Origin of the sequence: Pusillimonas sp. ANT_WB101, assembly GCF_008369125.1 — a bacterium.
Lineage (GTDB): Bacteria > Pseudomonadota > Gammaproteobacteria > Burkholderiales > Burkholderiaceae_B > Allopusillimonas.
This window is the reverse complement of the sequence record NZ_VOAY01000006.1, coordinates 173,015-229,150: the sequence shown is the minus strand read 5'-3', so window position 1 is coordinate 229,150 and position 56,136 is coordinate 173,015. Positions and strand designations below refer to the sequence as shown.

Here is a 56,136-nt window from a genome sequence, read left to right as displayed (position 1 = left end):
TGAGGGCGCCTGACAGCGCGAAAAAACCGGCCCAGCTGTAGTTCAGTTTGTCCCATACCGGGCCCGGCATATTGACTTTGCTTCCCATGAGCTTTTGCATAATGTTGCGGCCAAAGAACAGCTTGCCGCCAACTAAAATGCCGCCGAAAAGCCAGTAAAGCACGGTGGGCTTCCATTTGATGAAGGCATCATTATGAAAAAACAGCGTGGCGCCGCCAAAGACGACAATGACGGTAAGGTTGATCCAGTGCGTGGCTTCGATAGCCCTGCCCGTGGCTTTAAGCCAGATAAACTGCACCACCGCAGCAATAATGGCTACTGCGGTTGCGGTAAAGATGTCTGAAAACTTGAACGCTACAAAAAACAGCAGCAGCGGAAACAGATCGAAAAGAAATTTTTTCATCAGGCAGGCTCAAACTTGAGCGAGAGAGAGTTGATGCAATAGCGCAGCCCGGTAGGGGGCGGGCCGTCAGGGAAAACATGCCCCAGATGTGAGTCACAGACGTTGCACATTACTTCGGTGCGCACCATGCCGTGGGTGGTATCGGTTTCTTCGCGCACGTTGGCAGGGTCGAGCGGCTCGAAATAGCTGGGCCAGCCACAGCCTGCGTCAAACTTGGTGTCTGACTTGAACAGCGCTGTGCCACAGCCTATGCAGCGGTATATGCCGTGTTCGTGGGTGTCCCAATAACGGCCAGTAAACGGCCTTTCTGTGCCTTTTTTACGGGCGACGGCATACTCTTCGGGAGTCAGCTCGGCACGCCATTGCGCGTCGCTCTTGACGATTTTATTCACGTGATTGCCTATATAGTGTATCGATGTGACAAACTACCATGTTAATCGACTTTGAAAACGTGGGCAGGTTCCCCTAATTATGCGGTTTTATTGCACTGCTGAGGGGAATCCCCTATAAGCCCTTGTATCAATTGTTGTCGATAATGATGGGTTCTTTCATAATTGTTTCCGTGCGCAAGTAAAAAAGCGTGGCGTCGTATATTTCATGGAGTTATCAATGACAAGCAGAAAGTCAGTTCGGTTATCGGTGCTGGCGGGGGCGATTGCGCTGACCGTACCTCTTGTGGCTTCGGCACAGATCAAGGTGGGTGTCACCCTGTCGAGCACCGGGCCCGCAGCTTCGCTGGGGATACCCGAGCGTAATACCGTATCGCTGTTGCCTACCGAGATAGCAGGCCAGAAGATCGAATATATCGTGCTCGACGATGGCACTGATATGACGACTGCCGTAAAAAACATGCGCAAGCTTGTTGCCGATGACAAGGTTGATGTCGTTATTGGCAGTACAGTTTCGCCTGCGTCAATTGCCATGACGGACGTTGCAGGCGAAACCAAAACACCCATGATCAGTGTGGCGGCCAGCGCAAAAATTGTGGAGCCTGTCGAAGGCGGGCGCGTATGGGCATTTAAAACCCCGCAAAATGACGCGTTGATGGCAAGTGCCCTGGCCGACGCCATGGCCAAACAAGATGTAAAAACACTTGGCTTTATTGGCTTTGCCGATGCCTATGGCGAAGGCTGGCTCGAACAAATGACCAAGGCCGCCGAAGCCAAAGGCATTAAAATCGTTGATGTTGAGCGTTATGCACGCAATGACACGAGCGTGACGGGGCAGGTGCTCAAGCTTATAGCTGCCAAGCCAGACGGTATTTTGGTGGCGGCATCTGGCACACCAACAGCATTGCCACAGCGCGAACTCAAAAGCCGTGGTTACAAAGGCATTATGTATCAGACACATGGCGCCGCCAACAACGACGTTCTGCGTGTGTGTGGCAAAGACTGTGAAGGCATGATTCTGCCGGCAGGTCCGCTGCTGGTCGCAGACCAACTGCCTGACAGCAATCCGGTCAAAAAGAGTGCGCTGGAGTACAAGGCCAAATACGAAGCCAAGTATGGCGATGGCACCATCAACACATTTGGTGGCCACTTGTGGGATGCCGGGCTGCTGATTTCACAGGCTATCCCTGAAGCGCTCAAAACCGGTGCCAAGCCGGGTACGGTAGAATTCCGCCAGGCATTGCGCGATGCCATCGAAAAGGTTAAAGATCTTCCGGCATCCCAAGGTGTATTCAACATGAGCCCCACCGATCACGCAGGCTTTGACAAGCGTGCACGTGTAATCGTTAAGGTTGTTGACGGCAAATGGAAATACCAGCCCGATCTGTAAGGGACCACGGCGGCGTACGCGCTTAAAGCGCCACGCTCACCCAGTCGCTTAAATACCGGCCCAAGGGGCCGGTATTGCTTGGCGCAGGTGACGGAGCGCATTTTTTTGATTAAAGGCTTGGCTGCCCGGTAATGGACACAACAATTGTATTGATACTCTTGCAGGATGGCGTCATGAACGGTGCCATTTATGCGCTGCTCGGGCTGGCCCTGGTGCTGGTTTTTGTCGTCACCCGCGTTATTTTTATTCCGCAAGGTGAGTTTGTTGCGTTCGGGGCTCTGACGCTGGCTTACATGGTAAACGGCCGAATACCGGGCACGGTTACGCTGCTTCTTATCATGGGGGCACTGGTATTTGTGTTCGACTGTATCGGCGCCATCCGCGCGCGCAGCGCGCGTGGCCTGGTCCGGACGGCAGGCTGGGCATTGCTGCTTCCGCTGGTGCTTTACCTTATCGCGCCGTACATCGTCAGCAAGAACACGGCCTTATGGCTTAATGTGTTGTTTTCGTTGATGTTGGTCATACCTTTAGGCCCCATGGTTTACCGGCTTGTATACCAACCTGTGGCCGAAGCCAGTGTTCTGGTATTGCTTATTATTTCGGTTGCCGTGCACTTTGCATTGACCGGCATAGCCCTGGTGTTCTTTGGTGCCGAGGGGTGGCGCACGCCGCCCTTTATGGAAGGCGAGGTCATGATCGGCCCAGTCAGCTGGACCGCACAAACCTTTTTTGTGCTGGGTACGTGTTTCGTGCTGATTCTTGCGCTTTGGGTGTTTTTTGGCCGCACGCTTTACGGCAAGGCATTGCGCGCCACGGCGGTAAACCGGCGTGGGGCCCGGTTAATGGGTATCAGCACCACGATGTCAGGCATGCTCACTTTTACCCTGGCTGCAGCCATCGGCGCGCTATCAGGCATGCTGATCGCGCCGGTGACCACGGTGTATTACGACACAGGTTTCCTTATCGGTCTTAAAGGCTTTGTCGCAGCCATTTTCGGCGGCCTCGTCAGTTACCCGATCGCACTTGCAGGGGCGCTGTTTGTGGGCATTCTTGAGGCGTTCTCCTCATTCTGGGCCAGTGCCTATAAAGAAGTTATCGTGTTCACGCTGATTATCCCGGTGCTGTTGTGGCGCTCATTTGGCGCACCGCTGACGGACGAGGAGGAATAGGCCGTGAATCGCATATTGCTTATTGCCGTCATTGTGCTGCTGGCCCTGTTGCCTGCTCTGCCGGCGACACCAGAGTTCTGGATTACGCACCTTAATTACGTGGGGCTTTCTGCACTGGTTGTGCTGGGGCTTATTCTGCTGACTGGCGTGGGCGGCATGACGTCATTTGGCCAGGCAGCGTTTGTGGGCATTGGTGCCTATACCACCGCATGGATGACAACAGCGTTGGGCAGTTCTCCCTGGCTGGCTCTGGCGGCAGGCATACTGGTTACGGTGGTCATCTCTTATATTCTGGGTGCCATTACGCTCAGGCTTTCTGGCCATTACCTGCCACTGGGCACCATTGCCTGGAGCCTGTCGCTTTATTATTTATTTGGCAATCTTGGCTTTCTTGGTCAGTATGACGGCATAGCGGGGATTGCAGCGCTGAATGTCTTCGGCTTTTCGCTGGGCAGCGGGCGTCACATGTACTACCTGATCTGGGCAGTGCTGCTGCTGGCCATGTGGGCTACCCGCAATTTGCTTGATTCCCGCCCGGGGCGGGCGATACGGGCCTTGCGTGGCACGGGTGGCATGGCTGAGTCGTTTGGCGTCAATATGGCCACCTACAAGACCATTGTTTTTGTCTATGCGGCGGTGCTTGCTTCCATTTCGGGTTGGCTATATGCGCACATGCAACGCGCGGTCAGTCCCAGCCCATTTGGTCTGAATTACAGCATCGAGTATCTGTTTATGGCAGTGGTGGGCGGGGCGGGCAGCGTCTGGGGCGCTGTGCTCGGTTCAGGCCTAATTCTTACTCTGAAAGACCAGTTGCAAAACGTATTGCCGGCCCTGCTCGGAACCACCGCCAACTTCGAACTCATTGTATTTGGTGTGCTTATGGTGCTGGTGCTGCAGTACGCGCGTGATGGCGTGTGGCACATTCTGGTTACGTGGTGGTCGGTGCTGACAGGGGTTGTCGAAACCCGGCGTGTTGAACCTCCTCCGGTTGCGCGGGCCTTGCCGCAACGTGCCCGCCCCGAGAAAGGCACCCATGTGCTTGAAGTGGATGCCATCCGCAAAGAATTTGGCGGGCTGGTTGCCGTTAATGACATCAGTTTTACGCTTAAAGCGGGCGAAATCATGGGCCTGATAGGGCCCAACGGCGCCGGGAAAAGTACAACCTTCAACCTGATCACGGGTGTAACGCCTGCGACGCGGGGAGTCGTTCGGTTTCTGGACAAGCGGCTGGACGGTCTGCCGTCCCGCAAAATTGCCGATCTGGGGGTGGGGCGTACTTTCCAGCATGTACAACTGCTGCCCGGCATGACGGTAATTGAAAACGTGGCACTGGGCGCCCATTTGCGTAGCAAAGTTGGCGTATTGTCCGCGCTGCTGCATGTCGAGCGTCGCGAAGAGGCTGAGTTGCTGCACGAGGCGGCAAAACAGTTGCAGCGTGTGGGCCTGGGTGACTATCTGTACGAGCAGGCTGGCAACCTGGCGCTCGGCCAACAGCGTATTGTTGAAATTGCGCGTGCTTTGGCTGCTGACCCCGTGCTGTTGTTGCTGGACGAGCCCGCTGCAGGCTTGCGTTACAAAGAAAAGCAGGCGCTGGCAGGTGTGCTTGATCAACTGCGCGAGGAGGGTATGAGCATTCTGCTGGTAGAACACGATATGGATTTCGTAATGAATCTGACCGATCACATTGTGGTCATGGATTTTGGCACCAAGCTGGCCGAGGGCACGCCCGAGGTCATCCAGCGCGATCCTGCGGTGCTTGAAGCGTACCTTGGCGGTGTGGATGATGAGCTTGATGAAACCGTCGGTGTTTCTGCGCCCGCCCTGGGAGCCAGTGTATGAGTACGCCACGTCATCCCGTCTTGCAGGTCACCGACTTGTCAGCGCGCTATGGCAAAGTCCATGCGGTCTTGGGTGCCAATATTGCAGTTACGCGCGGCAGTATTGTCACGGTTATTGGCGGCAATGGTGCGGGTAAGTCGACCCTGCTCAATGCCATCATGGGCTCGTTGCCTGCGACGGGCAATTGCTCGGGCTCGGTACGCTATCTTGGCGCAGAAATCGGCACCTGGCAGGTTGAGCGTCGGGTCTCTGACGGCATTTCATTGGTGCCTGAACGACGCGAGCTGTTTGGCAGCATGACGGTTGAAGATAATCTGCTGCTGGGTGGTTTTCGTCTGTACCGGGCCGGCAAGCATGGCTGGCGTGAAACCATGGAAGAGGTCTACGACTTGTTTCCGCGCCTGCGTGAACGCCGTCAGCAGTTGGCCGGAACCCTGTCAGGCGGTGAACGCCAGATGCTGGCAGTAGGGCGGGCCTTAATGGCGCAGCCACAGTTGCTCATGCTGGATGAGCCCAGTCTGGGTCTGGCGCCACGCATCGCACGTGAAATCTTCCAGATCATTGCCCGTCTGCGCAGTACCGGTGTGGCCATCTTGCTGGTAGAGCAAAATGCCCGAGCAGCCCTGCAAGTGGCTGATTACGGCTATGTGCTGGAAACGGGTGAAGTCGTGCTTGAGGGCAAGGCAGACGAGCTTGCCCATAATCCGCGGGTTATTGAAAGTTATTTGGGCCTGGGTACGGCGCGTAAAGAGTAGCGTCATCACTATCATCCAAAAGCAAGAAAGCCCGGTTTACCGGGCTTTCTTGCTTTCAGGACGGTGTACTTACCAAGGCCTAGGCTTTAGATGCCCTTCGCCCCTTGAAATAAGCGCCCAGCTCGCCAACGATACCGCGACGGAAAGCCAGAACTGAAATAATAAAGATCAAGCCGATGACAATAGTTACAGACTCACCCAACGATCTGAACCAGTCTACGCCTGTGGTGTGGGCCAGAAAACGCCCGAACTCGCCCACTTTGTTTTCGAGCATGACCACGATAAAGGCGCCCAGCACGGGGCCTGTAAACGTGCCCAGCCCGCCGATCAGTGTCATCAGAATAACCATACCCGACATCTGCCATGTGGCGTCCGACAGGGTCGCTGATACAAACACCAGTGACTTGGTTGCGCCGGCGAGACCAGCCAGGGCTGCAGACAGTACGAAAGCCAACAGCTTGAAGTTGTCAACGTTGTAACCCAGCGAAATGGCGCGTGGTTCGTTTTCGCGAATGGCTTTCAGTACCTGACCAAATGGCGAGTTAACGGCGCGCCAGCATACAAAGTAGCCAAATATGAAAATTGCCATGACCAGGTAGTACAGGTTCAGGTCATTATGCAGATCGATACCGAAGACTTCTCCGCGAGGAATGCCTTGCAGCCCGTCTTCACCATGCGTAAAGGGTGCCTGCAGAAAGAAGAAGAACACCATCTGTGCCATGGCCAATGTAATCATGGCAAAGTAAATGCCACTGCGGCGTATGGCTAACAAGCCCATTACCAGGCCCAACAGGCCTGCGACAATCGTGCCAAACAGAAGCCCCATTGAGGTAGGTAGCCCCCATACCGCCAGCGCGTGGCCGGTTGCATAGGCAGCACTACCCAGAAAAGCAGCATGGCCAAATGACAGCAGGCCGGTATAGCCAAGAAGCAGGTTAAACGCGCAAGCGAACAAGGCGTAGCACATAATCTTCATGACGAAGATGGGGTATGCACCCAGCATAGGCAGCAATGCCAGCACGATGATGGCCAGCGCATAAACAATTAATTGACGGTTCATTTTTCTTTCCCGAACAAGCCAGCTGGACGCAGCAACAGCACAATAACCATAATGATGAACACCACGGTATTGGAGGCTTCTGGCCAGAATACTTTGGTGAAACCTTCAATCACACCCAGACCCAGGCCGGTAAGAATTGAACCCATAATCGAGCCCATTCCGCCAATAACTACCACAGCAAAAACGACAATGATCAGGTTGGAACCCATCAGTGGCGACACTTGCATAATGGGGGCAGCGAGCACGCCCGCAAAACCTGCCAGCCCGACACCAAACCCGTAGGTTAGCGTAATGAGCAGTGGCACGTTAACGCCGAAAGCCTCAACCAGCTTGGAGTTTTCGGTTCCTGCGCGCAAAAGGGCTCCCAGGCGAGTTTTTTCGATGACGAACCATGTCCCCAGACAGACGATAATCGACGCGATGACAACCCAGCCCCGATAGATGGGCAGGTACATAAAGCCAAGATTTACGCCACCTTTTAATAATTCGGGTGTCGGGTAAGGTTGCCCGGAAACGCCGTAAAAGCTGCGGAAAACACCTTCGATCAGCAATGTGAGGCCAAACGTCAGAAGCAAGCCGTACAGATGATCAAGCTTATATAAATGGCGGATGAGCGTGCGCTCAAGGATGATGCCGAACAGGCCAACGACTATGGGAGCGACTAACAGCATCGTCCAGTAGCCCAGCCCGAGGTACTGCAACCCCATCCAGGCGACAAAGGCCCCCAGCATGTACAGTGCGCCGTGGGCGAAGTTGATAACGTTGAGCAGTCCGAAGATAACGGCCAGGCCCAGTGAGAGAACGGCGTAAAACGAGCCGTTGACCAGGCCCAACAACAATTGCCCCAGCAGGGCCTGGATGGGTATGCCGAATATTGCAGTCATAAAGTCATGAAATGGTGGACGGAAAAGTCAGGTCCGGGTGGAAACGCGGGCCGGCTTGTGGCCGGCACCGCGCTCGTTACATTATTTTTTTAGCAAAGGGCAGGTGGATTCTGCAACGGACGTGTAAACCTGAGCACCTGGAAGTTTGGTGACCATATTGTAGTAGTCCCAATCTTTCTTGGACTCGTCAGGCTTTTTGACCTGCATTAGATACATGTCGTTGAGCACCCGACCGTCTTCACGCACCGTTGTGTCCTTGGTGAAGAAGTCATTGATTTTGTTTGACTTCATCCATTTCATGACGGTGTCCGCATCGTCGGTACCGGTTTCTTTTACGGCCTTCAGATAATACATGGTCGCCGAGTAGTCAGCAGCCTGAAGAAACGATGGCATGCGCTTGTGCTGGTCGAAAAAGCGCTGAGCCCATTTGCGCGATTCGTCATCCTGGTTCCAGTACCAGGCCGACGTCAGGTACATGCCCTGGGTTAGATCCAGGCCAAGTGCATGAATGTCATTAATGAACACCAGCATACCTGCCAGGTTCATGGTTTTGGTTACGCCAAATTCGTTGGCTGCCTTGACTGACGCGGTGAAGTCACCACCGGCATTGGCCAGTGCCAATATTTTTGCGCCAGAGGCTTGTGCCTGCAGCATATACGACGAGAAATCGGTAGTTGCCAGCGGGATTCTTACGTTGCCCAGTACCTTACCGCCTTCGGCTTCGACGACCTTGGTGGTGTCGCGTTCGAGCGCATGGCCAAAGGCGTAATCAGCCGTCAGGAAAAACCAGGTTTTGCCGCCGTTCTTGACCACAGCAGAGCCCGTACCACGGGCGAGCGCCACGGTGTCGTAAGCGTAATGGATGGTGTAAGGCGTGCACTGCGCATTGGTCAGGTTGGACGAGCCAGGCCCGATCGCAATAAATGGTTTTTTCTTGTCGGCAGCTACTGCCGCCATGGCCAGCGCTGTGGCCGAGTTGGTGCCACCTATGAGCATGTCGATATTTTGCTCGTCAAACCATTCGCGAGCCCGCGCTGAAGCAATGTCTGCCTTGTTCTGGTGATCGGCAACCAAAATTTCAATTTTCTTGCCGTTGACTTCACCGCCAAAATCTTTGATAGCCATTTTGATGGTGTCGCCGCCAGCGGAGCCGTCGATATCAGAATAAACGCTGGACATATCGGTAATAAAGCCGATACGGACCACATCGTTGGAGATGCCCGCCGCATATCCTGGGGCCGAAAAGCCGATGCCCGTTAGTGCCAACGCCGCAGTCAGAGTGCGTAGCTTCATGGTGATGTCTCCTTGTTGTCGATATAAATGTATTGTTTGTATTTTTTAGCCGGGCGAAGCCGGTTTGGAAAATCAGGCGTTTATACGCCCAGCAACGTGTTCAGGTCGTTTTGCCTGGCCGCCAGCTCGGAGGCAGCAAAGTGTTCAACGACCTGTCCATGCTCGATGACATAAAATCGGTCGGCAAGTGGCGCGGCAAAGTGAAAGTTTTGCTCGACCATTAAGATGGTGTAGCCCTTTGCTTTTAATGTGGAAATCATGCGGGCCAGCGCCTGCACAATAACCGGCGCCAGCCCCTCGGATATTTCATCGAGCAACAGCAAGTTGGCCCCGGTGCGCAGGATACGTGCGACGGCCAGCATTTGCTGTTCGCCGCCTGAAAGACGCGTGCCGGGTGAGTGCCTGCGCTCTTCAAGGTTGGGGAACATTTCATAGATTTCGGCCAAAGACATGCCGCCGCCAAGTGTGTCGCCCACGACGGGTGGTAACAGCAGGTTCTCTTCGCAAGACAGCCCGGCGAAAATGCCGCGCTCTTCAGGGCAGTAACCAATGCCCAGTTGCGCAATGCGATAGGTAGGCAGATTAATGGATTCAGTGCCCTGTACACGTATTGACCCCTTGCGGTCACCTGTAAGCCCCAGGATGGCACGTAGCGTGGTCGTGCGACCGGCACCGTTGCGGCCCAGTAGGGTGACAACCTCGCCATTGGCAACTTCAAGGTTTATGCCATGCAGGACATGCGATTCGCCATACCAGGCATGCAGGTCTTTAATTTCGAGTGCGTTTGCGGTCATTAGTGCGCCCCTTCAAGTTCGCCGCTGGTGGTGCCCATATAGGCCTCCATGACGTCGGGATTGCGTGACACTTCTTGGTACGACCCTTCTGCGAGAACTGAGCCTCTCGCTAGTACAGTGATTTTATCGGCGATCTGCGAGATAACGTTCATATTATGTTCGACCATCAGGATGGTGCGGCCTTCACTAACCTTTTTAATAAGCTGTGTTACACGGCTGACATCCTCGTGACCCATGCCCTGGGTTGGTTCGTCTAGCAACATGAGTTCGGGTTCCATGGCCAGCGTGGTAGCGATTTCGAGCGCCCGCTTGCGGCCATAAGGCAGGTTTACCGTGAGTTCGTCGGCAAACCCGTCCAGGTCTACCTGGTTGAGTAAATCGTGAGCCCGATCGTTCAGATCATTCAGACTGCGGTCGCTACGCCAGAACTGATATGACTTGCCCGTGGCTCGTTGCAGCCCTATGCGTACGTTTTCGAGAACGGAAAGCTGGGGAAACACCGCCGAAATCTGAAACGAACGGATAATGCCGCGTCGCGCGATATCGGAAGGTTTTGCGTGCGTAATTTCTTGGCCTGAAAAAAAGATTTTTCCGGACGTTGGAGTCAGAAACTTGGTCAGCAGATTGAAGCACGTGGTCTTGCCTGCCCCGTTGGGGCCAATGAGCGCATGGATATCTCCACGGCTGACCTGCAGGTTTACGTTATCGACCGCAACAAAGCCGCGGAACTCCTTGGTCAGGTTTTTTGTTTCGAGAATATATGTGCTCATGCCTGCAACAATGTTTGATATTTTTGATCGGTTGCTGGCAAGTATGCATGTTGGCGCATTAAAACACTATCGGGGTTTCTCATAGGGAAGGGCTATCCCCAATTAGGCCCTGTTTTGTGCTTGTACTCGCATAAATCGGAAATACCGCATTGCGGGCACTTTGGTGTGCGGGCCACGCATATGTAGCGTCCATGCAGAATCAGCCAGTGATGGGCGTCAAGCAAATATTCTTTAGGTATTGATTTTTCAAGCTTGCGCTCAACCTCAAGTACGGTTTTGCCTTTGGCGAGCCCGGTGCGGTTTGCAACCCGGAAGATATGTGTGTCGACGGCAATCGTTGGCTGGCCAAATGCTGTGTTCAACACCACGTTGGCGGTTTTTCGTCCGACCCCGGGCAGAGCCTCAAGGTCGGCGCGGTTGTCTGGCACCTGACTGCCGTGGCGTTCGATAAGTATGTGACAGGTTTTAATAACGTTGGCGGCCTTGGTTTTGTACAGGCCTATGGTCTCGATGCACTCGGCCAGACGCGCTTCGCCGAGTGCACTTAACCCCTCGGGTGTGCCATGTTCGGGGAAGAGTCTGCGTGTTGCCAGATTGACGGATCTGTCGGTAGCCTGGGCTGAAAGAATGACGGCAATGAGCAGTTGAAACGTGCTGGCGTATTCGAGTTCGGTGGTCGGTTTGGGGTTGGCGGCCTTTAGTCGGGCGAAAATTTCTTTGCGTTTTTGTGCATTCATGTTGTTTGTCGGCGCGCGCGTGCCCGGGCCAGGGCATCGGCGATTGCCTTTTTGCGTGCTTCGGGGTCGCTGCTGGTGGCGACGGGTGCTTTGTTCGAAAGTGTTCTGGCCGCCAGACCAGAAGGTTCATGATGAAGGCCCGAGAGCCGCTTTTGCCGCTGCAAGTGATGGGTGCGTGCGGTGTCGGCGCGTTCTTGCGTCCATGCGTACGGGGCAGGCACCATGGTGATGCAATCGACGGGACAAGGTTCAACACACAGGTCGCACCCTGTGCAAAGCTCTGGCAGCACCGTGTGCATTTGTTTGTTGGCCCCGATAATGGCGTCGACGGGGCAGGCCTGTATACATAAAGTACAGCCTATGCAGTGTGACTCATCGATGACGGCCAACTGGAGCACCATATGCTCGCCGCAGGACGTATCCAGGGGTAGAGGCGCGGTGCTCAGGAGTGCCGCTAGCGCGTCTATGCCTTCTTGCCCACCCGGGGGGCAACGGTTAATGGGGGCCTGACCCTGCGCGATCGCCTGGGCGTAGGGGCGGCAGCCGTCATACCCGCATTTGGTGCATTGGGTTTGGGGAAGAATCGCATCAATGCGATCGGCAAGAGACAGAGAAGTTGGCATAAAAATAAATCAGGGGCCCGCGTGGGCCCCTGGATGGCAAGCCTGGTAGGCTGACTTTATGTTGCCTGGCGTATGAATTTAGCTATTTTAGGACAAATCGTTTCGCGCCAGCGTCGTCCCGAGAAAATGCCGTAATGACCACAGCCCGGCGCGGTGTAGTGCATTTTGTTGCGCGCCGGAATGCTGCTGCACAGGTCATGCGCAGCTTGGGTCTGGCCTTCGCCCGAGATATCGTCAAGTTCGCCTTCAATGGTGAGCAGTGCAACTGAACTGATCGCTGACGGATCAACCGTTTGACCGTCAATGACCCAAGTGCCCGTTGGCAGTTGGTGCTCCTGGAAAACGATTTTGATAGTGTCCAGGTAGAACTCAGCCGACATGTCGAGCACGGCATTGTACTCATCGTAAAAGCGCCGATGCGCTTCGGCGTCAATGTCAGCGCCTTCGAGCAAGTGCACGTAAAAATCGTAATGTGACTTAACGTGCTTGTCGGGGTTCATGGCCATGAACCCCGCATGCTGCAAGAAGCCGGGGTATACGAGCCGCCCGGCACCTGGAAAGCGTGTAGGTACCCGCTCGATCAGGTTGTCTTCAAACCATTGGTATGGTTTGGTGGTGGCCAGGCGATTAACCTGTGTGGGCGAACGGCGTGTATCGATAGGGCCGCCCATCATGGTCATGCTGCGTGGTAGGTTAGGGTCGTTGTTCGAGGCCATGAGTGATATAGCCGCCAGTACCGGAACCGTAGGCTGGCAGACCGAGATCACGTGGGTTTCGGGGCCCAGATGCCGCAGGAACTCTTGTACGTAGCGTACATAGTCATTAAGGCGGAAGGCACCGTCAGAAACCGGTACCATTCGCGCGTCAACCCAATCGGTCACGTAGACGTCATGATTTGGCAGCAGCGCACGTACGGTATCGCGCAGCAGCGTGGCGTGGTGGCCCGACATGGGAGCGACCAGCAGTACGCGAGGGTCTTGGGCGTGTGAGCCAGCGCCCAGTCTGCGGAAATGAAGCAGATTACAGAAAGGTTTGCGCAGCACAACGTGCTCGCCTACCGTGACGCGCTTGCCGTCGATTTCGGTATGGTTCAGATCCCATGCGGGCTTCTCGTAGATCTTGCCCATGCGGTGGATGAGCTCATACGTTGCCGCGATCTGGCGTGAAACCGGTGTATAGGCTAACGGGCTTGCGGGGTGAGAAAAAATCTGCGACCCGGTGTCGGTAAACGCCGCAAGTGGCGTAAGAAAAGACCGTTGAAGCTCATGCAAGTCGTACAACATAATATGTGATCGCCTTATATCTGGTACTCGGAAGGTGCTTGTTTACTGTTGAAGGTTTTACTCAGCAGTAATCTGCATCAACGTTATGGCATAAGCTAATCACAATACGCGTTAATACGCCACTCGGGGTTTTTACCAGTGGTGCCTCTTTGTAAGCATAGTTTGCAGGAAAAAATGCCGTTTCTCCTAGGTGAGGGGCTGTTTTCGGGTGTACCCGTGTGTTGCGTTACAACAACGCCATAACAAGAATTAACGTTTCAGGTGAGGCAATTTGTCGGGTACGCCGTTCCAGTCGTCTGCATCAGGCAGTGGCGTCTTAGATCGGTTGATCATGCCGAACTCGGGAGAAAGCTCGGCATTGAGCGCAATAAAGTGCACCTGATCTTGCGGCACATCTTCTTCAGCAAAAATCGCATTGGCTGGGCACTCTGGCACACAGACGGCGCAATCAATGCACTCGTCGGGGTCAATAACCAGGAAATTTTCGCCTTCGCGAAAGCAATCAACCGGGCATACGTCGACACAATCGGTAAATTTACACTTAATACAGTTTTCGGTGACCACATGAGTCATTTTTAAGCTCCAACATCAGACTTTTCCGATTTTAACCGTTATATAAAGGAAAGCCCTGATTGACCTGTTGGTAGTGTTGGTTTTCGATTTGCAAGGTGAACCATGCAGAGGGATACCGGCCTGCATTGTGATATGGTAAGCGAAATTTTCTCGCAGAAACGCAATGATAATTACCTCATTACTCGATACCGACCTGTACAAGTTCACGATGATGCAGGTAGTTCTGCACCAGTTTCCTGCTGCGCAGGTCGAGTACCGTTACAAGTGTCGAACGCCAAACATTAACCTGGCGCCTTACCTCGATGAAATTCGGCAAGAGGTGCATGCTCTGTGCCAATTGCGGTTTACTGAAGAAGAGCTGCAGTACATACGGGCGCTTCGGTTTGTGAAAAGTGATTTTGTTGATTTTTTGGGTTTGTTTCATCTGCCCGAAAAATGCATACATATAGGGCCGGGCAGTCTCCCGGGCGAAATTGACATTACTGTCAAAGGGCCGTGGTTACACACCATTTTGTTCGAGATTCCGGTGCTTGCCATTGTCAATGAAGTGTATTTTCGCAATGTGTGTCGTGAGCCAGCCTGGGAAGAAGGCCGCTCGCGTTTGCAGAAAAAAATGGGGCTGGTCATTGATGACCCCGCTCTGGCTGACTTCAGGGTGGCCGAGTACGGCACGCGCCGTCGCTTCTCAAAACAGTGGCACGAAGAGGTGGTTACCACCATGAAGGCGCAGATGGGGCCACATTTTGCCGGCACCAGCAACGTACTATTCGCCATGAAGCATGGGGTTACGCCGCTAGGCACTATGGGCCATGAATACCTGCAGGCTTGCCAGGCATTGGGGCCGCGGCTTCGTGACTCACAGGTGTACGCGCTTGAAGTATGGGCCAAAGAGTACAGAGGTGACTTGGGCATTGCTTTGTCTGACGTCTACGGCATGGATGCTTTCTTGCGTGACTTTGACATGTATTTTTGCAAGCTGTTTGACGGCGCACGCCATGATTCGGGCGACCCTTTTGTATGGGGTGAGCGCCTGCTGGCGCATTACGCCAATAATCGCGCTGATCCTCGCACCAAGACTTTAGTCTTTTCAGATGCGCTCACGATTCCACTTGCCATTGATCTGGCCAAGCGATTTGCCGGACGCTGCAAGGTTTCTTTCGGAATCGGAACCAATCTCACCAATGACCTTGGCCACGAGCCTCTGCAGATCGTCATGAAAATGGTTCGCTGCAATGGGCAGCCTGTTGCCAAAGTTTCGGACGCTCCCGAAAAAACAATGTGCGACGACCCCGCCTACCTGGCTTATCTGCGCCAAGTGTTTCAGTTGCCGCCGGCCTGATACTTGCTGATGGGGGTGAAAGCCCACCGGCAAGTTTCAAAATTTCTGGAGCGCACTATGACGGAACTAGAACGTGTCAACGTCGAAAAACGGCTCTCGGATATGGCCGTTTATAACGGCGTGGCATATCTCGCGGGGCAGGTGCCCGACGACCCGAGCCTGGATATTCAGGGCCAAACGAGACAGGTTTTAAGCAAAGTTGACCAGCTTCTTGCCACGGCCGGCAGTGGTAAGGCATGCATTTTGATGGTGCATATTTACCTTGCGAACATGAAAGAGTTCGAGGGTATGAATAAAGCCTGGGATACCTGGGTCGCGGTTGCCGACGCACCTCCGCGTGTCGCCATTGAAACAAGGCTGGCCAACCCTGATTACAAAATAGAAGTTGTCGTTACGGCGGCAGTGCCCTGAGTACGCATGCTTTGTGCTCAAGGGCTGGCGGTGGGCACGGATCCAGTGTTACAGAAGCAGGGCTGCCAGGGTTCCACCGTGGGTGGCTGCAGCCTCCAGATCAGCTGGCTTTAGCGTTTTTGGAGCCAGTATTGCCTCGGGTGTCTGCGCATTGGTGTTAACAATAAGCGGAGGGCAGGCGGCGGTGAGACGCCATCCGGTGCAAATGCGCTCGGCCTGGCGTAGCGCATTCTGGCCGTCTGAGCCTGCACTGATCATCAGGGCATAAGGTCGCCCGTTTAACTGATCAAGCACAGGGTAGTAATTTCGGTCGAAAAACTCTTTCATGGCGCCGCTGAGCGCCGCAAGGTTTTCGGGGGCACAGAACAAGTAGGCGTCAGCACTTAAAAGATCATGTGGCTGCGCGTCATCTGCGGCTTTCATTACAATACGGAAACGCTGGGTCGCCTGTAATGTTCGGGCAATATCAATAGCCCCTCGTTCAGCCGCCATGGCCAGTTGCTTTGAGGCGCCGGTACGTGAGTGCCAGACGACCAGCAGTGTTTTAATGTCAGGTGACGCCATATGCCTTTCATAGTGGTTGTCTGCCAGACCAGATAGTATAGGCTGAGCTTCAGCATTTATTTTTGCGCCAGGTTTTATACCAGTATGACTAATCCAGATTCGTCAAATAATGCTGCGCCGCCCTTCGACCCGCTCTGGCTGGACGAGGCAGGGGCGGGCCTGGACGAACAAGGTCTCGAACTGCTTGGCAAGGCCGCGCAGTGGGTGCGCACCCCATTGGCCGGCATACGCGCAAGCACGGGTGAACCCATTATCGATCATTGTGCGGGCGTCGCCCGTATTCTGGCGCAGCTGGGTACCGATGCCCAAACCCGCGCCAGTTCGTTGCTGGCGGTGCTGCCAGAGCATCAGCCGGCAAGTTCATCCGCTGCGAACCGTGATCCTTTGCTCAAGGCATTTGGCAGTGACGTCATGTCGCTGGTGCTCGGAACCCGAGCCTTGTTGCGTTTGGGGCATTTGGCGGGCAAAGCTTCCGAAAGTGCGGCACTGGGTACTGAGCAGAAGGAAATGCAGCGCAAAATGCTGCTGGCCATGGCTGCCGACCTGCGCATCGTGTTAATGCGACTGGCGTCACGGTTGCAGTCTTTGCGTTGGTTTGCAAGTTCTCGCACTGAGTGCCCCAAGGCGTTTGCTCGAGAAACCTTTACGCTCTACACGCCATTAGCCAACCGTCTGGGCATATGGCAGGTCAAATGGGAAATGGAAGACTTGGCGTTTCGCTTTCTTGAGCCCCAAACCTACAAGGCCATTGCTGGCAAGCTCGAAGAAAAACGTGTTGAGCGCGAGGCGTTTATATCAGCGGCCGTGCTCAATATGCAGGCCACGCTTAAAGAGGCAAATATTCAGGCCGAGGTGTCAGGCCGACCCAAACACATTTACAGTATCTGGAACAAAATGCGCAACAAAGGGCTGGAATTCAACCAGCTGTTTGATTTGCGCGCACTGCGCATTATTGTGAATGATGAGCGCGCCTGTTATGGCGTGCTGGCGTTGGCCCATTCCTTATGGACGCCAATGTCAGACGAGTTCGATGACTATATCTCAAGGCCTAAACCCAACGGTTATCGCTCCTTGCACACAGTGGTCACTGATCAGGCAGGGCGGCCGTTCGAAATTCAGATACGCACCCGCGAAATGCATGAGTTTGCGGAGTACGGCATGGCTGCCCATTGGCGTTACAAAGAGGCCGGCCGTCAGGGTGGCGAGGTTGCTGCGCGCAGCGCTTATGACCAAAAGATAGCGTGGATGCGTCAGCTTCTGGCCTGGGAAAAAGACCACCCTGCTACGGGTGCGTCGGGGCAAGCTGGGGATGTGGCCGCTGCGGCAGCGGCGGGTTTGGCGAAAGCGCAGCAAGGTGCGGGGGCAGGCCAGGGGCAGATGTCCGAGGGTAACCTGCATGCTGCACAGTCAGGCACTGAAAAACCGCCGCGCCGCCAAGAAGAATTTATTTATGTACTTACGCCGCAGGCACGCGTTGTAGAGCTGCCGGTAGGCGCCACGCCGGTTGATTTTGCCTACCGCCTGCACACCGATCTTGGCCATCGCTGCCGGGGTGCCAGGGTCGATGGCCAAATGGTGCCGTTGCAAACCCGTCTCGCGACTGGCCAGACGGTTGATATCATTTCGGCCAAGTCTGGTGGCCCCTCTCGCGACTGGCTCAATCCTCAGTTGGGTTTTCTGGCCAGCCAACGGTCACGGGCAAAGGTGCGTGCCTGGTTTAATGCCATTGAGTTGCAGCAGCGTATCGCTCAAGGCCAGAATATGGTTGAAAACGAACTGCGGCGCCTGGGCAAGACAGCAATCAACCTTGAACAGTTGGCCCAGCAACTCGAGTTTGCGCGTGCAGATGATCTGTACGTGGCTGTTGCCAAAGAAGAGTTCAGCCTGCGGCAGATTGATTATCTGCTTACCGGCAGAGCCCGGCCGGGCGAAGCAGATACTGACGCCGAGGCCGAAGCCCGTATATATGCCAGTGGTAGCGCAAATGTTGCGCGCACCGGAAAGAGTGGCGTGCTTGTTGTGGGCGTGGACGCGCTCATGACGCAGTTGGCGAGGTGCTGCCGCCCTGCACCTCCCGACACGATAGCCGGTTTTGTAACGCGCGGCAGAGGGGTGTCCATCCATCGCAGCGATTGCTCCGCGTATGCGGCGCTCGCGGTCAGGCATCCTGAGCGCCTTATTGACGTAGACTGGGGGGATACGGGCGAAGCCTTGTATCCTATCGATATCAGCATTCATGCTCCTGAACGTCCCAATCTGTTGCGGGATCTCTCCGAGGTTTTTGCGAAGCTGCGGCTCAAAGTGGTGGGCGTCAATACGCACAGCAGGCGGTCCCTGGCACATATGGTGTTCACGATCGAAGTGAAAAGTGGCGAACAAATTAGCCGGGCCCTGGCGGCGCTCAATGAGTTGTCAGGGGTTCAGGCTGCGCGACAGTAGCCCTTGCCCGGGCCGGGGCTGTTAAAATAGTCGTTTTTTCGCGTGCGGGCCGGGTGGCCGCGGCGCCTTCCCGTTTTAGAGAGTAATGCCTTGACGACCTATACCCTGCCCAATGAAAGCGGGCATTTCGGCCAGTACGGAGGCTCTTTTGTTTCCGAGACACTGGTGCATGCACTAGACGAACTTCGGGCCGCTTACGAAAAATATCGCAACGACCCCGAGTTTCTTGCCGAGTTTGCCTATGAACTCAAGCATTTTGTTGGCAGACCCAGTCCGGTTTATCACGCCAAGCGGTGGTCCGAGCAACTGGGTGGTGCGCAAATCTGGTTCAAGCGCGAAGATCTCAACCATACCGGCGCACACAAAATTAACAACTGCATGGGGCAGATTCTCCTGGCCCGTCGCATGGGCAAGCCGCGCATCATTGCAGAAACCGGTGCTGGTCAACATGGCGTAGCAACAGCTACGGTGGCCGCCCGCTATGGCCTCGAGTGCGTGGTGTACATGGGTAGTGAAGACATACGTCGGCAAACCTCCAATATGTACCGCATGAAACTGCTCGGTGCCAAAGTGGTGCCGGTGGAGTCTGGCTCGCGTACGCTTAAAGATGCGCTCAACGAAGCCATGCGAGACTGGGTCACTAACGTCGAAAACACGTTCTACATCATTGGCACTGTTGCCGGTCCGCACCCGTATCCTGCCATGGTGCGTGACTTCCAGTCTGTCATCGGGCAAGAGTGCCTCGAACAGATGCCTGCCGAAACGGGGCGCCAGCCTGACTTTGTAGTGGCATGCGTGGGTGGCGGCTCCAATGCCATGGGTATTTTCTATCCTTATATTGAAAACCCACAGGTTCAGCTGGTCGGGGTCGAAGCCGCCGGCGAAGGCATCCAGACAGGCCGTCACGCAGCATCGTTGAACGCGGGTTCGGTAGGCGTGCTGCACGGTAACCGTACTTACGTCATGCAAGATAGCGACGGGCAGGTAATGGAGACCCATTCCATTTCGGCCGGCCTCGACTACCCAGGTGTCGGGCCCGAGCATGCCTGGCTCAAAGACAGCGGGCGTGCCAGTTATGCCAGTGTTACTGATGAAGAAGCTCTGGCTGCGTTCCACCACTGTTGCCACCTCGAGGGTATTATGCCTGCGCTCGAGTCAGCGCACGCCCTTGCACATGCGGCACGGCTGGCGCCCAGCTTGGCGCGCGACAAGATTATTCTCGTCAATTTGTCTGGAAGAGGCGACAAAGACATGCACACTGTGGCCGACCTAAGCGGCATGAGCCTGTAAGGCCGGGGATATCATGATTTCATCCAATACACGCCTAAAGGCGGCGTTCGAAGCAACCCGCAAAGCGGGGCGTACAGCGCTCATTCCTTATGTCACTGCCGGTTATCCGTCGCTTACCGTTACGCCTGCACTCATGCATGCGTTGGCGGCGGCAGGCTCCGACGTCATTGAGCTTGGCGTGCCGTTTTCCGACCCTATGGCCGATGGCCCGGTTATTCAGCAATCGTCGGAGCTGGCAATTCGCGGTGGTACCGGCTTGCGCCAGGTTCTTGACATGGTGGCCGAGTTTCGCCAAACCAACCACACCACACCCGTGGTGCTCATGGGGTATGCCAACCCTATAGAACATATGGGTCAGGCTACATTTGTCGACGCTGCTGCTAAGGCGGGCGTTGATGGCGTGCTGGTGGTTGATTACCCACCCGAAGAGGTGCACGAGTTTTCTGCACTGCTTGTTGCGGCGGGCATTGATCTCATTTTTCTGCTTGCGCCTACCTCTACCGACGAGCGTATTCGCAAGGTTGCCAGTGTGGCACGTGGCTATGTGTATTATGTTTCGCTAAAAGGTGTTACCGGCGCAGGTAATATCGATACCGACGACGTGGCCCGACATGTTGCCCGAATCCGGCAGTATGTTTCCATACCTGTGGGTGTAGGCTTTGGCATTCGCGATGCCGAGAGCGCCCAACGACTCTCCGAGTGCGCTGATGCCGTCGTCATAGGCAGCAAGCTTATCCAGACCATGACTGCGGCGGTCGATAGTGCCCTTGAGCAAGGGCACGACGCACAGCAGGCTGATCAGGCAGCTGTCGCAGCGGCCGCAGACTGGCTGGCGGGTATTCGGCAGGCGCTGCCCGACGGGAGCAAAAAATTTGACTGAGGTGGTGGCCGTGGCAGTTGGCCTTTTACAGGGCCGGCCAGAAAGGCAACCCACTAATGACACAACAGAACAACAGCCCGGCTACAGGCCGGGCCTTCATCAGGAATGAACCATGAGCTGGATCGATAAAATTCTGCCGCCGCGCATCAATCGCAATGAAGGCGCGAGACGCGTGCCAGAGGGCCTGTGGGTCAAGTGCCCATCTTGCGAATCTGTCCTCTATAAAGAAGACCTCAAAGCCACCCTCAATGTCTGCCCTAAGTGTGATCATCATCTGCGCATAGGCGCGCGTGAGCGCATTGATGCCTTGCTCGACCCGGAAGGTCGTACAGAAATCGGGCAAGATACACGCCCCATGGACCCGCTCAAGTTTCGCGACAGCCGCAAATACCCGGAAAGGGTGTCTGAAGCCACACGGCTCACTGGCGAAAGTGAAGCCATGGTGGTCATGAGTGGTTCTATTCTGGCGGTTCCGGTTGTATTGGCCTGCTTTGAGTTCGCCTTTATGGGCGGCTCCATGGGTTCGGTAGTGGGCGAGCGTTTTGTACGCGGGGCCCGCGAGGCCATCAAAAACCGTACACCATTTATTTGTGTTGCTGCATCAGGTGGCGCGCGCATGCAAGAAAGCTTGTTTTCTCTGCTGCAAATGGCCAAAACTAATGCCATGCTTACCCGGCTCTCGGCTGAAGGTCTGCCATTTATTAGCATTCTTACCGACCCGACCATGGGCGGTGTCTCGGCCAGTTTTGCTTTTATGGGCGATGTGGTCATTGCAGAACCCAAGGCACTGATCGGCTTTGCCGGCCCCCGAGTCATTGAGCAGACGGTACGTGAAACGCTGCCAGAAGGCTTCCAGCGTTCAGAGTTTTTGCTCGAGAAGGGTGCCATAGACATGGTGGTGGATCGTCGCGAAATGCGCAACGAACTGGCACATTTGCTGACGCTGCTTGCGCGCCAGCCCGTCGACGTTATCGCCAAAGCCTGATCCAGACACACGCACACAGCAAACCCCGTGCACTTCAGGTCAGCCTCTGGCCAAGTCTGAGCACCACGTGATGCACGGGTGCTAAATATATATAGCGCATTAAGCCGTAGCAACCGTTGTTGCAGTAAGTAAAACACCCCAAAGGCATGGATGATATCCAGGCTTTTGGGGTGTTTTTTTGCTTACCAGGTGTTGATGCCGCCCTGGCACGGAGCACGAAGGCCCGCGCCAGGGTAGACGGTTTACTGCGTTTCTACCTGTTTGAGCGGCTCGTCAGTAGTGACAGTGGCAGGCTTGCGTGACCGACCAAGGCGCACTGGCGGTGTGGTTGGCAAGGGCTGTGCGACAGCCTTTGTTTCGACCATCTGCATATCTGTATTTGCCAGAATTTGCTCCAGTGATGACGTTTTGCCGTTTAGAGCGCTTGCTGCCTGTTGGGCTTGCTCAGCGGTGGCTTTACCATCGCTGGCATCTGTGTCGGCATGTGCCGGCACTGCGTCGCTTTGGGTGCTTGCCGCCAGCGAGCCGGCTACCTCGTCAACCTCAGCGGGTTCGGCGAGCTGTTGCGCTGGCTTTTCGGCATTAGCCTGGGCTTGAACCGGAGTGTCGGCTTGGGCTTGAACTGGTGCATCAGGCAGTGCCTGGGCCTGAGCAGTGTCCACATTGGCGTTAGCTTCAACCAGCGTTTCTGTGACAGCAACCTCTTTGGCTTCAGCCGGCGTACTTGCCGCTACCGGTTGGCTGTGTGTGGCTGCCGGCGATGCAGAAGCTTGCTCGCTGATGTCTGCGGGCATGAGTTGCTCATCAGCGACCTGGGTGGGCGTAGCGTGTGCCGGCTTTTGGGGCGCGGAAGCTGATTGCTCGTGGCTAGCCTGACTTTGCAATGGTTCTGCGCGGTCGCTAGCAGTTGCTGCTGGCTTTGCCTGGGCGTCGTCTGCGTGCTTGGGAGTTGCTTCAGATGCGTTGGCCGACACAGACTTCTCATCAGACTGCTTGCTGGTGACAGCAATGTGTGCAGCGGTAGAGGTGTCCGCGTCAGTCGTTGTTGCTGCCGGGCTGTCTGTACCGATAGTGCCCTTGCCAGCTGCGGTGGCGACCAAAGATGCCGAAGCGATAGCGCTTGGGCCAGCCTCTGCTGTGTTGGCTTGTGCCGACACGGCGTCTGCTTGTACTTTTTCAGCATGCTCAGGGTTTGTTCGCTGGCGCGTGCTGACAGGTTGAGCGGGCTGTGCTTCTTGAGCGTTGAGCGACTGATCTCCCTGGCGGGTAGCGATGGGCGGCAAACCTGCAGGATGGAAGGAAGGCGTTTCATGAGATACAAAAGCGACTGATTCATCAGACGAGCTTTCATCATCTTCCTGCATGTCAGTGCTGGCTTCGGCAGCGGAACCTTCGCCATTGCGACGGCCACGACGGCTACGGCGGCGGCGACGCTTGCGCTCTGGATCGCCCTGACCATTGTCGGCTGAATTGTCGTCGCCTGCATTGGTATCGAGGGCCTGGCTTTCGAGCTCCTCTTGGTCAGCCGGTGCTTGAGCGACCGGTGTCACCGTGGCCGGTGTTGTGATGGTGGCGGCGTTTTCAACGTTAGCGGCGACAGCGGCACCAGCTACTGGCAGTACACCGGTGTCGAGCTCGACATTATCAGACTGAGTTTCGCTGCGACGATTGCGGCCACGACCGCGCCGGTTTCGATTATTGCGTGTGTTTGCACCCGCGTTTTCGGTTTCTGAGGTTTCGCTGCTTGGGATAGTGGTCGCATCTTGAACCGCGTCGCTTGCTTGACGGGGTTCTTGCGCTGGCTGACGACGACCACGGCCGGACGGCGCTTGCTCTGCCTTGCCCTCGACGTCATGACGACGGTCGCGACGGGGGCGTGAACGGTCGCCGCCGACGCGCTGCCGCTCGCCGCTACGGTGCTGGCGACCGCGCTCGCCGCGTGCTGGCGTTTCGCTGGCAGGTTTGGCTTCTGGCTGGGCTGTCTGGGTTGATGTAGCACTGCCCGTTAGCCAATTGATGATGCGCTTGAACAGACCTAGCCCGTCTTGCGCAACACGTGTTGTAGCGACGGCTGCAGCCACTGCCACTGGGGTGGGTTCGTGGCGCGGTGCGGGTTGTGCGTGGCTGAGGCTTTTGACCAGAGCTTCGGGGCGAGCCTTTTGGTCGAGCGCCTTGTTGGGCACCCAGGTTGTTGGGGTTTCTGGCTCGGTAACCAGCTCGAAGCTGGTCTTGACTTCTTCGAGGCGCGGATCATCATGACGCAGACGTTCGATGTGATGATGCGGCGTTTCGAGATTTTTGTTGGGGATAAGAACCAGATTAACCTTGAGGCGTGCCTCAATCTTGGCAATGTCGCTGCGCTTTTCGTTAAGCAGAAATGTGGCGACTTCGACGGGTACCTGGGCATGCAGGGCGGCTGTGCCTTCCTTCATGGCCTCTTCCTGCAGCAGTCGCAGAATCTGCAAGGCGCTGGACTCGGCGTCGCGCACGACACCGGTGCCGTTGCAGCGAGGGCAGGTAATGTGTGAGCCTTCGTTCAGGGCGGGGCGCAGGCGCTGACGCGAGAGCTCCATGAGGCCAAAACGAGATATTTTGCCCATTTGCACACGGGCCCGGTCGAAATGGAGCGCATCACGCAGCCGCGTTTCGACAGCGCGCTGGTTTTTGTTGTCTTCCATATCGATGAAGTCGATGACGATCAGGCCGCCGAGGTCGCGCAGGCGCAATTGGCGGGCCACTTCGTCGGCGGCTTCCTGGTTGGTGCGCATGGCCGTTTCTTCGATGTCGGCACCGCGCGTGGAACGCGCCGAGTTGACGTCAATGGCCACGAGTGCTTCGGTGTGGTCGATGACAACCGAGCCGCCCGATGGCAGCTGTACCGTACGCGAATAGGCCGTTTCGATCTGGTGTTCGATCTGGAAACGTGAGAACAGGGGGATATCGTCACGATAGCGTTTTACACGCTGGACGTTGTCGGGCATAACCACGCTCATGAAGGCGGTGGCTTGCTCGTGGATGTCGTCGGTGTCGATGAGGATTTCACCGATATCAGGCGAGTAGTAGTCGCGGATGGCGCGGATGACCAGGCTGGACTCAAGGTAAATGAGTACAGGTGCCGGGTTGTCGCGGGCGGCGCTGTCAATGGCACCCCAGAGCTGCATCAGGTAGGAGAGATCCCATTGCAGTTCTTCGACGCCGCGGCCTATGCCTGCGGTGCGGGCAATAATGCTCATGCCCGCGGGCAGGTCGAGCTTGTCCATGGTTTCACGCAGTTCTTGCCTGTCTTCGCCCTCGACGCGGCGCGATACGCCGCCGCCGCGAGGATTGTTTGGCATCAGTACAAGATAGCGGCCAGCCAGGGAAATAAATGTAGTAAGCGCGGCCCCTTTGTTGCCGCGCTCTTCCTTTTCTACCTGGATGATGAGTTCCTGGCCTTCAGCCAGGGCATCCTGGATGCGCGCGCTGCGCACATCGACACCCTCTTTGAAATAGGTACGTGCGACTTCTTTAAAGGGCAGGAAGCCGTGGCGATCTTCACCGTAGTTAACGAAGCAAGCTTCCAGACCTGGCTCGATACGGGTTATGACGCCTTTATAGATATTGCCTTTGCGCTGTTCGCGCCCGGCAGTCTCGATGTCGAGGTCGATGAGTTTCTGACCATCGACGATAGCGACGCGTAGTTCTTCTTGGTGCGTCGCATTGAACAACATTCTTTTCATGAGGTGATTCTCCGTAGTCATGGCGCACCGTAAATCGGCGCACGACCGCGGGTCACTCGGTGTGTGGCGCTAAATCTGCAAAGAAGGCCTGGCTGACACGTGTCAGGCAGTGCCCTCCGGGTGTCTGGAAGGCACGGCGCACCTGTGGGTACGAGGTTCAGTCAGCAGGATGATCTGGTTCACTATAGTGGATTGACAGAGGTTGCTGGGAACGTCAGTCGCGTGGTTTATTTCGCGGCTGGTGCATACAAAAGATGACAAATTCTGCAAAAGATTCAGCGTCGCACGCGGGTGCCAGCAACGATGCAGGAAGCCGGCAAATCTGCCGCACCACTTGCTGCATACCGGAGCTGCCCCGGCGACCTAATGACCCAGAAGCTGAAACCCAGGCATACAATATGTCCTTATCGCCCAACGGAGACGCACCCTTGCATCTCTACGTTTGGCTTCTTTCAGCTTCTATAGGCTGACGCGATTATATTCCCCTTTTCCCTATGCGTAAAACAGTTAATGCTAAAAGCCCGGCTCCCAGCGTGCGGTTTGTCGAGATTCACGCCGAACAGGCGGGACAACGCATCGACAATTTTCTCATCCGGCTTTGCAAAGGCGTACCAAAAAGTCATCTTTACAAAGCCATACGCGGTGGCGAGGTCAGGGTAAATAAAGGACGCATTAATGCCGAATACCGTTTGGTTGCCGGCGACCTGGTGCGTGTGCCGCCCATGCGGTTGCCCCAGGCTGACGAAGCCCGCAGCGTACCGCCCATGGTCTTTCCTGTGGTGTTCGAGGATGACGCCATGGTTGTCATCAACAAGCCGGCAGGCGTTGCCGTGCATGGTGGCAGTGGTGTGTCGTTCGGTGTCATTGAACAGATGCGTGCGGCGCGGCCCGACGCCCTCCTTCTCGAGCTGGCGCACCGCCTTGATCGTGAAACCTCGGGTCTGCTCATGATTGCCAAGCAGCGCAAGGCGTTGTTGCGTTTACACGACATGTTGCGCGAAAGTGAAGGCCGCAAGCATTACCAGGCTCTGGTAGTGGGTGATTGGGTCAATGACAGACAGCACATGCGCCAGCCACTGCTCAAATGGCTGACCGCGTCGGGCGAGCGTCGCGTGCGCGTAGATGCTGAAGGAAAGGTGGCGCACACCATAGTGACGTTACAGAAGCGTTATGGTCGTTACAGCCTGTTGGGGGCCGAACTGCGCACCGGGCGTACCCATCAGATTCGCGTACATCTGGCATCCGCAGGCTACCCTATTGTGGGCGATGAAAAATACGGGTCTGACGACGTGCGCGACCGCTTTTTCAAGCTGGGCTTTCGCCGTATGTTTCTGCATGCCGGGCGGCTGGATATTCCTCACCCGATCACGGGCGAGCCGTTAAACTTGGTTGCACCTCTTCCGCCCGACTGTATGAAAATTCTTGATTATCTGGAGCAAACTTCGTGAAGCATTATTCTGCTGTTATCTTTGACTGGGATGGCACGGTCATGGATTCGACGCATTCCATCGTGTCAGCCATACAAATGGCCTGTGCCGATGTCAGCCTTCCGGTGCCCTCTGCCCAAGATGCTGCCTGGGTCATTGGGCTGTCGCTTGAAAGTGCGCTGTACCGCTGCGTGCCTGCTCTTACAGCCGAGCAGTTGCCATTGTTTCTTGAGCGCTACCGGTATCATTTTCTGGGGCGGGACACGCAAATAAAGCTGTTTGACGGTATCCCCGAGCTTATTACCACATTGAGATCGCGTGCAGTAACGCTGGGCGTGGCCACGGGAAAGAGCCGTGTAGGCCTTAATCGCGTTCTGGCCAGCACGCAATTGCATGAGTGTTTCGACATTACACGCTGCGCCGATGAGTCTTTCGGTAAGCCGCATCCTGGCATGCTGCTTGAAATCATGGAAGCACGCGCACTTCGCCCCGAGCAGGTACTAATGGTTGGCGATACCACGCATGACATCCAGATGGCGCTAGCTGCGGGCGTTGACTGCATGGCGGTTACCTACGGTGCGCATGATAAGCCCACACTGGTCAAGGCGCAGCCTACCGTTATGGTTTCCAGTGTGCCTGAAATGCAAGCCTGGTTGCTTGACCGCGTTTGATCTGGCGCACTGTCAGTTTGATGGCTCAGCGGGTACAGGCCTGAAGCGCCCGGCTCAGGTCAGAACAATCGTGCAGTGAAAACCGCGATGGTGACACTCAGGCAGGAACTAGTCGGGTATTCTGGTGTCTTACGCAGATAGCCCCCACCTGCCCAAGGAAAACTCATTTATGCCATCGATCAAGCCGCCAGGTCTCCCTCCTTCCAGTATTACGCCTGAACACGTTTGGCTCGCGCGACGGCAGTGGATGCGCCAAATGGGGGTGGGGGCACTTGCGCTGGGCGCCGGCAGCATCATGCCTGCCCTGGCCGCCAGCCCCACTGATGCGCGAACGCCGCTCGTGGCTACGCCCAACCCATCGTATCAGCTCATGCGCGCGCCAACCGCTGAGCAGGACGTTATTTCATATAACAATTTTTATGAATTCGGCACCGGCAAAAGTGACCCAGCGGACTACGCCGGGGCTATGGTTCTCAGGCCTTGGACGGTCAGCGTAGAAGGGGAAGTCGGCAAGCCTCAAGTGTTTGATATTGACGACTTGCTCAAGCTCGCGCCGCTCGAAGAGCGGGTGTATCGCATGCGTTGCGTTGAGGCTTGGTCTATGGTGATCCCCTGGACGGGCTATTCGCTGTCGGCATTGCTCAAAAAAGTAGACCCTACTAGTCGTGCCCGCTATGTGTCATTTGTTACGGCAGAGCAGCCCGAAAACATGCGGGGCCTTAGCAGCCGTATTCTTGACTGGCCGTACGTTGAAGCGTTGCGCATTGATGAGGCCATGCATCCTCTGACCATGCTGGTGTTTGGGGTTTATGGTAAGGCGCTGCCAGGTCAGAACGGTGCCCCCATGCGTGTGGCCATCCCCTGGAAATACGGTTTCAAGTCAGGCAAGTCAATTGTGCGTATCGTACTGTCTGAGAAAATGCCTGAAACAAGCTGGAACAAGGTCGCTCCCAGCGAGTACGGCTTTTACGGCAACGTGAACCCGACAGTGCCGCATCCGCGTTGGAGCCAGGCCACCGAAAGACGCATAGGTGACGGTTTCTTTGCGCCCAGGGTCGATACACTGATGTTCAACGGTTACGCAGACGAGGTCAGTTCCCTGTACCAGGGTATGGATCTTAAGCGCTGGTACTGATTGATGGCTACCACAGCAGCGTCCAATTGGAGTGCGCGCCAGGTAGGCCGCGTCAAGCCATTCTTCTTTCTGCTTATGCTTTATCCGCTGGGGCGCTGGTTGTGGCTCGGCTTGGCCGGCGGGCTAACTGCCAACCCACCCGAATTCCTGATCCGTTCCTCGGGCATCTGGGCATTGGTGGCTTTGCTGATTACCCTGGCCATCACGCCCTTGCGTCGCCTCGTGGGGCAGCCAGCCCTGGTGCGGCTGCGGCGTATGGCGGGTTTATTTTCGTTTTTCTATACCTGTCTGCATTTGTTTGGTTGGGCGCTATGGGAACGCGGGCTCTCGCTTGCCGCCATGTGGCAGGATACAGTGCAGCGCACGTTTATAACCGTGGGTATGGTCGCGTTTGTGATGTTGCTTCCACTGGCGCTAACTTCAACACACGGCTGGATGCGCAGGCTTGGGCCTCTTTGGCAGCGATTGCACCGCAGCGTGTATCTGATTGCCGCGCTTTCAGTTTGGCATTTCTGGTTGGTGCGCGCTGGTAAGAATGATTTTGTCGAACCGTATACCTATGGCGCGGTGCTGGCTGTATTGCTTGCGCTGCGGCTGGTTTATGTGATCAGACGGCGTCTTGCCACCGCAGCGGCTGCACCGGTTAGGGTAGTGCCTTAAGCATCCCCAGCGTTTCTGCATCGGGCCGACCGTCATGCCGTGCGGGGCGGTAATGCATCTGGAACGCCCCCAACGCATTGATGGTGGCCTTGTCGAGCATGCCGCTGTCAGGTGTGGTGTAGCCCACCCTACGCAGTTCTGCCTGCACCCAGCTTATGGGTGGCAAACCATTTAGAAGGAACTCGGCGGCGTATTTTCGGGCAAGTGTGTCGTCATACCACCGTCCAACGCCTTGTTCTGCCAGCGCACGCCACGGAAACAGCGGACCCGGGTCGATTTTGCGCTGAGGGGCTACATCGCTATGCCCGACAATGTTTTCAGGCTTGATTTGGTGGCGGGTCATGATGTCTTTGATCAGTGCGACCAGGGTGCGCGCTTGTTGCGTCGAGTAATCGTCCCATTTGTCGGCACCAGGCCCTTGCAAGTAGCCTGAACGAGGGCTGCTCATAAGGCCCTGGTTAACGATTTCTATGCCGATCGACGTGCTGTTCAGGTCGCTGCGGCCATACCATTCGCTGACGCCTGCATGCCAGGCTCGGCGGTTTTCGTTCACGAGTTGATAAACATGAGGTTTGGCCTCATCGGTAACCAGATAGTGTGCGCTGACATTGCGCTCTGAGAGTATGCGCAGCGAGGCCTCGTTGTTTGCAGAGGTGTAGTGCAGCACAATGGTGGATACCCGGCTGTTCTGGCTTTTTGCCTGTACGCTTTGGTCAATACTGAGGCCTTGCGGCCCGCGCGAGGCACAGGCGGCCAATAGCACTGGCAGGGCCAGTACCGCAAAAGTGTGCCACGCGCGCCGGGCAGTACGGGTTGACGCCACACAAGCCAGATTGGTACCCGAGAGGCGGTTGGGGTGTTGAGGCTGCGTGTTCATGATTGCCATTATCACCCAGCCAGAAACAAAAAGATCGTGGGCTTTTTTGCAAGATCGGGTGTTGCCAGGGTTTTCCAATGCGCGACGGTATGTGTTTGAACCCACTCTTGCCCGGTTGTTAGTGCGCGGGCAACACAGAGCCGGGTGTTGCCCTGTAGTGTTTTTTTAAGCGTGTCGAACATAGCGTCATTACGATAAGGCGTTTCGATGAAGATCTGGGTCTGTTCAAGCTTTTTGGAGCTAGCCTCCCACTCTTTGATCTGGCGGGCGCGTGCGGTGGGCTCCACTGGCGCATAGCCATGAAATGCGAAGCGCTGTCCTTCGAGGCCGCTGGCCATGAGACTGAGCAAAATGGATGAGGGGCCTACCCACGGTTTGACGCTTATGCCCATGTTGTGTGCCAATGCCACGACCCGTGCGCCAGGGTCGGCAACAGCCGGGCACCCCGCTTCGGATACCAGCCCGATTTCGCCGCCTTCGGCCAAGGGTTGCAACCACTCGCGCATCTGCGGTTCTTGAATTTTGTCGGTAAGCGTGTGGATGGTGATTTCTTGCAGGGGCGTGAGCGTACTGATTTGTTTAAGAAAAGCGCGCGCGGTTTTGGCGTTTTCAGCAATGTACGTGTTGAGCCGGCTGGCTGTTTCGTGTACGGCCTGTGGCAGCCAGGTTTCGGGAGGAGCTTCGCCCAGGCTGACGGGTATAAGGTGCAGAATGCCGGAAGGTTTCATGATGGCCACATACAATAAGCGAGGATTAATGGTCAGGCCCGAGGGGGCCAGCCGTGCGTGAGCGGGTTCATGCCAAAGCTGCGCAACATGCGCGCCAGGGCAATAAGGGGCAGGCCGATGATGGCAGTGGGGTCGTCAGAGCGCATGGATTCCATCAAGGCAATGCCCAGGCTTTCGGCCTTGGCGCTTCCGGCGGTATCAAATGGCTGCTCACGCTCAAGATAGGCGACGATTTCGTCGTTGCTTAACGTGCGGAACCTGCACACGGTAACTACATCATCTACTTCAGTGCGCTGACCATTCGTTACGCACAAAGCGCTGTGAAATTGTACCGTTTGGCCCGAAAGCTGCTGAAGCTGGGCGTGGGCACGATCGTAACTGCCAGGCTTGCCGATGGGCTCGCCATCGATGGTGGCAACCTGGTCTGAGCCTATGACAACGGCGTCGGGGTGTTCTGACGAGACCGCGAGCGCTTTGGCTACCGATAGCCTTTGAGCGAGTGTCGCAGGTGTTTCGTCGGCCCGTGGGGTTTCGTCCACCATAGGAGCTATGGCGGCAAATGGAATGCCCAGCCGCTCAAGCATTTGTTGGCGATATGTTGAACTTGATGCGAGGATGAGACGCATGAGAAGGGTTTGGACCTGTTTGGTTTGACTGTAAAAGCCGGAACACGGTATTATCTAACGTTTTCCTTGTGTGCGAAAGCACGGCAAGGTGGGGGATTATCGCGTGGCCAAGAAGCAGCACGATACTCAGGGCACGCCAAGCCAGCAGGCAGCGGCGGCATCAAAACCTGAGGCACCGCAGCCACCAGGGCAGCATGAACAAACACTGCCCGAGGTCGAGCACGATAAATCGCTTGCAGGGGGGCGTCAAGCCCATCAGCTGGCAGGGCATGCTGAAGGCCTGTTTGTTGATACCGCCGAGCTTGCTCGTCAGGGGCGAGCCTTTGAAGACCATACACCGATCATGCAGTTTGCGCGGCTTGTGGGCGATTTGCCTACTCAGTTGCCAGGCAGCGAGGTGCAGTGGTCTGTAGCGGGCAAAACTGACATGCAGGGCAGGCAATGGGTTCACGTTGTGGCAAATGCCCAGCCAGTCATTGAATGCCAGCGGTGCATGCAGCCCTTCGCCCTGCAGGTTGATGTCGACAACCTTCTTCAGGTAATGAAATCTGAGGCCGAACTCGAAGCGCAAGAGGCGCACGACGAAAGCACGGGTGAGGTCGTCGAGCGCATTGTGGGCACAAGGCGCCTTGATGTGCTGGGGTTGGTCGAAGATGAAATCATCCTTGGCCTGCCTTACGTGCCCAAGCATGAAATTTGCCCGTCATTGCCGGCTCCGTTGCATGAAGCCGATGATGACGATACCCCGTCGTCGCCTTTTGCGGCGCTGGGCAAGCTTAAGAATCATTGATCTAACGCAGTTTTAACTTGCGGACTATCGCGTACAATAGCGATCCGCTTTCAGGAGTAGTCATGGCCGTCCAGCAAAACAAAAAAAGTCCGTCCAAGCGCAACATGCGCCGTTCGCACGATTCCATCTCGACGCCCGCAACGGCTGTCGAGCCCACCACGGGTGAGCTTCATCTGCGTCACCACATCAGCCCTAACGGCTTTTATCGTGGTCGCAAAATCTTCAACACCAAGAACGACGAGTAATACCTCATCGTGCGCTCACGCTGTAACAGCCAAGGGTGGTGCGCCTGATGTCCGCAAATACAATTCGGATCGCCATCGATTGCATGGGCGGTGATGTCGGTTTGCCGGTTACCATACCGGCCGCCGTGCAGTTCGCCCAAAGTAATCCTGATACCCGTTTTCTGCTTGCGGGCGATCCGGTTGCCATCGAGGCCCATTTGCGAGAGCAGGGGTGTCTCGGCAAAGACTGGTACGAAATTCTTCCGGCCTCAGAAGTCGTTCTCATGGATGATTCCGTCGAGATTGCTCTGCGTCGCAAGAAAGACTCTTCTATGCGGGTAGCTGTCCAGGCTGTCAAAGATGGTCGGGCCGACGCGTGCATTTCGGCAGGCAATACCGGTGCATGGATGGCGATATCGCGCTACATACTTAAAACGCTCGACGGCATCGATCGGCCGGCCATTGCCACGTCTATTCCTAACCAGAAGGGCGGTGCCACCACGGTGCTCGACCTTGGCGCCAACGTTGACTGTACGGCTGAGCATCTGCTGCAGTTTGCCATTATGGGTTCTGCGCTGGCGTCCACGGTAGACAGGCAGCCCCGGCCCACCATCGGCTTGCTCAATATTGGCCAAGAGGTCATTAAGGGTAACGAGGTCGTCAAGCGCGCAGCAGAACTGCTGCGTGGCAGCGGGCTCAATTTTTATGGCAATGTCGAAGGCGATGATATCTGCAAGGGTACTGTCAACGTCATCGTGTGTGATGGTTTTGTCGGCAACGTGGTGCTTAAGTCTATCGAAGGCGTCGCCAAGATGGTTAGTACCATGATGCGGGCTGAGTTCAAGCGCAACATGTTTACCCTGATTTCTGGGCTCATGGCCAAACCGGTGCTCAACCGCCTGCGCGACCGTGTCGATAATCGGCGCTACAACGGTGCTGCGTTGCTGGGTTTGCGCGGTATAGTTTTCAAAAGCCATGGGTCGGCTGACGCCTATGCCTTTGGGTACGCGCTGCGGCGTGCACGCGAGGCTGTGCAAAACGGGCTGCTTGATGGTACAACACGTGCCATTGACGAGCTTCGTCAGAGCCTCCAAGAGGCGGCGCAGACGTCAGCGAATATTCCCAACGATTTATCAGATCCTGTGCCGTAGCCAGGTGTTCGGAAACCACTATGCCTTATGCCAAGATAATTGGGTCAGGGGGTTATTTGCCTCCTCGGATCGTCAGTAACGATGACCTGGCCGCTGATCTGGCGTCTCGCCATATCGAAACTTCCGATACATGGATACGAGAGCGCACGGGTATCAGGCAACGGCATATAGCTGATGCCGACATGACCACCAGCCAGCTCGCAACTTGGGCGGCGCAGGCCGCGCTCGAAAACGCCGGTATCGAGGCCGCCGAGGTTGACCTCATTATCGTCGCCACGTCCACGCCTGATTTTGTCTTTCCGAGCACTGCCTGTCTGGTTCAAGCCAACCTGAATGCGCCGGGCGGTGCCGCCTTTGATGTCCAGGCGGTATGTAGTGGTTTCGTCTATGCACTCGCCACCGCCGATGCATTCATCCGCGCGGGTCGATCAAAGACAGCGCTGGTCATTGGTGCTGAAGTGTTTTCCAGTATCCTGGACTGGAGCGATCGCGGTACGTGTGTGCTTTTTGGCGATGGTGCCGGTGCAGTCGTACTTCGGGCGTCTGAAGAACCTGGCATTATTGCGGCGCAGCTTAATGCCGACGGCCGCCAAATGGGCATACTTTGTGCCGCAGGCAATGTATCGCATGGCAAAGTCGTGGGTGACCCTTTCTTGCGCATGGACGGTCAGGCTGTATTCAAGCTGGCCGTCACATCGCTGACCAAATCGGCGCATGACGTATGTGACCAGGCAGGCGTGTCGCTCGACGACGTAAACTGGCTGGTGCCGCATCAGGCCAATGTTCGCATTATCAATTTTCTGGGGCGCAGGCTGGGTATAGGCGACGACCGCGTGGTCATTACCGTAGACCAGCATGCCAATACTTCCGCCGCAAGCGTGCCTCTGGCATTTGACGTGGCGCGCCGCGATGGGCGCATCAAGGCTGGCGACACTGTGCTAATGCAGGGTGTTGGAGGCGGTTTCACCTGGGGTTCCATTTTGGTGAAAATTTAGGGTTAACAATAATGAAAATTGCTTTTGTCTTTCCGGGGCAGGGTTCACAGTCAGTAGGCATGCTTGATGCCTGGTCGGGCAATGCTACAGTGGCTGATGTCGTCAGCCGGGCATCAGGTGCTCTTGAGCAAGATCTGGCCGCGTTGATCGCAACTGGCCCGTCCGACGATCTTAATCTCACAACCAATACCCAGCCGGTCATGCTTACGGCCGCCGTAGCCATTTATCACGCCTGGCTCGATGCTGGTGGCCGACGTCCCGATCTGGTGGCTGGGCACAGTCTGGGCGAATACTCGGCGCTGGTCGCTGCAGATGCACTCGGCGTCGAAGATGCCGTGCGCCTGGTGCGTATTCGCGCAGACGCCATGCAAGCGGCAGTGCCCGTCGGCACAGGCGGCATGGCGGCCATTCTTGGTTTGTCCGACGACGATGTCCAGTCGGTCTGTGAGCAGGCAGCTCAGGGGCAGGTGGTAGAAGCTGTCAATTTCAATGCGCCAGCACAGGTCGTTATTGCCGGCCATAAAGCAGCGGTTGAGCGCGCCTGTCAGCTGGCTAAAGAAAATGGCGCCAAGCGCGCGCTTGTGTTGTCTGTATCGGCACCATTTCACTCTAGTTTGCTACAGCCAGCCGCCAAGGTGCTTGAGCAGGCGCTGGCAGATGTCAACGTGGGCGAGCCAGCAATTACGTTGATCAACAACGTTGATGTTGCCAGCCCGACGCAGGCCGCCGACATTAAAGACGCATTGGTGCGGCAAGCCTGGCATCCCGTGCGTTGGGTTGAAACGATTCAGGCCATGAAGACAATGGGTGTAACTCACGTGATCGAGTGCGGGCCGGGTAAAGTGTTGTCTGGTCTCACCAAACGCATAGAGCGCGATCTTGTCAGCTTGTCGGTCACTGATCCGGCATCGCTGCAGATCGCACTCGACTCACTCAAGGAATAAAAAGATGTCAGACCGGCAACTCGAAGGAAAGACCGCGCTCGTCACGGGCGCCACTCGTGGCATAGGCAAAGCGATAGCGCTCAAGCTGGCGGCCAACGGTGCCACGGTAGTGGGTACGGCCACCTCTGAGGCGGGTGCACAGGCTATCAGCGACATGCTTGCCGAAAGCGGCGGGCGTGGTGTCGTGCTTAATGTTAATGATGCTCAGGCTTGCGACATGCTGGCTGCTGAGCTGGGCCGGGACGGCGCGCCACATATTTTGGTCAATAATGCCGGCATTACGCGTGACAACCTTGCCATGCGGCTTAAAGATGATGATTGGCAAGCCGTACTTGATACCAACCTGACGTCGGTGTTTCGCCTGTCGCGTGCAGTCATGAAAGCCATGATGAAGGCGCGTGGCGGTCGCATCATCAATATTACTTCAGTCATTGGATCGGTCGGCAACCCTGGGCAGGCCAATTATGCGGCAGCCAAAGCTGGCGTGGCCGGGCTAAGCCGCGCACTGGCGCGCGAGCTGGGCAGTCGCAATATTACGGTAAACTGCGTAGCGCCAGGGTTTATTGATACTGATATGACCCGAGCCCTTAACGAGACACAAACGGCTGCAATTTTGGCCCAGATTCCGCTTGCGCGGCTGGGCGATGCCGAAGACGTAGCGGCTGCGGTTTCCTTTCTGGCTAGCCCGCAGGCTGGCTATGTTACTGGCACCACGTTGCACGTCAATGGTGGTATGTATATGTAATTAACGAACAGAGGCCCTCTCGTAGGGTAAAATCTGTTCAATTCACAGGTGTTCCGCGCCGGGGCCAAGCGCCATTTTGGCACCCCCCCTTCGCCGGCATGCCTTTTTTTTGTCATGGCCAGCACCAATAACTCATTCGTTTGGCTATAATTCGCGGGAATTTTCCCTACTTGGAGATCTGCATGGAAAGCATCGAACAGCGCGTCAAGAAGATCGTCGCTGAACAACTTGGCGTTAACGAAGCCGAGATCAAAAACGAATCTTCCTTCCTTGACGACCTCGGTGCCGATTCGCTCGACATGGTCGAGCTCGTGATGGCACTCGAAGATGAATTTGAAACCGAAATTCCGGACGAAGAGGCCGAGAAAATCACGACGGTTCAGCAAGCTGTCGATTACATCTCGTCGCATAGCAAACAGTAATATCAACTTTTCGGGTGCGCCCCGGTTTACCGCTGCGCAACCCCCAAGGCGGTTTCTAGGGAATGGTCCCGCTGTCCTGGCCAAGCATTTTAATGCTGTGGCTTGGCGCTGCGCCTGTTCACTTTAAACCGCTTTTTTTTTCAGGAGTCATCCGTGAAACGACGTGTCGTCATTACCGGTTTGGGTATTGTTTCGCCAGTCGGCAACGATATTGACAGCGCTTGGGACAATATCGTCAATGGGCGTTCGGGCATAGGCCGCATCACGCGTTTTGATCCTTCCGAGCTGAACTCCCATATTGCGGGTGAAGTCAAAGGTTTCGACGTTACGCAGTACATGTCTTCAAAAGAAGCCAAGCAAATGGATACCTTCATCCATTACGGCGTGGCTGCTGGCGTGCAGGCCTGGCGTGACGCCGGCTATGAACCCTCCGAGTCTGCCGCCGAACGCTGTGGCGTTATTCTGGGGTCGGGCATCGGCGGTTTACCCCGCATTGAAGAAACCCAAATCGAATATCTCCAGCGGGGCGCGCGTCGAATTTCACCCTTCTTCGTGCCGGCTTCCCTCATCAACCTTATATCTGGTCAACTGTCCATCAAGCTTGGGCTCAAGGGCCCCAGCTATGCGGTCGTGTCTGCCTGCACGACGGGGCTGCACTCCATTGGCGATGCGGGCAGGCTTATTGAATACGGCGATGCCGACGTCATGATTGCCGGAGGGGCTGAGGCAACTGTCTCGCCGCTGGGCGTGGGCGGTTTCGCAGCCATGCGTGCACTTTCCACGCGCAATGACGACCCTCAAACGGCGTCGCGCCCATGGGATCGCGATCGCGATGGCTTTGTACTGGGCGAAGGCGCAGGTGCGCTGGTCCTCGAAGAATACGAGCATGCCCGCAAGCGTGGGGCTCGCATTTACGGTGAGCTGGTCGGATATGGCATGAGCTCAGATGCGCATCACATTACGTCGCCTGACCGCGACGGTCCGCGCCGAGGCATGGTCAATGCGTTGCGCAGTGGCGGCATTAACGCCGATCAGGTGCAGTACATCAATGCACACGGTACTTCCACGCCACTGGGCGACAGAAACGAAACCGAGGCGCTCAAACTCGCGTTCGGCGACTATGCCAAAAAGCTGGTTGTCAATTCCACCAAGTCCATGACTGGCCATTTGTTGGGCGCGGCGGGCGGGGTTGAGGCCGTGTTTACCACACTGGCTGTGTACAACCAAGTGTCTCCCCCCACCATCAATATTTTCAATCAAGACCCCGACTGCGATCTCGACTACTGCGCCAACGAGGCACGAGATCTAAAGATCGATATCGCGCTGTCCAACTCGTTTGGCTTTGGCGGCACGAACGGCTCCATGATCGTCCGGAGGGTCTAGGCTGAGACACTGCGTGTCCTTGCTTTACCAATGGCCTGTCAAGCAGACGCGTCAGTTGGCGTTATTCAACGCCCTGACGCGTCGTCAGTTCCATTATTCAGGCACGCTTACCCTGCATGCCAACGGGCTTTGGCAGGCCGGTCCGGCCATCCAGGGCTATCTGCGATTGGCCAGGGTTTGGCAAACTCCAGCGTGGCTTACCTTGCGTTTTTTGCCTGCTCAAAACGGTGTCGCTGTTTCGGCGACTCCGTCTGGTGTGGTCTGGCCACGTAATAGTGCGGCGCTGTCGGCCGCTGTAGCGCCCCGCGTACCGCAGGGGCGAGTTGATCTGGTAATCTGGAAGCATTCTCTGGCGGGCACAGCTTGGCGTTCGCTGCGTACCCAGGTAGCAAGGCAGGCTGTCATGCCTCGCCGCGCCCTCAAAAAGGAAGGCCCATGAGTGAACGCGATGTCGATGCCCAACTGGTGGCTCGCGTACAGCGTGGCGACAAGCGTGCCTTCGACCTGCTGGTGCTTAAGTACCAGCGCAAAATAATGCGGCTGCTATCACGCATGATTCGTGATCCGGCCGAAGTCGAAGATGTCGCCCAAGAAGCCTTTATCAAGGCATATCGCGCTTTGCCCCAGTTTCGGGGCGATAGCGCGTTTTATACGTGGCTGTATCGCATCGCCATCAATACGGCGCGTAACTGGCAGGCGGCCAGCGCTCGCCGTCCCGTCACATTAAATGAACGTGTTGACGAAGATGGTGAAACTTTTAGCCGAATTGATAACCTAACCGACAATAGCACTCCAGAGTCCATGGTAGCGAGCCGTCAAATCGTCGAAACGGTCAACGCTGCCATGAACGCACTGCCCGAAGAACTGCGCACCGCTATCGTGTTGCGCGAGATCGAAGGCCTGAGCTATGAAGATATTGCGCAAACTATGGGTTGTCCTATTGGTACCGTGCGTTCGAGAATTTTTCGCGCCCGTGAAGCCATTTCAGCTCAGTTGCGTCCCGTTTTGGGCAACGACTCTGATCGTCGCTGGTAAGGAGCACTAAATGCAAGTCGCCAAGCAGTCCCATCAAGACCAGGAGCAGGCATCCTGGGAAGCCTCCGTTTCGTCCTGGGTAGACGGCGAGGGCGAAATACGTCCTGAAGAGCTCGATTCCCCCTATGGGAGGCATGTTTGGGATACCTATCACCTGATCGGCGATGCAATGCGCAATGAAGAGCTTGCCATCAAGCCTTCCGATCTGTTTTACGCGCGAATTTCCAAAGCCATAGACGCCGAGCCGCATATTGTTGCACCACGCATCAGCCGTCATGCGCTTATGCGCACAAGCCTGTCGGGGCTGGCCGTTGTGGCCGCCATGGCGTCGGTGGCATGGGTTGCATCGCCTTATTTTTTCCCCAGCACGTCAGGGCCGTCAAATGTTCAGGTGCTGGCCTCTTCGGGCGACGATACGCGTCTCGCTGACTATCTCGATGCGCATCGCGAAATTGTTGGCGCCAGCCCGGTGCGCCAGGCTTCATTCGAGGTGTCTCGCTAATGACTACGGGGGCTTGTCTCACTTCTGGCCATGGTGGGCATGGTGATGCGGGCATGAGGGTCGCTCGTCATGCTTCGCGTATGTTGGCTATTGCATGTGCGCTGGCGTGGGTAATCACCACGCCGGCGAGGGCGGCGGAGCCCAGCAGTGACGAGGTCGCGGCCCAGCAAGCGGTCGCCATCCTGCAACAAATTCAGACGGCAGCGCGAACCCTTGATTACTCCGGGGTATACACGTACCAGCAGGGGCAGGCGATGGTGTCATCGCGTATTGTGCACATGGTTGACGGCACCGGCGAGCGCGAGCGCATTGAGCTGCTTGACGGCGAGCCGCGCGAGTACATTCGACATAATGATGAAAGCCGCTGCCTTATGCCGTCAAAAAAAGTAGTTCTTATTGAAGACCGACGTGGTGACCGTTTTCCGGGTCTGCTGCTGGGTGACAGCAGTAATTTGCCCAAGTTTTATCAAATTCGCACGGGCGGTTCGCATTATCGCGTAGCGGGTCGTGAGTGTCAGTTTATCGAGCTGGTGCCGCGGGACGACGCGCGCTACGGCTATCGTCTTTGTGCCGATACCGAAACCCACTTGCTGCTCAAAGCCCAGGTGGTTGGTAGCCATGGCATGATTGACCAGATTGCGTTCAATGCGCTTAGCCTTGGCAAGCAGGTGTCGCCTGAAGGCCTTGAGTCCAGTTTGAAAACTGACGGGTGGAAGGTGGTTCAGTCTGCCATGACACCCATCGACCTATCAAAAAAGGGTTGGCGCATTCCGTACCCGCCGGGGTATCAACCTGTTGTGCAGGCTGTACGTACCATGAAGCATGGGCGTCAGGTAAGCCAACTGGTGCTGGCCGATGGTCTGGCAGCCGTGTCTATTTTTATCGAGCCTATGGGGGCTGAGAAAGGTCCCCGAAACGGCAACGAGGTGGCCAGTACTGGCGCGATGAATATATTTAGCACCCGTGTTGGTGATCATTGGCTGACAGCCCTGGGAGAGGTGCCAGCGCAAACTCTGCGTGAACTGGTCGAGCGCACCGAATACGTGCCGCCGACTCAAACTTTGAATAATTAAGTTTCTAACAACGGAGTTCCCTATGCTTTCCGATTACCTTGGAAATAGTAAGCTCAAACGCTTCGCAGTATGTGCCTCGGCCAGCCTGCTTGTTGCATGCTCGTCAGTGGGCGCAGAAACGACTGCGCCCGTGGTCACGGCGACGCCGGTTCCTGTGTTGTCTGTTCCAGACTTTACCAGTGTCGTTGCCAAAACCGAGGGGTCTGTCGTTAATATCCGAACTACCGAGGCGGTGCCTGTGCGCGGTCAGGGTATGGGGCCGGGCGGTTCAACCGATCCCTATGAACTGTTCAAGTGGTTTTTTGGTCCCGATGCAGTGCCTCCAGGCATGCCGGGCAAGCGCGGCGAACGCGGCGACCGTGGCAATCGTGGTGCGGCACCTCAGGCAGCACCGCAGGAGCGCACAGTGCCTCGCGGCGTAGGGTCGGGCTTTATTATCTCGGCTGATGGTTACATACTTACCAACTACCATGTGGTCGATAAGTCCAATGGCATATTCGTAACCCTTACCTCTGGCAAAGAGTACCCAGCCAAAGTCATCGGTAGTGATGCACGTACCGACATAGCCCTTATAAAAATAGATGCCCACGGGCTTACGCCGCTGCCAATTGGCGACTCAAACAAGCTCAAGAAAGGGCAGTGGGTGCTGGCAATAGGTTCACCGTTCGGCCTTGATTCTACGGTTACCTCAGGCATTATCAGCGCCATTAATCGTGATACGGGTGACTATCTGCCGTTCATCCAGACTGACGTTGCGGTCAATCCGGGTAACTCGGGTGGCCCGCTCATCAATCTGGCAGGCGAAGTCGTCGGCGTGAATTCGCAGATTATCTCGCAAAGTGGTGGCTTCATGGGTATTTCACTGGCCATTCCTATTGATGAAACCATGCGTGTGGTTGAGCAGCTCAAGGCTCACGGCAAGGTAACGCGTGGTCGCATCGGTGTGCAGATTGGCCCGGTCTCTGATGAGGTCGCCAAGGCAATTGGCCTCGATCAAGCCGATGGCGCCATGGTAAGTAATGTTGAAAAAGATGGCCCTGCAGCCAAGGCAGGCATACGGGCGGGTGACGTCATTATTAAATTCGATGGTAAAAAGATCGAACACATGACTGACTTGCCGCGTATTGTAGGCAGCACCAAGCCCGGTAATCGCGTCGATATGGAAGTATGGCGCAAGGGTAAGGAGCAAAAACTCACCGTTACGGTCGCTGAAATGCCGTCAGCTAGCGACGCAGCCAGCGTCAAGACAAGTGAAAAGGCACCGCAAGAGTCTCCCGTTGATGCGCTGGGCTTAAAGGTGACAGAAGTCGACACGTCATCCTCCGATGCTCAGTTGCCTCACGAGGGCGGTGTGCAGGTGGTCGAGGCTACTGGCCCAGCTGCTGAAGCAGGTATTGCTGCGGGTGATATCATCGTGACCATCAACGATGTTGATATCAAGGGGCCTGAGCAGTTTGCAAAGGTCGTGTCGGGGCTTCCTAAGTCTCGCGCAGCTGCTCTGTTGGTTGTCCGCGGTGATCAATCACAGTGGCTCACCGTTACGCCTGAAAAATAATCCGTAGAAACGGCTAAAATGGCGTAAAGCAAAAGGGAGCGCCCCCTGGCGTTCCCTTTTTTTGGTTTTTTTCTGTTTCCGCTTTCTTTTTCGGACTTTCTTGCCGTTTTATGGATCACATCCGCAACTTTTCCATTATTGCCCATATTGACCACGGCAAATCCACACTCGCTGACCGGCTGATTCATCGTTGCGGAGGGCTGGCTGACCGCGAAATGTCCATGCAAGTGCTTGACTCCATGGATATCGAGCGCGAGCGTGGCATCACGATCAAGGCACAAACTGCTTCGCTCAGCTATACCGCGCGCGATGGCCAGGTCTATGCACTCAATCTCATCGATACGCCAGGGCACGTTGATTTTTCCTACGAGGTCAGTCGTTCGTTGTCGGCGTGCGAAGGCGCGTTGCTTGTGGTCGATGCGACCCAGGGCGTTGAGGCACAAACTGTAGCCAACTGCTATACCGCGATTGAGCTGGGTGTAGAGGTTTTACCTGTGCTCAACAAAATGGATCTGCCTTCTGCCGATCCCGAGGCCGCGCGCGAAGAGGTTGAAGACGTAATCGGCATAGATTCTACTGAAGCTATTTTGTGCAGTGCCAAAACAGGCATGGGTATTGAAGATATTCTGGAGCAGGTCGTGGCCAAGGTGCCGCCGCCCAAGGGTGATCCACAGGCCCCGTTGCAGGCGCTTATTATTGACTCCTGGTTTGACAACTACGTGGGCGTGGTCATGCTGGTGCGCATCGTTAACGGTGTGCTCAAGCCTAAAGACAAAATTTTGCTCATGGCCAGCGGCTTTAGCCATCTGTGTGAGCAAATTGGTGTGTTTACCCCCAAATCAATGCCGCGCACCGAGCTGTCGGCAGGGCAGGTTGGGTTTGTTATTGCAGGTATCAAAGAGCTGGAGCACGCCAAGGTCGGCGACACCATTACCCTGGCTGGCAAGCCAGCGGCTAAGGCTCTGCCTGGTTTCAAAGAGGTCAAGCCTCAGGTGTTTGCCGGGGTGTACCCGGTCGAAAGCAGTGAGTACGACCAGCTGCGCGATTCGCTCGAAAAGCTCAAGCTTAACGACTCCTCGCTCATGTTCGAGCCCGAAGTTTCGCAGGCACTGGGTTTTGGCTTTCGCTGCGGCTTTCTGGGCCTGCTGCACATGGAGATTGTGCAAGAGCGCCTTGAGCGCGAGTTTGACATGGACATCATCACCACGGCGCCGTCTGTGGTGTACGAAGTCCTGACAAACGACGGCGTCACTCAAATGGTAGAAAGCCCCTCGCGCATGCCCGAGGTGGGCCAAATTAGCGAGATCCGCGAGCCCATTGTCAACGTGACGCTGTTTATGCCGCAAGATTACGTAGGCCCCGTCATGAGTCTGTGCATGGCCAAACGGGGAGTGCAGCTCAACATGACCTATCATGGAAGGCAGGTGCATCTGGCTTACGAAATGCCGTTGGCCGAAATTGTGCTTGATTTCTTCGACAAGCTTAAGTCGGTGTCGCGTGGTTATGCGTCGATGGATTACGAGTTCAAAGAATACCGGGCCGCAGATGTCGTGCGCGTCGATCTGCTCATCAATAGTGACAGGGTCGATGCGCTGTCCATGATCGTGCATCGTGCCAATGCTCGCTACAAAGGGCGTGAGGTTGTCAGCAAAATGCGTGCGCTGATACCGCGCCAGATGTTCGATATTGCCATTCAGGCAGCCATCGGCGCCGAAGTGGTTGCGCGCGAGAATGTAAAGGCTTTGCGCAAGAACGTACTGGCAAAATGCTATGGGGGCGATATTTCTCGCAAGAAGAAGCTGCTCGAGAAGCAAAAAGCCGGTAAAAAGCGCATGAAGCAGGTGGGTAACGTCGAAATACCCCAAGAGGCTTTCCTTGCCATATTGCAGGTCGAGGACAAATAACTTGGACAACAACAAGGTGCTGCTGGTATGAGCTGGGATTTCGCCCTCATTCTTTTTTTTCTGCTGGTACTTACCGGCGTGGTTTGGTTTCTGGATTTCTTCTGGCTGCGTAAGCGGCGTCGCGCAAAGGGTGTTGCCGCCATGGCGGCAACGGCACCCGCCGTGCAGGGGCTTAATGAGGCCGAAGCCTCGCGGGTGCGCCAGGAAGCCTATGACAATGCAAATAGGGCACCTTGGTGGATCGAATACTGTGTAAGTTTTTTTCCGGTCATTCTATTTGTGTTCGTGCTGCGCTCGTTCATCGTGGAGCCGTTTCGCATACCCTCGGGTTCGATGCTGCCCACACTGAAAGACGGCGACCTTATATTGGTCAATAAATTTCAGTATGGCGTGCGCCTGCCTATTATCGATCAGAAAATTGTCAATCTGGGCACACCAGAACGCGGTGATGTGGTCGTATTCAGGTACCCGGTTGACCCAAGTATTGATTACATCAAGCGCGTGGTTGGCCTGCCGGGCGATGTTGTACAGTATAAAAACAAGGTGCTGTCCATTAACGGGCAAGAAATTCAGCACTTGCGTGATGGTGACTTTTTTGAGCCTGATCGTTCTGCTTATGTAGGCCGTTACACCGAACAGTTGGGCAAGACTTCGCATCGCATTTTGCTGAACAAACGGGCGCCTCAAGACTTTATGGCCATTTCCAATTACCCCTACCGTGAAAACTGTGAGTACCTCAATGACGGGGTACGGTGTACTGTGCCGGCAGGGCACTATTTCATGATGGGCGACAATCGCGATAATAGCCTTGACAGTCGATACTGGGGCTTTGTGCCAGATAAAAACCTTGTGGGTCGTGCATTTTTTATCTGGATGAACTTCAGTGAGCCCAGTCGCATAGGTGGTTTTCATTAATGCCCGGTACTGAACCTCTCCAGGCGGCGTTGGGCTATACCTTCAGCGATATAAAACTGCTTGAGCAAGCCTTAACGCACAGAAGCCATAGCGCACGCCACAACGAACGGCTCGAGTTTCTGGGTGATTCGGTCGTCAATTTCATCGTTGCTGCGCTGCTTTTCAAACGTTTTCCCAAACTGGCCGAGGGCGATCTGTCGCGTCTGCGGGCCAATCTGGTAAAGCAGTCTGCGCTGGCCGATATTGCTGCTCATCTTTCGTTGTCACAGTATTTGCATCTCGGTGAGGGTGAGCTCAAAAGCGGTGGTTTCCGCAGGCCATCCATACTGGCTGATGCTGTTGAAGCCATTTTTGGTGCTGTGTTTCTCGATGGGGGCTTTGAAATGGCTCAGCGAGTTATCGAGCACCAGTATGACTTCGTACTCGAGCATGTAGACGCCAAGTCCCTTGGCAAAGATCCAAAAACCTTGTTGCAAGAACTGCTTCAGGCCCGCAAGCTTGATCTGCCGCTTTACACGGTTATTGGCACTCACGGTGCCGCGCACAACCAAACGTTCGAGGTAGAGTGTCAGGTGCCCAAGCTTGAAATTAAAGTAACGGCCGGAGGAACCAGCCGCCGGGCCGCTGAGCAGTCTGCGGCTGAGCAGGCCATTGTGGCCATCAAGGCGCTAGCGCCTTTAAAAGGGCGCAGCGCCGCCCGTTCCCGCAAGGTAAAGCAGTTATCGCTGCCCGTAGCGGTAGCCCAGGAGAACAAATGACCGATACCTTTCATTGTGGTTTTGTGGCGGTGATCGGACGCCCCAATGTCGGCAAGTCGACGCTGGTCAACGCCCTGATCGGGTCAAAAATATCCATTGTGTCTCGCAAGGCTCAGACAACCCGCCATCGCATTCATGGTGTCCTTACACGTGAGCAGGAGCAGTTCGTGTTTGTTGACACGCCCGGCTTTCAGACCCGCCATGGCGGGGCAATGAATCGCATGATGAACCGCGTGGTTACTCAGGCGCTTACTGACGTCGATGTGGTGGTTCATGTGGTTGAGGCAGGCAAATGGTCGTCGAGTGACGCGCAAATACTGCCATTGCTGCCCGCGCCAGAAAAAACCATACTGGTGATTAATAAGGTAGATGCGCTCAAGAGCAAAAATGATTTGTTCGCCTACACGGGTAAAATTATGTCGCAGTATCCGTATGCAGCCGTCGTGCCGGTGAGCGCCTTGCGCGGTGTCCAGCTCGAAAACCTGCTTACAGAGATAGCAGCAAGGCTGCCCGTAGGCGAGCCCATGTTTGAGGCCGATACCCTTACTGATCGGCCTATGCGCTTTATCGTGGCCGAAATGCTGCGCGAGAAAATCTTCCGTCTTGTTGGCGATGAACTGCCATATGGTTGCACGGTTGTTATCGAGCAATGGGAAGAAAACGACGAAGGGGCGCGGGTGTCGGCATGCATCGTGGTCGAGCGCGAAACACACAAACCTATTTTGCTGGGAACGGGCGGTGTACACATGAAGCGCATCGCCACTGAGGCCCGGCAAGATATGGTCAAGCTGCTCGAAAAACCCGTCTTTCTTGATGTGTATATTAAGGTTCGCAAGGGCTGGTCAGATCGCGAGAGTACCTTGCGCGAACTGGGATATGAGTAGACGGGTACTTCGTGTTCACGATACCCCAGGCTATCTGCTTCATGCGGCGCCGTGGCGCGAGACTTCGTTAATTGTCCAGACCTTTACCCATCAGTACGGTATTGTGGCGCTGGTGGCCAAAGGCGCCAAGCGCCCGCACTCCGCACTCCGTCCGGTGCTGTCAGCATTTCAGCCGCTAAGCCTTTCATGGAGCGGTGCTTCCGAAGTTAAAACGCTTACGCGTGCCGAATGTGCAGGCATTCATCCGCTGGGGGGCCGGGCCTTTATGTCAGCCTGGTACATGAACGAACTGCTGTTGCGTTTGCTGGCACGCGAAGACGCCCATCCGACGCTTTATGAAGCCTATGATGCTGCCTTGCAGCGTTTAAGTCAGAATCGGTCGCCAGCCAGTGCCTTGCGACGTTTTGAATGGGTGCTGCTCAGTGAAACGGGCTATGGGTCGTCTGAAACGCCACCAGACTTTGACGACCCGGCATACGAACCTGAATTACGTCGTGCATTGCGCGACCGGATCAATGTCCTGTTGCAACGTCCTCTGCAAACACGTAAGGTCTTGATGGAGTTGCAGAAATATTGAAACCGATGCCAGAGCTTGTCGTGCTCGACACCTGTGTACTTATTTCGAATGTGTTGCGCCAGGGTATTTTGCGACTGGCGGCGCACGGTTGTTTCCGTCCCGTCTGGAGTGAAGTGATTGGTGACGAATGGCGCCGAAACACGGCACGCTTGTGGGGGGTTCCGGCTGACGAGATTGCGGTGCAATGGCAGACGTTGCAGTGTCAGTTTCCCCAGGCGAACTTGGGTGATGTCAGCCAATACAAGCAGGGGCTGGAACGTAGTGACCCCAAAGATTGGCATGTTATTGCAGCAGCCCGCAAGGCGCTGGCCTCATCGCAACACGCCAGGGTTACCATTGTCACTCGCAATATTCGTGATTTCCATCGTGGTGAGCTTTATCACCTGGGCCTAGGCCTGATGGACCCCGACCAGTTTCTGGTGCGCTGCTATGCAGACTATCCGCGTGAGATTACAGAGATGCTCGTTGAAGCGCCCAGCTATCTGGTAACGCCAGAACGTGGGCCTGAGCCACTGCAAAGCATATTAAAGCGCGAGAGCCTGTTCCGTCTGAACAAACTCTGTGTGGCTGTGCAATGAGAACCGGGGTTGCCTTATCGGTCATGTCTTCCTGCCTGTTTGCACTGCTGTTTTTTTATACAACAGTGCTGCACCCGATGAGTGGTCTTCAGGTCTTTGCATGGCGCATCGCTTTGGGTTTGCCGGCTCTGGCGCTTATCATTACGCGGGGCAGGGGGTGGGGCCAGGTTAATGCCATTGTGCAGCGTCTGCGGCGTGAGCCACGGCTGTGGTTATTGTTGCTGGCCAGCGCAGTGTTGGTGGGGGTGCAACTGTGGCTGTTTGTCTGGGCGCCTTTACACCAGAGAGCACTGGACGTCTCCATGGGGTATTTTCTGCTGCCTATCTCCATGGTGCTGGTAGGGCGTGTTGTTTACAAAGAGCGGCTGAGCAGGATGCAGAATCTGGCTGTCTGGCTGGCTGTAGTTGGTGTGGCACACGAGTTAGGACGTACAGGAGCCTTCTCCTGGGTGACCACACTCGTTATGTTGGGCTATCCCCCTTACTTCATCCTGCGACGTGAGCTACACGAAAGCTCACTGGGTCTGCTGTGGTTTGACATGCTGTTTCTTATGCCGATTGCCCTGGTGGTGCTTATGCTGCCGGAAAATGGCATGTCGGCCTTCGAGCAGTTGTTTGTTTACCCGAGGCTGTTTTTGCTGGTGCCCGTGTTGGGCTTGATCAGCTCAGTGGCTCTGGCGGGCTATCTTTCTGCCGGTCGTCTGCTGCCCTTTGGGTTGTTTGGCATGCTGGGGTACGTGGAGCCCATTATGCTGTTCTGGGTGTCGGTATTGCTGCTCAATGAGCCCGTGCCAGCCGCTGCGTTGTTTACGTACATGCCCATATGGCTGGCCGTGGTGCTGATCGCGGGAGAAGGCGGGTACAAGTGGCTAAAAGATAGTCAAAGCAAAAAGCCCATAGCCTGCCCCGAGCGTACGATGAAAAATGCTGTTGAAGCCACTGGGGCTTCCAGCACAGTAAGCGATAAGCAAGAAAATTCGTGACGGCCTCGGCTCATTAAAACTGACTTTTCAATACCCCAATCCTCAATACCTAAATACTCCAATACATCAATACCTCGAAGCGTCAGTGTGTTGGAGCGTCGATGAACAGGTGAACCGCTACACAGCGTACGGTGAGCGGGTGGCCAGAGCGAGCCCAGTCATAATAAGCAAATAGAATAAAAACCCGAAGACGTCGTGTGACGCGTTCGGGCTGAGGCATTATGTGAGTGCTTGAGGGCCTACGCTGTTCAGCACTGTATTTTGCTTTATTTTGCCGACAACAGACCGCCTGGAGCGGCCTGTTTGGGAAGCTAACCGGTTGTTATTCGCGGTTGCCGAAAATACCCAGCAGCATGAGCAGGTTGGCAAAAATGTTGTACACGTCGAGGTATACAGCCAACGTGGCGGTGACGTAATTGGTTTCGCCACCGTTGATCACGCGTTGCAGGTCAACCAACAGCAGTGCTGAGAATATGCCGATAGCCATGACCGAAATGGTGATCATGAGCGCAGGCATTTGAAAGAACATATTGGCGAGCGAGGCAACAATAAGCAGGACAACCCCAATGAACAAGAATTTGTGCATGGTGGAGAAGTCACGCTTGCTGGTGCTGGCTACGCTGGCCATGGCGCCAAATACGATGGCTGTGCCGCCGAAGGCCATCATGATGAGCTGCGAACCATTGGCCAAGCCCATGACATGCCCGAGCAGACGCGACAGCATGATGCCCATGAAGAAGGTAAAGGCGAGTAGCAAGGCAACGCCCAGCGAGCTGTTTTTGTTGCGCTCGATGAGATACATAAGGCCAAATGCGCCAATAAGGAAAACTATGGTGCTGGTACCCGGGCTGGCGCCCATAACCTGATTAATACCACTGTAAAGCCCCACCATGGCGCCCAGTACTGTAGGTACCAGTGATAAGGCCAGCAGCCAGTAGGTATTGCGCATGACACGGTTGCGGGCCTCTTGCGTGACGGTACCGTAACCGCTTTGAATAGAGGGTGATGAACGAAAGTCGGCCATTTAGATGTCCCTTGTGTAATAAATACTATGGTGCGAGATTAACTTACAAATAGCTGAACATGCAAGCAGAAGCAGCACTTAATTAAGACTGTTTTCACTTGGTAAGGTTCCGTGTTTGGGTGCCGACATGTCAACGTTTTGTCTTTCCTGCGCCACGACTCGACACATCGTGGGCATGCAGATCGTGGCCAGCGTCCTGATATTGTCGCCAACGTTCGCGTGCTGCACGCTTGTCTTCGTCGTGGCTGGAAACAATTTCTAGTATGCGCTCAAACTGCTCGACGTGCGGCGGAATCTTCAGGTCGAGATTAAGCAGCCAGCATCCGGGCCGGTTGAGCAAAGCCTGGTCAGTAATGGCCTGGGCCAGCAGGATGGGGGTTTGCACAGCCAGTGGGTCGTCAGCCATGACGTGAGGAACAAACGCTGTCGCACTATACCCCCACAACAGCCGGTCAAACTTGGCCAGCCTTGCTGCATCTTGGGTATAGACAAGCAGCAGGCGCCCTGCAGCATACTGCTTGCCTGCTACCTCACAGGCCATGCGCAGCCTGTCGGCTGCGCCAAAGGCGAAATCAATGCGTGACATTATGTCGTAACGCCCGCCACGGCATGCATGCCGTGGCGAGGAGGGTAAGCGTAAACGATTCGAGCCATTAGTCGTTTCAGGCCTGTGCGATCAGGTAATTGACCAGTAACGGAACAGGGCGGCCCGTTGCCCCTTTTTGCTTGCCACTATTCCAGGCTGTACCCGCAATGTCGAGGTGAGCCCAGGCGTAGTTTTGTGTGAAGCGCGACAAGAAACATGCTGCGGTGACGGCCCCTGCATCGCGTCCGCCTATATTGGCAATATCGGCAAAGTTGGATTGCAGCTGTTTCTGGTAGGCATCTTCTAGTGGCATGCGCCATGCCGGGTCGTTGGTTTCGCGACCCGCCTGGAGCAGGCTTTGGGCCAGTGCATCGTCTGTGCTGAACAGCCCGGTGTTGACATGTCCCAGGGCAATGACGCAGGCACCGGTCAGCGTAGCCATATCAATGACGGCAGCGGGTTTGAATCGTTCGGCATAGGTGAGGGCGTCACACAGCACCAGCCTGCCTTCGGCGTCGGTGTTAAGGATTTCTATGGTTTGCCCCGACATACTTGTGACGATATCGCCGGGCTTGTTGGCGCGCCCGCTGGGCAGGTTTTCGCAGGCTGCAATCAGGCCAATGACCTCACGACCAAGCTCGAGTTCGGCAATGGCGCGCATGGTACCCAGTACGCTTGCTGCCCCGCACATGTCGTATTTCATTTCGTCCATGGCGGCTGCGGGCTTGATGGAGATGCCGCCAGCGTCAAAGGTAATGCCCTTGCCAACCAGTACGATGGGTGCTTTGTCTTTGCGCTGGGCGGCTGTCATGCCGGCCGGCGTGTGCGTGAGCACGATGAAGGCAGGTGGTTCGTATGAGCCGCGAGCCACAGACAGGAACGAACCCATCTTGAGTGCTTCAATGCGTTTCTGGTCGAGCACCTCGGCCTTTAGCGTTTTGAATTCGCGGGCAAGCTTTTTGGCGGTATTGCCCAGATAGGTGGGGGTGCAGACGTTGGGCGGCAGGTCGCCCAGCAGTCGGGTGAGGCTCATGCCATTACCGATGGCCCGCCCTTCACGCAAACCTTTCTGTGCTTCGGCAGCGTCGGCACGGGCAACCGCCAGCGCGATTTTTTTGAGTTTGGGGGCTGGGTCTTGCGGTTTGCCAAATGTTTCGGTGTAACGGTATACGGCAGAAAGCGCGGCAGATGCCGCTGCTCGGGCGCGTTCGTGCAGGCTGGAGCCCGGACACTCTATGGAAGCCAGTGTTGTAACGCCCTCGGCAAGAGACGCGTCGGCGCAGTATCGGGCAAAGGCAAACTCGGCGTTTACATGTGCAGCAGGCTTGTAGGCGTTTTTCTTGCCAAGACCGATTAAAATAACCCGTACTGCCATAACGCCTTCAAGGTTGCGTAATACCAGGTGGGTATCAGGCTTGGCCTTAAATTCTGTTTTCAGCACGGCGCGCAGGGCGCCGCCGGCTGCCCGGTCGATGATATCGGCCGCGGCGCTCAATTCGCCGTCGGCAAATACGCCTACTGCCAGGGCCGCTGTCTTGATTTGATGCAAGGAAGCCGTTGTCTGTGTGCTAAATTCCATTCAAATTTCCCGATAAGTGTCTAATAGGATGCTTACGATTATTACGCATATTCTCTCATGTCACTATTCAAACGTTCTGTTGTATCCGAAATAACGAGTCACGCTGGTGTCGTGTTCTCGACGTTGGTGGTCGTTTGGCTTAGTGTTTTGCTGGTTCGCCTGCTGGGCGAGGCAGCCAATGGCTCGATTGGTGCAGACATTGTTTTCGGCCTTGCGGCCTTTTCCAGTATTACAGCATTACCCGTGATTCTGTCAGTTTCGCTGTTTATTGCGGTGCTCACTACGGTCACCAGAAGCTATCGCGAATCCGAAATGGTTGTGTGGTTTGTCAGTGGCTTGTCGCTCAAAGACTGGATTGTTCCGATACTGCGCTGTGCCGTGCCGGTGTCTGTGTTAATTGCCATGCTAACCCTGTTTGCCTCGCCATGGGCTTACAGGCAAATTGACGAATATCGCCAGCGGTACGAGCAGCGCTCTGATCTGTCCAAGGTAACTGCAGGGCAGTTTATCGAAACGCAGGGCGGTGACCGCGTGTTTTTTGCCGAAGCACCCAGCGCGCCCGGTGAAGAACTGGGTCGCATTATTGCCCGAGTTATTGATCCAGAGTGGCATAGCGTGATTACGGCAGAAAGTGCCCATATCCAGACTGAAAAAAACGGTGATCGGTTTCTGGTGCTTACTTCAGGCCATCGTTATGATCTGAAGCCGGGCAAATCCGATTTTCGGCTGTTTGATTTTGAACGCTACGGCTTCAGGCTCGAAAGCAAATCTGACAGTACATCGCTGGAGGCGGTTCGCCGTGAGGCCGAAGGCAAGATAAAGGGCAGGCCCACTGCACAGTTGGTCGCTGACGATACTGACCGTGCGCGCGCGCAGTTTATGTGGCGGCTGGCCCTACCTCTTGCTGCGCTAAACCTTGCGCTACTGGCGATACCACTTGGTGCCGTAAACCCGCGGCTGGGTCGTTCAGGTGATTTCCTGCTGGCAGGCCTGGTTGGCTTGCTGTACATGAATCTTATCAATCTGTCCAAGGGCTGGATCAGCAATGGCCAGCTCGATTTCGGCGTGGGGCTGTGGCTGGTGCATGCCCTGTTTCTGGCGTTGATGATGTATATGATGTGGCGCAGGTTGCGCGTGAAAGCGCCCAAAAAACCCAGCCCTCCTGCTACAGCGTAAGGACGGCGAGCGGTCGTGGTGCATACAGTAGCTTAGGGCGTGGGTGTAACAGCCTCCCCCTGGCCCGTCTGCTAAAGCGTAAGGGCAGCACGCAGCTGCGATTGCATGTGGCGGCTTAGCTTGCCCGGTATGCCGCTAGCGCGACCAGGGCCCAGGCTATCAAAAATGCCAGGCCGCCTATGGGCGTAACGGCGCCCAGCCATTTGATTTGGCTGAGCACCAGTGTGTAAAGGCTGCCACTGAAAATGATAATACCGGCAAACATAAAAATGCCTGCATAGCTTAGCAGTGGCGAGCCAAAACGCGCACCCAATGCCGCCAGCGCCAGCATCCCCAACCCATGCACCAGCTGGTACAAAACAGCTGTTTGCCATACAGACATCATGGAGGGGTCAATAACGCGTTTTAGGCCGTGGGCACCGAAGGCGCCGGCGGCAACGCCCGTGAGCAGCACAAGACTGCCGGTAATAACAAGAAGACGATCGCTCATGAAGAATTCCTAAGGTTGCTGTGCACACTGGGGCGGCCATGCCTGCATGGTGGCGCAAAGCCGGGCGGACCCGGCGCTGATGCTGACCTGGTGGCGGGTAGTACCTGATTGCAAGAGCCCTGCGCAAGCGCTACTTTACCAGCGGTAGCCGTTGATCCGGGTGCTATCATCAACGCAAGGGTTCCAGAAACGGCTGATGATGTACAGCCGCGCCGGCGGCATGAGAGGTGCACAATGAACTGGGCAACGCATGAGGTCACCAATCAGGTACCTGATCTGGTTGACTACAATCTCTACGACAGTGACCAGGCGCTGCGCCAAGGTGTAGCGCGAGAAGGCGGCGGCGCACATGACGCGTCGCTTCTGGCCTACGGCGCCAAGCTGGGCGAGGCCGCCAGTTTTGCCCTGGCCTGCGACGCCAACAACTACAAACCCCAACTTGAACAATTCGACAGACGGGGGTGTCGCGTCGACCGTGTGCATTTTCATCCAGCCTGGTGCCACTTCATGCGACAGGCGTTTCGCCAGGGTATGCATTGCAGTGCCTGGGAAGGCAACCAGATGCGCCCTTCATTGTTCTCTGGTGTGGCTGATTTTGCTGCAGGCGGCCAGGTGGCGCGGGCGGCGGCCTATTTGATGCACGGGCAGGTCGAAGCAGGGTCACTCTGCCCGATTACGATGACGTCAGCGGCTATTCCGGTGCTTTGCAATGAACCCTGGTTTGATACCATTGCACCGCGATTGTTTTCTCGCGCCTACGACGATCGGGACATGCCGCTTGCAGGCAAAACATCAATGATGATTGGCATGGGCATGACAGAAAAGCAGGGGGGCTCTGACCTGCGCAGCAACACGACGCAGGCCAGGCCGGAAGGTGCAGGCGGTCGTGGCCAACCTTATGGTCTGGTGGGGCATAAATGGTTTTTTTCTTCTCCCACGTCTGATGCGCATCTGGTGCTGGCCAGGGCCGAAGAGGGGTTCTCGTGCTTTTACGTGCCCCGGTGGCTGGCTGATGGGCATCGCAACGCCATTTGCTTGCAACGGCTCAAGAACAAGCTTGGTAACGCCTCGAACGCCAGTGCCGAGGTCGAGTTCCAGAATGCGACCGGGTGGCTGGTGGGCGAGCCTGGCCGGGGCATCGCCACCCTCGTCGAGATGGCCTCGTTTACGCGTCTTGATTGCGTGCTGGGCAGTGCAGCCTTGCAACGCCAGGCGCTGGTTCAGGCGCTACACCACGCGCGACATCGCAAAGCGTTTGGCGAGCTCTTGATCAATCAGCCCCTTATGCAAAGTGTGCTTGTGGATCTGGCGCTTGAAAGCGAGGCAGCCACCATACTGGCCTTGAGATTGGCGCGGACGCTGGATGCGGTGCGAGGCCCCTCCGCAAGCCGATGGCACGAGGATCAGGCACCGCGCCACCAACCTAGCCAAACCATAGGTGATGGCACAGATAGCCCTTCTGGCACGCTTAACCCGGCGGGTGTTATTGCTGCAACGCCGCTTGATCAAGCCTTTGTACGCATTCTGACACCCGCTGCCAAGTTCTGGGTGTGCAAGCGGGGTATCGAAATGGCCGCCGAATGCATGGAGGTGCTGGGGGGTAACGGCTATATTGAAGAAGGCCCACTGGCACGCCTATACCGTGAGACGCCGGTTAACTCAATCTGGGAAGGGTCTGGCAACGTGATGTGTCTTGATGTTTTGCGCGCCATGGAGCGTGAGCCGGAGCTTGCCGATGCACTGTTGTCGTGGCTGCGGCAGCAATGTCTTGATGATGCGCTGCTACGCCAGTCGGTGAACGACCTGCGTGCCTTGTGTGACACAAAAGGTGCCAGTCGGCAGCGGGCCGCCCGACGCATTGCCCAGGATCTGGTGCTGTTGACGCAAGCCGCGCTGTTGCGCGCCCACGCACCGCAAGCGGTGACTGATGCATTTGTCAGCACGCGTTTCGGCAGAGCGGGGCGGGTGTTTGGTGCGATCGGGACGCCACTCGAGGCAGAAACCATACTCGGGCGGGCCTTCAACACCCTATAATCAGTGCCGGCCGCACTGAATGGCCTGACATTTGCGGTAACCCGGGGAAGATGTGAACAGATTGTTGAATACTACGCTGCGCCGCGCCCTTAACGCTCTGATGTCCCGTCGCAGGG

General features: G+C 55.9%; 57 protein-coding genes (2 of these 57 only partly in view). 37 read left to right on the top strand and 20 right to left on the bottom strand.

What is annotated here, in order from left to right; genetic code table 11:
• On the bottom strand, nt 1–403 hold the 5' portion of the coding sequence (locus tag FQ179_RS21925) for a septation protein A (protein ID WP_149399845.1). The gene continues 173 nt to the left of window position 1, outside the view; 403 of the gene's 576 nt are visible here — the first part of the coding sequence; the start codon lies at nt 401–403; its stop codon lies off the left edge, out of view.
• Nucleotides 403–795: a peptide-methionine (R)-S-oxide reductase MsrB gene (msrB, locus tag FQ179_RS21920; protein WP_149399843.1), complete on the bottom strand. Its 393-nt coding sequence runs from the start codon at nt 793–795 to the stop codon at nt 403–405. The genes FQ179_RS21925 and msrB overlap by 1 nt, the downstream gene beginning before the upstream one ends.
• 217 nt (nt 796–1,012) lie before the next feature.
• On the opposite strand from msrB, the gene FQ179_RS21915 reads away from it, so the two are divergent.
• From FQ179_RS21915 to FQ179_RS21900, 4 genes are all read left to right on the top strand, one after another.
• A complete protein-coding gene (locus FQ179_RS21915; RefSeq protein ID WP_149399841.1) occupies nt 1,013–2,182 on the top strand; it encodes an ABC transporter substrate-binding protein in 1,170 nt (389 codons plus the stop codon).
• Nucleotides 2,183–2,313: 131 nt separating this feature from the next.
• Nucleotides 2,314–3,351 carry a branched-chain amino acid ABC transporter permease gene (locus tag FQ179_RS21910; RefSeq protein WP_149399839.1) on the top strand — a complete coding sequence of 346 codons (1,038 nt, stop codon included), beginning with the start codon at nt 2,314–2,316 and terminating at the stop codon, nt 3,349–3,351.
• A gap of 3 nt (nt 3,352–3,354) precedes the next feature.
• Complete coding sequence (locus tag FQ179_RS21905) at nt 3,355–5,190, top strand: ATP-binding cassette domain-containing protein (RefSeq protein WP_149399837.1); 1,836 nt, start codon at nt 3,355–3,357, stop codon at nt 5,188–5,190.
• The gene (locus tag FQ179_RS21900; protein ID WP_149399835.1) at nt 5,187–5,945 is read left to right on the top strand and encodes an ABC transporter ATP-binding protein; all 759 of its coding nucleotides are present in this window, start codon (nt 5,187–5,189) and stop codon (nt 5,943–5,945) included. Before FQ179_RS21905 ends, FQ179_RS21900 begins: the two co-directional genes overlap by 4 nt.
• 79 nt (nt 5,946–6,024) lie before the next feature.
• Here FQ179_RS21900 and FQ179_RS21895 read toward each other — a convergent pair whose 3' ends face one another.
• The 9 genes from FQ179_RS21895 to fdxA all read right to left on the bottom strand — a co-directional run bounded on the left by FQ179_RS21895 (nt 6,025) and on the right by fdxA (nt 13,962).
• The gene (locus FQ179_RS21895) at nt 6,025–7,005 is read right to left on the bottom strand and encodes a branched-chain amino acid ABC transporter permease (protein ID WP_149399833.1); all 981 of its coding nucleotides are present in this window, start codon (nt 7,003–7,005) and stop codon (nt 6,025–6,027) included.
• Nucleotides 7,002–7,889 (bottom strand): branched-chain amino acid ABC transporter permease, encoded by an 888-nt coding sequence (locus tag FQ179_RS21890; protein WP_149399831.1) that lies wholly within the window; start codon nt 7,887–7,889, stop codon nt 7,002–7,004. Before FQ179_RS21890 ends, FQ179_RS21895 begins: the two co-directional genes overlap by 4 nt.
• An 81-nt stretch (nt 7,890–7,970) precedes the next feature.
• A complete protein-coding gene (locus tag FQ179_RS21885) occupies nt 7,971–9,182 on the bottom strand; it encodes an ABC transporter substrate-binding protein (RefSeq protein ID WP_149399829.1) in 1,212 nt (403 codons plus the stop codon).
• Between the two features lie 80 nt (nt 9,183–9,262).
• A complete protein-coding gene (locus FQ179_RS21880; protein ID WP_149399827.1) occupies nt 9,263–9,976 on the bottom strand; it encodes an ABC transporter ATP-binding protein in 714 nt (237 codons plus the stop codon).
• Entirely contained in the window at nt 9,976–10,746 is a 771-nt protein-coding gene (locus FQ179_RS21875) for an ABC transporter ATP-binding protein (RefSeq protein WP_149399825.1), read from the bottom strand. Before FQ179_RS21875 ends, FQ179_RS21880 begins: the two co-directional genes overlap by 1 nt.
• Before the next feature lie 92 nt (nt 10,747–10,838).
• Nucleotides 10,839–11,483 carry an endonuclease III gene (gene nth, locus FQ179_RS21870; protein ID WP_149399823.1) on the bottom strand — a complete coding sequence of 215 codons (645 nt, stop codon included), beginning with the start codon at nt 11,481–11,483 and terminating at the stop codon, nt 10,839–10,841.
• Nucleotides 11,480–12,106 carry an electron transport complex subunit RsxB gene (rsxB, locus tag FQ179_RS21865; protein WP_149399821.1) on the bottom strand — a complete coding sequence of 209 codons (627 nt, stop codon included), beginning with the start codon at nt 12,104–12,106 and terminating at the stop codon, nt 11,480–11,482. Before rsxB ends, nth begins: the two co-directional genes overlap by 4 nt.
• Nucleotides 12,107–12,162: 56 nt before the next feature.
• Complete coding sequence (locus tag FQ179_RS21860) at nt 12,163–13,389, bottom strand: polyhydroxyalkanoate depolymerase (protein WP_149399819.1); 1,227 nt, start codon at nt 13,387–13,389, stop codon at nt 12,163–12,165.
• A 249-nt stretch (nt 13,390–13,638) separates the two neighbouring features.
• Nucleotides 13,639–13,962: a ferredoxin FdxA gene (fdxA, locus tag FQ179_RS21855; protein WP_149399817.1), complete on the bottom strand. Its 324-nt coding sequence runs from the start codon at nt 13,960–13,962 to the stop codon at nt 13,639–13,641.
• Between the two features lie 163 nt (nt 13,963–14,125).
• On the opposite strand from fdxA, the gene pncB reads away from it, so the two are divergent.
• Nucleotides 14,126–15,301, top strand: coding sequence for a nicotinate phosphoribosyltransferase (pncB, locus tag FQ179_RS21850; protein ID WP_149399815.1), 1,176 nt, complete (start codon nt 14,126–14,128; stop codon nt 15,299–15,301).
• Between the two features lie 57 nt (nt 15,302–15,358).
• Complete coding sequence (locus tag FQ179_RS21845; RefSeq protein ID WP_149399813.1) at nt 15,359–15,712, top strand: RidA family protein; 354 nt, start codon at nt 15,359–15,361, stop codon at nt 15,710–15,712.
• A gap of 48 nt (nt 15,713–15,760) precedes the next feature.
• Here FQ179_RS21845 and FQ179_RS21840 read toward each other — a convergent pair whose 3' ends face one another.
• The gene (locus FQ179_RS21840) at nt 15,761–16,276 is read right to left on the bottom strand and encodes a flavodoxin family protein (protein ID WP_149399811.1); all 516 of its coding nucleotides are present in this window, start codon (nt 16,274–16,276) and stop codon (nt 15,761–15,763) included.
• Between the two features lie 84 nt (nt 16,277–16,360).
• On the opposite strand from FQ179_RS21840, the gene FQ179_RS21835 reads away from it, so the two are divergent.
• The 4 genes from FQ179_RS21835 to accD all read left to right on the top strand — a co-directional run bounded on the left by FQ179_RS21835 (nt 16,361) and on the right by accD (nt 21,870).
• Entirely contained in the window at nt 16,361–18,715 is a 2,355-nt protein-coding gene (locus FQ179_RS21835) for a bifunctional (p)ppGpp synthetase/guanosine-3',5'-bis(diphosphate) 3'-pyrophosphohydrolase (protein ID WP_149399809.1), read from the top strand.
• A 90-nt stretch (nt 18,716–18,805) separates the two neighbouring features.
• A complete protein-coding gene (trpB, locus tag FQ179_RS21830) occupies nt 18,806–20,005 on the top strand; it encodes a tryptophan synthase subunit beta (RefSeq protein WP_149399807.1) in 1,200 nt (399 codons plus the stop codon).
• Between the two features lie 16 nt (nt 20,006–20,021).
• Complete coding sequence (trpA, locus tag FQ179_RS21825) at nt 20,022–20,885, top strand: tryptophan synthase subunit alpha (RefSeq protein WP_188074689.1); 864 nt, start codon at nt 20,022–20,024, stop codon at nt 20,883–20,885.
• A gap of 112 nt (nt 20,886–20,997) precedes the next feature.
• On the top strand, nt 20,998–21,870 hold the full coding sequence (gene accD / locus FQ179_RS21820; protein ID WP_149399803.1) for an acetyl-CoA carboxylase, carboxyltransferase subunit beta: 873 nt from the start codon (nt 20,998–21,000) through the stop codon (nt 21,868–21,870).
• A 242-nt stretch (nt 21,871–22,112) separates the two neighbouring features.
• Here the strand turns inward: accD and FQ179_RS21815 are convergent, their stop codons facing one another.
• Nucleotides 22,113–25,589: an Rne/Rng family ribonuclease gene (locus FQ179_RS21815; protein ID WP_149399801.1), complete on the bottom strand. Its 3,477-nt coding sequence runs from the start codon at nt 25,587–25,589 to the stop codon at nt 22,113–22,115.
• 494 nt (nt 25,590–26,083) lie between these two features.
• Between FQ179_RS21815 and FQ179_RS21810 the strand changes: the two genes are divergently transcribed.
• From FQ179_RS21810 to FQ179_RS21795, 4 genes are all read left to right on the top strand, one after another.
• A complete protein-coding gene (locus tag FQ179_RS21810) occupies nt 26,084–27,037 on the top strand; it encodes an RluA family pseudouridine synthase (protein ID WP_149399799.1) in 954 nt (317 codons plus the stop codon).
• Nucleotides 27,034–27,687 (top strand): HAD-IA family hydrolase, encoded by a 654-nt coding sequence (locus tag FQ179_RS21805; RefSeq protein ID WP_149399798.1) that lies wholly within the window; start codon nt 27,034–27,036, stop codon nt 27,685–27,687. Before FQ179_RS21810 ends, FQ179_RS21805 begins: the two co-directional genes overlap by 4 nt.
• Before the next feature lie 169 nt (nt 27,688–27,856).
• Nucleotides 27,857–28,822 carry a protein-methionine-sulfoxide reductase catalytic subunit MsrP gene (msrP, locus tag FQ179_RS21800; RefSeq protein WP_149399796.1) on the top strand — a complete coding sequence of 322 codons (966 nt, stop codon included), beginning with the start codon at nt 27,857–27,859 and terminating at the stop codon, nt 28,820–28,822.
• 3 nt (nt 28,823–28,825) lie between these two features.
• Nucleotides 28,826–29,482, top strand: a complete 657-nt coding sequence (locus FQ179_RS21795) for a sulfite oxidase heme-binding subunit YedZ (RefSeq protein ID WP_149399794.1) — start codon at nt 28,826–28,828, stop codon at nt 29,480–29,482.
• Here the strand turns inward: FQ179_RS21795 and FQ179_RS21790 are convergent.
• From FQ179_RS21790 to FQ179_RS21780, 3 genes are read right to left on the bottom strand one after another with little or no spacing between them, the layout of a single operon-like run.
• On the bottom strand, nt 29,466–30,359 hold the full coding sequence (locus FQ179_RS21790; RefSeq protein ID WP_149399792.1) for an N-acetylmuramoyl-L-alanine amidase: 894 nt from the start codon (nt 30,357–30,359) through the stop codon (nt 29,466–29,468). The two genes, FQ179_RS21795 and FQ179_RS21790, sit on opposite strands and share 17 nt — an antisense overlap.
• Before the next feature lie 11 nt (nt 30,360–30,370).
• Complete coding sequence (locus FQ179_RS21785; protein WP_149399790.1) at nt 30,371–31,087, bottom strand: SAM-dependent methyltransferase; 717 nt, start codon at nt 31,085–31,087, stop codon at nt 30,371–30,373.
• A 32-nt stretch (nt 31,088–31,119) separates the two neighbouring features.
• Nucleotides 31,120–31,713, bottom strand: a complete 594-nt coding sequence (locus tag FQ179_RS21780) for a Maf family nucleotide pyrophosphatase (protein WP_149399788.1) — start codon at nt 31,711–31,713, stop codon at nt 31,120–31,122.
• 103 nt (nt 31,714–31,816) lie between these two features.
• Between FQ179_RS21780 and FQ179_RS21775 the strand changes: the two genes are divergently transcribed.
• The 20 genes from FQ179_RS21775 (at nt 31,817) to rarD (ending at nt 49,131) form a co-directional block, all read left to right on the top strand.
• Nucleotides 31,817–32,503, top strand: coding sequence for a DUF177 domain-containing protein (locus FQ179_RS21775; protein WP_149399786.1), 687 nt, complete (start codon nt 31,817–31,819; stop codon nt 32,501–32,503).
• Between the two features lie 62 nt (nt 32,504–32,565).
• The gene (gene rpmF, locus FQ179_RS21770) at nt 32,566–32,748 is read left to right on the top strand and encodes a 50S ribosomal protein L32 (RefSeq protein ID WP_149399784.1); all 183 of its coding nucleotides are present in this window, start codon (nt 32,566–32,568) and stop codon (nt 32,746–32,748) included.
• Between the two features lie 47 nt (nt 32,749–32,795).
• Nucleotides 32,796–33,878, top strand: coding sequence for a phosphate acyltransferase PlsX (plsX, locus tag FQ179_RS21765; RefSeq protein ID WP_149399782.1), 1,083 nt, complete (start codon nt 32,796–32,798; stop codon nt 33,876–33,878).
• Nucleotides 33,879–33,898: 20 nt separating this feature from the next.
• Nucleotides 33,899–34,873: a beta-ketoacyl-ACP synthase III gene (locus FQ179_RS21760; RefSeq protein ID WP_149399780.1), complete on the top strand. Its 975-nt coding sequence runs from the start codon at nt 33,899–33,901 to the stop codon at nt 34,871–34,873.
• An 11-nt stretch (nt 34,874–34,884) separates the two neighbouring features.
• Nucleotides 34,885–35,817: an ACP S-malonyltransferase gene (gene fabD, locus FQ179_RS21755; protein WP_149399778.1), complete on the top strand. Its 933-nt coding sequence runs from the start codon at nt 34,885–34,887 to the stop codon at nt 35,815–35,817.
• Between the two features lie 4 nt (nt 35,818–35,821).
• Nucleotides 35,822–36,562: a 3-oxoacyl-ACP reductase FabG gene (gene fabG / locus FQ179_RS21750; RefSeq protein WP_149399776.1), complete on the top strand. Its 741-nt coding sequence runs from the start codon at nt 35,822–35,824 to the stop codon at nt 36,560–36,562.
• 182 nt (nt 36,563–36,744) lie between these two features.
• Entirely contained in the window at nt 36,745–36,984 is a 240-nt protein-coding gene (gene acpP, locus FQ179_RS21745) for an acyl carrier protein (RefSeq protein ID WP_013742768.1), read from the top strand.
• A gap of 153 nt (nt 36,985–37,137) precedes the next feature.
• The gene (fabF, locus tag FQ179_RS21740; protein WP_149399774.1) at nt 37,138–38,367 is read left to right on the top strand and encodes a beta-ketoacyl-ACP synthase II; all 1,230 of its coding nucleotides are present in this window, start codon (nt 37,138–37,140) and stop codon (nt 38,365–38,367) included.
• Between the two features lie 13 nt (nt 38,368–38,380).
• On the top strand, nt 38,381–38,806 hold the full coding sequence (locus FQ179_RS21735; protein WP_149399772.1) for a hypothetical protein: 426 nt from the start codon (nt 38,381–38,383) through the stop codon (nt 38,804–38,806).
• Nucleotides 38,803–39,402 carry an RNA polymerase sigma factor RpoE gene (gene rpoE, locus FQ179_RS21730; protein ID WP_149399770.1) on the top strand — a complete coding sequence of 200 codons (600 nt, stop codon included), beginning with the start codon at nt 38,803–38,805 and terminating at the stop codon, nt 39,400–39,402. The genes FQ179_RS21735 and rpoE overlap by 4 nt, the downstream gene beginning before the upstream one ends.
• 10 nt (nt 39,403–39,412) lie before the next feature.
• Nucleotides 39,413–39,904, top strand: a complete 492-nt coding sequence (locus FQ179_RS21725; protein WP_149399768.1) for a sigma-E factor negative regulatory protein — start codon at nt 39,413–39,415, stop codon at nt 39,902–39,904.
• Entirely contained in the window at nt 39,904–40,977 is a 1,074-nt protein-coding gene (locus tag FQ179_RS21720) for a MucB/RseB C-terminal domain-containing protein (RefSeq protein ID WP_255475103.1), read from the top strand. Before FQ179_RS21725 ends, FQ179_RS21720 begins: the two co-directional genes overlap by 1 nt.
• A 22-nt stretch (nt 40,978–40,999) precedes the next feature.
• On the top strand, nt 41,000–42,532 hold the full coding sequence (locus FQ179_RS21715; protein WP_149399767.1) for a Do family serine endopeptidase: 1,533 nt from the start codon (nt 41,000–41,002) through the stop codon (nt 42,530–42,532).
• Nucleotides 42,533–42,642: 110 nt separating this feature from the next.
• Nucleotides 42,643–44,436: a translation elongation factor 4 gene (gene lepA / locus FQ179_RS21710; protein ID WP_149399765.1), complete on the top strand. Its 1,794-nt coding sequence runs from the start codon at nt 42,643–42,645 to the stop codon at nt 44,434–44,436.
• A gap of 27 nt (nt 44,437–44,463) precedes the next feature.
• Nucleotides 44,464–45,351, top strand: coding sequence for a signal peptidase I (lepB, locus tag FQ179_RS21705; protein WP_149399764.1), 888 nt, complete (start codon nt 44,464–44,466; stop codon nt 45,349–45,351).
• Nucleotides 45,351–46,109 carry a ribonuclease III gene (gene rnc, locus FQ179_RS21700; RefSeq protein ID WP_149399762.1) on the top strand — a complete coding sequence of 253 codons (759 nt, stop codon included), beginning with the start codon at nt 45,351–45,353 and terminating at the stop codon, nt 46,107–46,109. The genes lepB and rnc overlap by 1 nt, the downstream gene beginning before the upstream one ends.
• A complete protein-coding gene (gene era / locus FQ179_RS21695; RefSeq protein WP_149399760.1) occupies nt 46,106–46,993 on the top strand; it encodes a GTPase Era in 888 nt (295 codons plus the stop codon). Before rnc ends, era begins: the two co-directional genes overlap by 4 nt.
• Nucleotides 46,986–47,570, top strand: a complete 585-nt coding sequence (recO, locus tag FQ179_RS21690; RefSeq protein WP_149399758.1) for a DNA repair protein RecO — start codon at nt 46,986–46,988, stop codon at nt 47,568–47,570. The genes era and recO overlap by 8 nt, the downstream gene beginning before the upstream one ends.
• A 5-nt stretch (nt 47,571–47,575) precedes the next feature.
• On the top strand, nt 47,576–48,148 hold the full coding sequence (locus tag FQ179_RS21685) for a PIN domain-containing protein (RefSeq protein WP_149399942.1): 573 nt from the start codon (nt 47,576–47,578) through the stop codon (nt 48,146–48,148).
• A complete protein-coding gene (rarD, locus tag FQ179_RS21680; RefSeq protein ID WP_149399756.1) occupies nt 48,145–49,131 on the top strand; it encodes an EamA family transporter RarD in 987 nt (328 codons plus the stop codon). Before FQ179_RS21685 ends, rarD begins: the two co-directional genes overlap by 4 nt.
• 322 nt (nt 49,132–49,453) lie before the next feature.
• Here rarD and FQ179_RS21675 read toward each other — a convergent pair whose 3' ends face one another.
• The 3 genes from FQ179_RS21675 to FQ179_RS21665 form a co-directional block, all read right to left on the bottom strand.
• Nucleotides 49,454–50,155 carry a Bax inhibitor-1/YccA family protein gene (locus tag FQ179_RS21675; protein WP_149399754.1) on the bottom strand — a complete coding sequence of 234 codons (702 nt, stop codon included), beginning with the start codon at nt 50,153–50,155 and terminating at the stop codon, nt 49,454–49,456.
• 130 nt (nt 50,156–50,285) lie between these two features.
• On the bottom strand, nt 50,286–50,741 hold the full coding sequence (locus FQ179_RS21670; protein WP_149399753.1) for a DNA polymerase III subunit chi: 456 nt from the start codon (nt 50,739–50,741) through the stop codon (nt 50,286–50,288).
• A 76-nt stretch (nt 50,742–50,817) separates the two neighbouring features.
• The gene (locus tag FQ179_RS21665) at nt 50,818–52,320 is read right to left on the bottom strand and encodes a leucyl aminopeptidase (protein WP_149399751.1); all 1,503 of its coding nucleotides are present in this window, start codon (nt 52,318–52,320) and stop codon (nt 50,818–50,820) included.
• 57 nt (nt 52,321–52,377) lie between these two features.
• On the opposite strand from FQ179_RS21665, the gene lptF reads away from it, so the two are divergent.
• The gene (gene lptF / locus FQ179_RS21660; RefSeq protein WP_149399749.1) at nt 52,378–53,496 is read left to right on the top strand and encodes an LPS export ABC transporter permease LptF; all 1,119 of its coding nucleotides are present in this window, start codon (nt 52,378–52,380) and stop codon (nt 53,494–53,496) included.
• 115 nt (nt 53,497–53,611) lie between these two features.
• Here the strand turns inward: lptF and FQ179_RS21655 are convergent, their stop codons facing one another.
• Entirely contained in the window at nt 53,612–53,986 is a 375-nt protein-coding gene (locus tag FQ179_RS21655) for a DUF423 domain-containing protein (protein ID WP_149399747.1), read from the bottom strand.
• A 234-nt stretch (nt 53,987–54,220) separates the two neighbouring features.
• Between FQ179_RS21655 and FQ179_RS21650 the strand changes: the two genes are divergently transcribed.
• Entirely contained in the window at nt 54,221–56,020 is a 1,800-nt protein-coding gene (locus tag FQ179_RS21650; protein WP_149399745.1) for an acyl-CoA dehydrogenase family protein, read from the top strand.
• Between the two features lie 52 nt (nt 56,021–56,072).
• On the top strand, nt 56,073–56,136 hold the 5' portion of the coding sequence (locus tag FQ179_RS21645; RefSeq protein WP_255475102.1) for a thermonuclease family protein. 629 nt of this gene lie beyond the right edge of the window; 64 of the gene's 693 nt are visible here — the first part of the coding sequence; the start codon lies at nt 56,073–56,075; the stop codon falls past the right edge of the window.

Excerpts from the sequence above, each read along its gene's own strand:
- pncB (WP_149399815.1), top strand. The coding sequence starts at position 14,126 with ATGATAATTACCTCATTACTCGATACCGACCTGTACAAGTTCACGATG.
- FQ179_RS21900 (WP_149399835.1), top strand. The coding sequence starts at position 5,187 with ATGAGTACGCCACGTCATCCCGTCTTGCAGGTCACCGACTTGTCAGCG.
- FQ179_RS21860 (WP_149399819.1), bottom strand. The coding sequence starts at position 13,389 with ATGTTGTACGACTTGCATGAGCTTCAACGGTCTTTTCTTACGCCACTT.
- FQ179_RS21685 (WP_149399942.1), top strand. The coding sequence starts at position 47,576 with ATGCCAGAGCTTGTCGTGCTCGACACCTGTGTACTTATTTCGAATGTG.
- rsxB (WP_149399821.1), bottom strand. The coding sequence starts at position 12,106 with ATGCCAACTTCTCTGTCTCTTGCCGATCGCATTGATGCGATTCTTCCC.
- rpmF (WP_149399784.1), top strand. The coding sequence starts at position 32,566 with ATGGCCGTCCAGCAAAACAAAAAAAGTCCGTCCAAGCGCAACATGCGC.
- fabG (WP_149399776.1), top strand. The coding sequence starts at position 35,822 with ATGTCAGACCGGCAACTCGAAGGAAAGACCGCGCTCGTCACGGGCGCC.
- lptF (WP_149399749.1), top strand. The coding sequence starts at position 52,378 with ATGTCACTATTCAAACGTTCTGTTGTATCCGAAATAACGAGTCACGCT.
- lepA (WP_149399765.1), top strand. The coding sequence starts at position 42,643 with ATGGATCACATCCGCAACTTTTCCATTATTGCCCATATTGACCACGGC.
- FQ179_RS21725 (WP_149399768.1), top strand. The coding sequence starts at position 39,413 with ATGCAAGTCGCCAAGCAGTCCCATCAAGACCAGGAGCAGGCATCCTGG.
- FQ179_RS21655 (WP_149399747.1), bottom strand. The coding sequence starts at position 53,986 with ATGAGCGATCGTCTTCTTGTTATTACCGGCAGTCTTGTGCTGCTCACG.
- fdxA (WP_149399817.1), bottom strand. The coding sequence starts at position 13,962 with ATGACTCATGTGGTCACCGAAAACTGTATTAAGTGTAAATTTACCGAT.
- FQ179_RS21665 (WP_149399751.1), bottom strand. The coding sequence starts at position 52,320 with ATGGAATTTAGCACACAGACAACGGCTTCCTTGCATCAAATCAAGACA.
- FQ179_RS21790 (WP_149399792.1), bottom strand. The coding sequence starts at position 30,359 with ATGAACACGCAGCCTCAACACCCCAACCGCCTCTCGGGTACCAATCTG.
- rnc (WP_149399762.1), top strand. The coding sequence starts at position 45,351 with ATGCCCGGTACTGAACCTCTCCAGGCGGCGTTGGGCTATACCTTCAGC.
- FQ179_RS21910 (WP_149399839.1), top strand. The coding sequence starts at position 2,314 with ATGGACACAACAATTGTATTGATACTCTTGCAGGATGGCGTCATGAAC.
- FQ179_RS21795 (WP_149399794.1), top strand. The coding sequence starts at position 28,826 with ATGGCTACCACAGCAGCGTCCAATTGGAGTGCGCGCCAGGTAGGCCGC.
- FQ179_RS21785 (WP_149399790.1), bottom strand. The coding sequence starts at position 31,087 with ATGAAACCTTCCGGCATTCTGCACCTTATACCCGTCAGCCTGGGCGAA.
- rarD (WP_149399756.1), top strand. The coding sequence starts at position 48,145 with ATGAGAACCGGGGTTGCCTTATCGGTCATGTCTTCCTGCCTGTTTGCA.
- FQ179_RS21845 (WP_149399813.1), top strand. The coding sequence starts at position 15,359 with ATGACGGAACTAGAACGTGTCAACGTCGAAAAACGGCTCTCGGATATG.
- FQ179_RS21835 (WP_149399809.1), top strand. The coding sequence starts at position 16,361 with ATGACTAATCCAGATTCGTCAAATAATGCTGCGCCGCCCTTCGACCCG.
- FQ179_RS21890 (WP_149399831.1), bottom strand. The coding sequence starts at position 7,889 with ATGACTGCAATATTCGGCATACCCATCCAGGCCCTGCTGGGGCAATTG.
- rpoE (WP_149399770.1), top strand. The coding sequence starts at position 38,803 with ATGAGTGAACGCGATGTCGATGCCCAACTGGTGGCTCGCGTACAGCGT.
- acpP (WP_013742768.1), top strand. The coding sequence starts at position 36,745 with ATGGAAAGCATCGAACAGCGCGTCAAGAAGATCGTCGCTGAACAACTT.
- nth (WP_149399823.1), bottom strand. The coding sequence starts at position 11,483 with ATGAATGCACAAAAACGCAAAGAAATTTTCGCCCGACTAAAGGCCGCC.
- FQ179_RS21895 (WP_149399833.1), bottom strand. The coding sequence starts at position 7,005 with ATGAACCGTCAATTAATTGTTTATGCGCTGGCCATCATCGTGCTGGCA.
- FQ179_RS21880 (WP_149399827.1), bottom strand. The coding sequence starts at position 9,976 with ATGACCGCAAACGCACTCGAAATTAAAGACCTGCATGCCTGGTATGGC.
- accD (WP_149399803.1), top strand. The coding sequence starts at position 20,998 with ATGAGCTGGATCGATAAAATTCTGCCGCCGCGCATCAATCGCAATGAA.
- FQ179_RS21715 (WP_149399767.1), top strand. The coding sequence starts at position 41,000 with ATGCTTTCCGATTACCTTGGAAATAGTAAGCTCAAACGCTTCGCAGTA.
- FQ179_RS21915 (WP_149399841.1), top strand. The coding sequence starts at position 1,013 with ATGACAAGCAGAAAGTCAGTTCGGTTATCGGTGCTGGCGGGGGCGATT.
- recO (WP_149399758.1), top strand. The coding sequence starts at position 46,986 with ATGAGTAGACGGGTACTTCGTGTTCACGATACCCCAGGCTATCTGCTT.
- FQ179_RS21780 (WP_149399788.1), bottom strand. The coding sequence starts at position 31,713 with ATGCGTCTCATCCTCGCATCAAGTTCAACATATCGCCAACAAATGCTT.
- FQ179_RS21670 (WP_149399753.1), bottom strand. The coding sequence starts at position 50,741 with ATGTCACGCATTGATTTCGCCTTTGGCGCAGCCGACAGGCTGCGCATG.
- FQ179_RS21815 (WP_149399801.1), bottom strand. The coding sequence starts at position 25,589 with ATGAAAAGAATGTTGTTCAATGCGACGCACCAAGAAGAACTACGCGTC.
- msrP (WP_149399796.1), top strand. The coding sequence starts at position 27,857 with ATGCCATCGATCAAGCCGCCAGGTCTCCCTCCTTCCAGTATTACGCCT.
- fabD (WP_149399778.1), top strand. The coding sequence starts at position 34,885 with ATGAAAATTGCTTTTGTCTTTCCGGGGCAGGGTTCACAGTCAGTAGGC.
- FQ179_RS21885 (WP_149399829.1), bottom strand. The coding sequence starts at position 9,182 with ATGAAGCTACGCACTCTGACTGCGGCGTTGGCACTAACGGGCATCGGC.
- FQ179_RS21840 (WP_149399811.1), bottom strand. The coding sequence starts at position 16,276 with ATGGCGTCACCTGACATTAAAACACTGCTGGTCGTCTGGCACTCACGT.
- era (WP_149399760.1), top strand. The coding sequence starts at position 46,106 with ATGACCGATACCTTTCATTGTGGTTTTGTGGCGGTGATCGGACGCCCC.
- FQ179_RS21675 (WP_149399754.1), bottom strand. The coding sequence starts at position 50,155 with ATGGCCGACTTTCGTTCATCACCCTCTATTCAAAGCGGTTACGGTACC.
- FQ179_RS21810 (WP_149399799.1), top strand. The coding sequence starts at position 26,084 with ATGCGTAAAACAGTTAATGCTAAAAGCCCGGCTCCCAGCGTGCGGTTT.
- FQ179_RS21875 (WP_149399825.1), bottom strand. The coding sequence starts at position 10,746 with ATGAGCACATATATTCTCGAAACAAAAAACCTGACCAAGGAGTTCCGC.
- FQ179_RS21650 (WP_149399745.1), top strand. The coding sequence starts at position 54,221 with ATGAACTGGGCAACGCATGAGGTCACCAATCAGGTACCTGATCTGGTT.
- FQ179_RS21760 (WP_149399780.1), top strand. The coding sequence starts at position 33,899 with ATGCCTTATGCCAAGATAATTGGGTCAGGGGGTTATTTGCCTCCTCGG.
- plsX (WP_149399782.1), top strand. The coding sequence starts at position 32,796 with ATGTCCGCAAATACAATTCGGATCGCCATCGATTGCATGGGCGGTGAT.
- lepB (WP_149399764.1), top strand. The coding sequence starts at position 44,464 with ATGAGCTGGGATTTCGCCCTCATTCTTTTTTTTCTGCTGGTACTTACC.
- FQ179_RS21720 (WP_255475103.1), top strand. The coding sequence starts at position 39,904 with ATGACTACGGGGGCTTGTCTCACTTCTGGCCATGGTGGGCATGGTGAT.